Origin of the sequence: Anaerobranca gottschalkii DSM 13577, assembly GCF_900111575.1 — a bacterium.
In the GTDB taxonomy this organism is placed as follows: Bacteria; Bacillota; Proteinivoracia; order Proteinivoracales; family Proteinivoracaceae; genus Anaerobranca; species Anaerobranca gottschalkii.
In genome coordinates this window covers 19,058-76,728 of sequence record NZ_FOIF01000005.1, presented here as the reverse complement: position 1 = coordinate 76,728, position 57,671 = coordinate 19,058, and the positions used below count along the sequence as shown (strand labels likewise).

General features: G+C 31.7%; 64 protein-coding genes and 1 riboswitch (1 of these 65 cut by a window edge). Of the genes, 2 read left to right on the top strand and 62 right to left on the bottom strand.

Annotation, left to right across the window (positions count from 1 at the left end; translation table 11 throughout):
- On the bottom strand, nt 1–61 hold the beginning of the coding sequence (locus BMX60_RS02885) for an Asp23/Gls24 family envelope stress response protein (RefSeq protein ID WP_091348974.1). Its footprint begins 296 nt before the window's first position; only the first 61 of its 357 coding nucleotides appear in the window; it begins with the start codon at nt 59–61; its stop codon lies beyond the left edge, outside the window.
- Nucleotides 62–307: 246 nt separating this feature from the next.
- Between BMX60_RS02885 and rpmB the strand changes: the two genes are divergently transcribed.
- On the top strand, nt 308–499 hold the full coding sequence (rpmB, locus tag BMX60_RS02880) for a 50S ribosomal protein L28 (protein ID WP_091348972.1): 192 nt from the start codon (nt 308–310) through the stop codon (nt 497–499).
- 137 nt (nt 500–636) lie between these two features.
- Here rpmB and BMX60_RS11995 read toward each other — a convergent pair whose 3' ends face one another.
- From BMX60_RS11995 to BMX60_RS02780, 21 genes are all read right to left on the bottom strand, one after another.
- Nucleotides 637–801: a hypothetical protein gene (locus BMX60_RS11995; RefSeq protein WP_177159669.1), complete on the bottom strand. Its 165-nt coding sequence runs from the start codon at nt 799–801 to the stop codon at nt 637–639.
- 121 nt (nt 802–922) lie between these two features.
- Nucleotides 923–1,471, bottom strand: coding sequence for a phosphodiesterase (gene yfcE / locus BMX60_RS02875; RefSeq protein ID WP_091348970.1), 549 nt, complete (start codon nt 1,469–1,471; stop codon nt 923–925).
- A 13-nt stretch (nt 1,472–1,484) separates the two neighbouring features.
- Complete coding sequence (locus BMX60_RS02870; RefSeq protein ID WP_091348968.1) at nt 1,485–2,111, bottom strand: thiamine diphosphokinase; 627 nt, start codon at nt 2,109–2,111, stop codon at nt 1,485–1,487.
- A gap of 74 nt (nt 2,112–2,185) precedes the next feature.
- The gene (gene thiT, locus BMX60_RS02865) at nt 2,186–2,992 is read right to left on the bottom strand and encodes an energy-coupled thiamine transporter ThiT (protein ID WP_091348967.1); all 807 of its coding nucleotides are present in this window, start codon (nt 2,990–2,992) and stop codon (nt 2,186–2,188) included.
- Nucleotides 2,993–3,066: 74 nt separating this feature from the next.
- A riboswitch (TPP riboswitch) is annotated at nt 3,067–3,174 on the bottom strand.
- Between the two features lie 57 nt (nt 3,175–3,231).
- Complete coding sequence (rpe, locus tag BMX60_RS02860; protein WP_091348965.1) at nt 3,232–3,882, bottom strand: ribulose-phosphate 3-epimerase; 651 nt, start codon at nt 3,880–3,882, stop codon at nt 3,232–3,234.
- Between the two features lie 12 nt (nt 3,883–3,894).
- Nucleotides 3,895–4,779, bottom strand: coding sequence for a ribosome small subunit-dependent GTPase A (gene rsgA, locus BMX60_RS02855; RefSeq protein WP_177159668.1), 885 nt, complete (start codon nt 4,777–4,779; stop codon nt 3,895–3,897).
- A 2-nt stretch (nt 4,780–4,781) separates the two neighbouring features.
- Nucleotides 4,782–6,656 carry a Stk1 family PASTA domain-containing Ser/Thr kinase gene (gene pknB, locus BMX60_RS02850; RefSeq protein ID WP_091348962.1) on the bottom strand — a complete coding sequence of 625 codons (1,875 nt, stop codon included), beginning with the start codon at nt 6,654–6,656 and terminating at the stop codon, nt 4,782–4,784.
- Complete coding sequence (locus BMX60_RS02845; RefSeq protein WP_091348961.1) at nt 6,657–7,370, bottom strand: Stp1/IreP family PP2C-type Ser/Thr phosphatase; 714 nt, start codon at nt 7,368–7,370, stop codon at nt 6,657–6,659.
- A gap of 19 nt (nt 7,371–7,389) precedes the next feature.
- A complete protein-coding gene (gene rlmN / locus BMX60_RS02840) occupies nt 7,390–8,406 on the bottom strand; it encodes a dual-specificity RNA methyltransferase RlmN (protein WP_091348959.1) in 1,017 nt (338 codons plus the stop codon).
- A 5-nt stretch (nt 8,407–8,411) separates the two neighbouring features.
- Complete coding sequence (gene rsmB / locus BMX60_RS02835) at nt 8,412–9,704, bottom strand: 16S rRNA (cytosine(967)-C(5))-methyltransferase RsmB (protein WP_091348957.1); 1,293 nt, start codon at nt 9,702–9,704, stop codon at nt 8,412–8,414.
- Nucleotides 9,705–9,712: 8 nt separating this feature from the next.
- Nucleotides 9,713–10,393, bottom strand: coding sequence for a zinc metallopeptidase (locus BMX60_RS02830; RefSeq protein WP_091348955.1), 681 nt, complete (start codon nt 10,391–10,393; stop codon nt 9,713–9,715).
- Between the two features lies 1 nt (nt 10,394).
- The gene (locus tag BMX60_RS02825; RefSeq protein WP_091348953.1) at nt 10,395–11,153 is read right to left on the bottom strand and encodes a DUF116 domain-containing protein; all 759 of its coding nucleotides are present in this window, start codon (nt 11,151–11,153) and stop codon (nt 10,395–10,397) included.
- Nucleotides 11,146–12,087 (bottom strand): methionyl-tRNA formyltransferase, encoded by a 942-nt coding sequence (gene fmt, locus BMX60_RS02820; protein ID WP_341422788.1) that lies wholly within the window; start codon nt 12,085–12,087, stop codon nt 11,146–11,148. The genes BMX60_RS02825 and fmt overlap by 8 nt, the downstream gene beginning before the upstream one ends.
- A gap of 3 nt (nt 12,088–12,090) precedes the next feature.
- Nucleotides 12,091–12,549 carry a peptide deformylase gene (def, locus tag BMX60_RS02815; RefSeq protein WP_091348950.1) on the bottom strand — a complete coding sequence of 153 codons (459 nt, stop codon included), beginning with the start codon at nt 12,547–12,549 and terminating at the stop codon, nt 12,091–12,093.
- Nucleotides 12,550–12,560: 11 nt separating this feature from the next.
- Nucleotides 12,561–14,948: a primosomal protein N' gene (gene priA, locus BMX60_RS02810; protein WP_091348948.1), complete on the bottom strand. Its 2,388-nt coding sequence runs from the start codon at nt 14,946–14,948 to the stop codon at nt 12,561–12,563.
- Between the two features lie 333 nt (nt 14,949–15,281).
- Nucleotides 15,282–16,487 (bottom strand): bifunctional phosphopantothenoylcysteine decarboxylase/phosphopantothenate--cysteine ligase CoaBC, encoded by a 1,206-nt coding sequence (gene coaBC, locus BMX60_RS02805; protein WP_091348947.1) that lies wholly within the window; start codon nt 16,485–16,487, stop codon nt 15,282–15,284.
- Nucleotides 16,488–16,498: 11 nt separating this feature from the next.
- Nucleotides 16,499–16,705: a DNA-directed RNA polymerase subunit omega gene (gene rpoZ / locus BMX60_RS02800; protein ID WP_091348945.1), complete on the bottom strand. Its 207-nt coding sequence runs from the start codon at nt 16,703–16,705 to the stop codon at nt 16,499–16,501.
- Complete coding sequence (gmk, locus tag BMX60_RS02795) at nt 16,702–17,307, bottom strand: guanylate kinase (RefSeq protein ID WP_091348943.1); 606 nt, start codon at nt 17,305–17,307, stop codon at nt 16,702–16,704. The genes rpoZ and gmk overlap by 4 nt, the downstream gene beginning before the upstream one ends.
- A gap of 13 nt (nt 17,308–17,320) precedes the next feature.
- Nucleotides 17,321–17,593, bottom strand: a complete 273-nt coding sequence (remA, locus tag BMX60_RS02790) for an extracellular matrix/biofilm regulator RemA (protein ID WP_091348941.1) — start codon at nt 17,591–17,593, stop codon at nt 17,321–17,323.
- A 31-nt stretch (nt 17,594–17,624) separates the two neighbouring features.
- Nucleotides 17,625–18,503, bottom strand: coding sequence for a YicC/YloC family endoribonuclease (locus tag BMX60_RS02785; protein WP_091348939.1), 879 nt, complete (start codon nt 18,501–18,503; stop codon nt 17,625–17,627).
- A 115-nt stretch (nt 18,504–18,618) separates the two neighbouring features.
- On the bottom strand, nt 18,619–21,321 hold the full coding sequence (locus BMX60_RS02780; protein ID WP_091348938.1) for a calcium-transporting P-type ATPase, PMR1-type: 2,703 nt from the start codon (nt 21,319–21,321) through the stop codon (nt 18,619–18,621).
- Nucleotides 21,322–21,480: 159 nt separating this feature from the next.
- Between BMX60_RS02780 and BMX60_RS02775 the strand changes: the two genes are divergently transcribed.
- Nucleotides 21,481–23,196 (top strand): Rqc2 family fibronectin-binding protein, encoded by a 1,716-nt coding sequence (locus BMX60_RS02775; RefSeq protein ID WP_091348936.1) that lies wholly within the window; start codon nt 21,481–21,483, stop codon nt 23,194–23,196.
- A 317-nt stretch (nt 23,197–23,513) separates the two neighbouring features.
- Here BMX60_RS02775 and BMX60_RS02770 read toward each other — a convergent pair whose 3' ends face one another.
- The 40 genes from BMX60_RS02770 to BMX60_RS02585 all read right to left on the bottom strand — a co-directional run bounded on the left by BMX60_RS02770 (nt 23,514) and on the right by BMX60_RS02585 (nt 57,428).
- A complete protein-coding gene (locus BMX60_RS02770; protein ID WP_091348934.1) occupies nt 23,514–23,741 on the bottom strand; it encodes a hypothetical protein in 228 nt (75 codons plus the stop codon).
- A 69-nt stretch (nt 23,742–23,810) separates the two neighbouring features.
- Nucleotides 23,811–25,031, bottom strand: a complete 1,221-nt coding sequence (locus BMX60_RS02765; RefSeq protein WP_091348933.1) for a uracil-xanthine permease family protein — start codon at nt 25,029–25,031, stop codon at nt 23,811–23,813.
- Between the two features lie 187 nt (nt 25,032–25,218).
- Nucleotides 25,219–26,133, bottom strand: coding sequence for an RluA family pseudouridine synthase (locus BMX60_RS02760; RefSeq protein WP_091348931.1), 915 nt, complete (start codon nt 26,131–26,133; stop codon nt 25,219–25,221).
- Between the two features lie 7 nt (nt 26,134–26,140).
- Nucleotides 26,141–26,599: a signal peptidase II gene (lspA, locus tag BMX60_RS02755; RefSeq protein WP_091348930.1), complete on the bottom strand. Its 459-nt coding sequence runs from the start codon at nt 26,597–26,599 to the stop codon at nt 26,141–26,143.
- Nucleotides 26,600–26,674: 75 nt separating this feature from the next.
- Nucleotides 26,675–27,292 (bottom strand): TraR/DksA C4-type zinc finger protein, encoded by a 618-nt coding sequence (locus tag BMX60_RS02750; RefSeq protein WP_091348928.1) that lies wholly within the window; start codon nt 27,290–27,292, stop codon nt 26,675–26,677.
- A 4-nt stretch (nt 27,293–27,296) separates the two neighbouring features.
- On the bottom strand, nt 27,297–27,536 hold the full coding sequence (locus BMX60_RS02745; RefSeq protein ID WP_091349008.1) for a DUF5665 domain-containing protein: 240 nt from the start codon (nt 27,534–27,536) through the stop codon (nt 27,297–27,299).
- Nucleotides 27,537–27,687: 151 nt separating this feature from the next.
- A complete protein-coding gene (gene aroA, locus BMX60_RS02740) occupies nt 27,688–28,989 on the bottom strand; it encodes a 3-phosphoshikimate 1-carboxyvinyltransferase (RefSeq protein WP_091348926.1) in 1,302 nt (433 codons plus the stop codon).
- On the bottom strand, nt 28,976–30,031 hold the full coding sequence (locus tag BMX60_RS02735) for a 3-dehydroquinate synthase (RefSeq protein ID WP_091348925.1): 1,056 nt from the start codon (nt 30,029–30,031) through the stop codon (nt 28,976–28,978). The genes aroA and BMX60_RS02735 overlap by 14 nt, the downstream gene beginning before the upstream one ends.
- Nucleotides 30,024–31,154: a chorismate synthase gene (gene aroC / locus BMX60_RS02730; protein WP_091348923.1), complete on the bottom strand. Its 1,131-nt coding sequence runs from the start codon at nt 31,152–31,154 to the stop codon at nt 30,024–30,026. Before aroC ends, BMX60_RS02735 begins: the two co-directional genes overlap by 8 nt.
- Before the next feature lie 11 nt (nt 31,155–31,165).
- Nucleotides 31,166–31,603 carry a nucleoside recognition domain-containing protein gene (locus tag BMX60_RS02725; RefSeq protein ID WP_091348921.1) on the bottom strand — a complete coding sequence of 146 codons (438 nt, stop codon included), beginning with the start codon at nt 31,601–31,603 and terminating at the stop codon, nt 31,166–31,168.
- A 12-nt stretch (nt 31,604–31,615) separates the two neighbouring features.
- Complete coding sequence (locus BMX60_RS02720) at nt 31,616–32,035, bottom strand: nucleoside recognition domain-containing protein (RefSeq protein WP_091348920.1); 420 nt, start codon at nt 32,033–32,035, stop codon at nt 31,616–31,618.
- Nucleotides 32,022–32,501 carry a DivIVA domain-containing protein gene (locus BMX60_RS02715; protein ID WP_091348918.1) on the bottom strand — a complete coding sequence of 160 codons (480 nt, stop codon included), beginning with the start codon at nt 32,499–32,501 and terminating at the stop codon, nt 32,022–32,024. The genes BMX60_RS02720 and BMX60_RS02715 overlap by 14 nt, the downstream gene beginning before the upstream one ends.
- A gap of 104 nt (nt 32,502–32,605) precedes the next feature.
- On the bottom strand, nt 32,606–33,388 hold the full coding sequence (locus BMX60_RS02710) for a YlmH family RNA-binding protein (protein ID WP_091348916.1): 783 nt from the start codon (nt 33,386–33,388) through the stop codon (nt 32,606–32,608).
- Nucleotides 33,388–33,672 (bottom strand): YggT family protein, encoded by a 285-nt coding sequence (locus BMX60_RS02705; RefSeq protein WP_091348915.1) that lies wholly within the window; start codon nt 33,670–33,672, stop codon nt 33,388–33,390. The genes BMX60_RS02710 and BMX60_RS02705 overlap by 1 nt, the downstream gene beginning before the upstream one ends.
- A gap of 26 nt (nt 33,673–33,698) precedes the next feature.
- A complete protein-coding gene (locus tag BMX60_RS02700) occupies nt 33,699–34,346 on the bottom strand; it encodes a YggS family pyridoxal phosphate-dependent enzyme (protein ID WP_091348912.1) in 648 nt (215 codons plus the stop codon).
- An 11-nt stretch (nt 34,347–34,357) separates the two neighbouring features.
- Nucleotides 34,358–35,287 (bottom strand): biotin/lipoyl attachment domain-containing protein, encoded by a 930-nt coding sequence (locus tag BMX60_RS02695; protein ID WP_091348910.1) that lies wholly within the window; start codon nt 35,285–35,287, stop codon nt 34,358–34,360.
- A gap of 19 nt (nt 35,288–35,306) precedes the next feature.
- On the bottom strand, nt 35,307–35,750 hold the full coding sequence (gene nrdR / locus BMX60_RS02690; RefSeq protein WP_091348908.1) for a transcriptional regulator NrdR: 444 nt from the start codon (nt 35,748–35,750) through the stop codon (nt 35,307–35,309).
- Between the two features lie 40 nt (nt 35,751–35,790).
- Nucleotides 35,791–36,060, bottom strand: coding sequence for a YlmC/YmxH family sporulation protein (locus BMX60_RS02685; protein ID WP_091348906.1), 270 nt, complete (start codon nt 36,058–36,060; stop codon nt 35,791–35,793).
- A 390-nt stretch (nt 36,061–36,450) separates the two neighbouring features.
- Nucleotides 36,451–36,600, bottom strand: coding sequence for a hypothetical protein (locus tag BMX60_RS11990; protein ID WP_177159666.1), 150 nt, complete (start codon nt 36,598–36,600; stop codon nt 36,451–36,453).
- Nucleotides 36,600–37,379, bottom strand: coding sequence for an RNA polymerase sporulation sigma factor SigG (sigG, locus tag BMX60_RS02680; protein ID WP_091348903.1), 780 nt, complete (start codon nt 37,377–37,379; stop codon nt 36,600–36,602). The genes BMX60_RS11990 and sigG overlap by 1 nt, the downstream gene beginning before the upstream one ends.
- A gap of 154 nt (nt 37,380–37,533) precedes the next feature.
- The gene (gene sigE / locus BMX60_RS02675) at nt 37,534–38,262 is read right to left on the bottom strand and encodes an RNA polymerase sporulation sigma factor SigE (RefSeq protein WP_091348901.1); all 729 of its coding nucleotides are present in this window, start codon (nt 38,260–38,262) and stop codon (nt 37,534–37,536) included.
- Nucleotides 38,263–38,283: 21 nt separating this feature from the next.
- Nucleotides 38,284–39,144, bottom strand: a complete 861-nt coding sequence (locus BMX60_RS02670; RefSeq protein ID WP_091348899.1) for a sigma-E processing peptidase SpoIIGA — start codon at nt 39,142–39,144, stop codon at nt 38,284–38,286.
- 110 nt (nt 39,145–39,254) lie between these two features.
- On the bottom strand, nt 39,255–40,310 hold the full coding sequence (ftsZ, locus tag BMX60_RS02665) for a cell division protein FtsZ (RefSeq protein WP_091348895.1): 1,056 nt from the start codon (nt 40,308–40,310) through the stop codon (nt 39,255–39,257).
- Nucleotides 40,311–40,328: 18 nt separating this feature from the next.
- A complete protein-coding gene (gene ftsA, locus BMX60_RS02660; RefSeq protein WP_177159665.1) occupies nt 40,329–41,543 on the bottom strand; it encodes a cell division protein FtsA in 1,215 nt (404 codons plus the stop codon).
- Nucleotides 41,544–41,620: 77 nt separating this feature from the next.
- Complete coding sequence (locus BMX60_RS02655; protein WP_091348889.1) at nt 41,621–41,965, bottom strand: small basic family protein; 345 nt, start codon at nt 41,963–41,965, stop codon at nt 41,621–41,623.
- Nucleotide 41,966: 1 nt separating this feature from the next.
- Nucleotides 41,967–42,689, bottom strand: coding sequence for a DUF881 domain-containing protein (locus tag BMX60_RS02650; RefSeq protein ID WP_091348885.1), 723 nt, complete (start codon nt 42,687–42,689; stop codon nt 41,967–41,969).
- 3 nt (nt 42,690–42,692) lie between these two features.
- On the bottom strand, nt 42,693–43,505 hold the full coding sequence (locus tag BMX60_RS02645) for a cell division protein FtsQ/DivIB (protein WP_177159664.1): 813 nt from the start codon (nt 43,503–43,505) through the stop codon (nt 42,693–42,695).
- Between the two features lie 10 nt (nt 43,506–43,515).
- The gene (gene murA / locus BMX60_RS02640) at nt 43,516–44,766 is read right to left on the bottom strand and encodes a UDP-N-acetylglucosamine 1-carboxyvinyltransferase (RefSeq protein WP_091348880.1); all 1,251 of its coding nucleotides are present in this window, start codon (nt 44,764–44,766) and stop codon (nt 43,516–43,518) included.
- Between the two features lie 4 nt (nt 44,767–44,770).
- Nucleotides 44,771–45,685, bottom strand: a complete 915-nt coding sequence (murB, locus tag BMX60_RS02635) for a UDP-N-acetylmuramate dehydrogenase (protein WP_091348875.1) — start codon at nt 45,683–45,685, stop codon at nt 44,771–44,773.
- Nucleotides 45,686–45,754: 69 nt separating this feature from the next.
- Nucleotides 45,755–46,846, bottom strand: a complete 1,092-nt coding sequence (ftsW, locus tag BMX60_RS02630; protein ID WP_091348872.1) for a putative lipid II flippase FtsW — start codon at nt 46,844–46,846, stop codon at nt 45,755–45,757.
- A gap of 12 nt (nt 46,847–46,858) precedes the next feature.
- Nucleotides 46,859–48,208 (bottom strand): UDP-N-acetylmuramoyl-L-alanine--D-glutamate ligase, encoded by a 1,350-nt coding sequence (gene murD / locus BMX60_RS02625; RefSeq protein WP_091348869.1) that lies wholly within the window; start codon nt 48,206–48,208, stop codon nt 46,859–46,861.
- A gap of 15 nt (nt 48,209–48,223) precedes the next feature.
- Nucleotides 48,224–49,186, bottom strand: a complete 963-nt coding sequence (gene mraY / locus BMX60_RS02620; RefSeq protein ID WP_091348866.1) for a phospho-N-acetylmuramoyl-pentapeptide-transferase — start codon at nt 49,184–49,186, stop codon at nt 48,224–48,226.
- The gene (locus BMX60_RS02615; RefSeq protein WP_091348863.1) at nt 49,186–50,559 is read right to left on the bottom strand and encodes a UDP-N-acetylmuramoyl-tripeptide--D-alanyl-D-alanine ligase; all 1,374 of its coding nucleotides are present in this window, start codon (nt 50,557–50,559) and stop codon (nt 49,186–49,188) included. The genes mraY and BMX60_RS02615 overlap by 1 nt, the downstream gene beginning before the upstream one ends.
- Nucleotides 50,556–52,046 carry a UDP-N-acetylmuramoyl-L-alanyl-D-glutamate--2,6-diaminopimelate ligase gene (locus BMX60_RS02610; protein ID WP_177159663.1) on the bottom strand — a complete coding sequence of 497 codons (1,491 nt, stop codon included), beginning with the start codon at nt 52,044–52,046 and terminating at the stop codon, nt 50,556–50,558. Before BMX60_RS02610 ends, BMX60_RS02615 begins: the two co-directional genes overlap by 4 nt.
- 121 nt (nt 52,047–52,167) lie before the next feature.
- The gene (locus BMX60_RS02605; protein WP_091348858.1) at nt 52,168–54,303 is read right to left on the bottom strand and encodes a stage V sporulation protein D; all 2,136 of its coding nucleotides are present in this window, start codon (nt 54,301–54,303) and stop codon (nt 52,168–52,170) included.
- Nucleotides 54,304–54,324: 21 nt separating this feature from the next.
- Nucleotides 54,325–54,705: a cell division protein FtsL gene (ftsL, locus tag BMX60_RS02600; protein WP_091348856.1), complete on the bottom strand. Its 381-nt coding sequence runs from the start codon at nt 54,703–54,705 to the stop codon at nt 54,325–54,327.
- A gap of 31 nt (nt 54,706–54,736) precedes the next feature.
- Nucleotides 54,737–55,663, bottom strand: a complete 927-nt coding sequence (gene rsmH / locus BMX60_RS02595) for a 16S rRNA (cytosine(1402)-N(4))-methyltransferase RsmH (protein WP_091348854.1) — start codon at nt 55,661–55,663, stop codon at nt 54,737–54,739.
- Nucleotides 55,664–55,683: 20 nt separating this feature from the next.
- The gene (gene mraZ, locus BMX60_RS02590; RefSeq protein ID WP_091348852.1) at nt 55,684–56,115 is read right to left on the bottom strand and encodes a division/cell wall cluster transcriptional repressor MraZ; all 432 of its coding nucleotides are present in this window, start codon (nt 56,113–56,115) and stop codon (nt 55,684–55,686) included.
- Nucleotides 56,116–56,269: 154 nt separating this feature from the next.
- The gene (locus tag BMX60_RS11985; protein ID WP_177159662.1) at nt 56,270–56,419 is read right to left on the bottom strand and encodes a hypothetical protein; all 150 of its coding nucleotides are present in this window, start codon (nt 56,417–56,419) and stop codon (nt 56,270–56,272) included.
- A gap of 127 nt (nt 56,420–56,546) precedes the next feature.
- Entirely contained in the window at nt 56,547–57,428 is an 882-nt protein-coding gene (locus BMX60_RS02585; RefSeq protein WP_091348849.1) for a hypothetical protein, read from the bottom strand.
- Nucleotides 57,429–57,671: the final 243 nt, after the last annotated feature.

The following is a 57,671-nucleotide window of genomic DNA, read 5'->3' as shown; positions in this document are numbered from 1 at the left end:
CAATAGTAGCTATAACATCTTTATGAATAGATACCGTACCAAACTCATTTGTAAATTCCATTTTAGTACCTCCTTATAAAAATCTACTTTGTTATTATTTTACTACATTTACATAAAAATTAAAAGAAAATAGTATATAAAAAAGGATAAATCTAACTTGCTAATGTCTATAATAATTTTGTATAATATAAATAATTGCAAATACATAGTATTTCTTTAACAAAATTGGAAAAACCATCGTTTTCTATTGCCATAGTTTCAATTGTATGTTAAAATATTAAATGTTGTATAAAGGAGGTGGATTCTAATGGCAAAAAAATGTGAAATCTGTGCTAAAGTGAGCCATACTGGCTTTAAAGTGAGCCATTCAAACATAAAAACAAAAAGACGTTGGTCTCCTAATATTCAAAAAGTAAGAGCATTGATCAATGGTACACCTCGGAGAGTTAGTATTTGTACTCGCTGCTTAAAAGCTGGTAAAGTTCAAAGGGCCCTTTAAAATTTATAAATTAATGAGTAAAAAGCGCTAAACAGCGCTTTTTATTTTTCCTTGCCAAATAATTTTAAAACTCCTTTAACTATTGCACTTAAACATTTAGGTAATTTGTAAGCATAAATTTTCATAATACCCCTCCCTTACGCATTAAATAATAACCAGCCCACAATAATAAAAACTAACCCAATAACTATCCACCATACATAAATAGGTAATGTACTAACTAAGATATAAACTCCTATAAGAGCAAAAAGTATTCCTAATATCTTTCTTCCATTGCCCCCTCTTTTTCTCCTTCTGCCCATAGATAACCCTCCTATTTTAAATTATATTCACTACATCTAAAAATTGTGCCAAAATAATAAAAAAAGAGCTAAACAAAAAGCTCTTTTTTGTAATAAAAATTATACTTTGTAAATTGACCCTTTAAAAAGTATATTCTTCTATTTTTAGTTTTGAGTTTATATCAAATATTTTAATTCCATTAGATTCAATAATAGCAACGGTAGAATATTCCCCTTTTGTCAAACTAGGTGAACCTGGGTTTAAAAATACAGTTTTTCCATCTTTATAAATTTCTGCTATATGGGTATGGCCAGTTATAAAAATATCAATATTGTACTTTTGAGCTAATTTTATTTTATCACCATAAGATAAAGTATGCCCATGATGGGCTAAAATTTTTTTCCCATCTACAATCATCAAGACATAGGGATTTTGAAGGGGATGTTCTAAAACCATTTGATCCACCTCTGCATCACAATTACCCTTTGCAAAAATGATAGGTGTTTTTAAAGAATTTAACCTTTGTGATAATAGAGCTGGATTATAACCTTCTACAATAGGGTTACGAGGCCCATGATACAAAACATCTCCACAATGGATAATTAAACTAACATCTCCAAAAAATTCTTCCATTACTTTATCCCAAACACTAACAACACCATGAGTATCACTTATAACACCTATTTTCATCCCTTCACTTCCTTTACCATTTATTCTGTGTCTTATTAACTATAACGACAAAATTTCCAGTTTTGACGGTAATATTCAAAGATTCACCTGTTATTATATTGCTTAACGTTAAGGACTGGTATAAATCGACATCTTGTCTATCTAAAGAATAATATGCCCCTTTGATAGTCAATTCATTTAATTTCTCTAATGGAAAAAGGGAAAAAGTGTGTCCTTTAAAACCTTTTAGAGTAAAGAAATTATGGCAAAAATAAATAATTTCATTTTCCGTTTCCCCTATATAATAATTATCCTTTATGTAGTTTTTAAGGACAAAAAAATTAAATAATTGATGATCTATTCTCCCACCAGTTAAGCCAAATATTATAACCTTTTGGTCTTTATAATTATTATGTATATACTTAAGGGTAAGTTCAAAATCACTTAAATCTTTATCTTTAGGGTATTGTAAGATTTTATACTTTTGAGGCAAGTTTTTAATGGAGTCTAAATCACCAAGGATTTCTATCCTATTGTTCTTTAAAAGCTTTGGAGGAATATTATTAAAACCTCCATCTACCCCTATTATGAGCTCTATCTTTCCTTTAAAGAATTCGCTATCTTTAACGGTACTACCATTTAAGAAAACCAAAATTGCCATATTTTTCACCCACCAAAAAAATTATACCATTAGATCTTGCAAATTTAAAGGGCAAATGGAGGTTTTTTATTGATTTAATTCAAAAATTTGTTAATTATCAAATATGCCAAAACTACAACCACTTGAGAGTTAATAAATATAAACAATGGAGTTTTTACCTTTTCCTTAAAGAATTTTATGATATTGATAACTAATACCCCTAACCAACCTAGTGAAACAATACCTTTAAAAATGTTCATCAACAAAACTTGTACTTCCTTATCTTCTGTTATAGCTTTAACAATGGCATTATCAACCCGTCCAGTATAAGCAGTTATCATTAATAGTGGCATCAATAAACTTAATAAAACCAACCTTTCCTCTTTAGGTTTATTATGAGGTATATCATGTAATTTATTAACAATATAAGGAGTTATAAAGATAACCAACAAAATCTCTGGTACCATATAAGTAGCATTATAAATTAACGAGTAAATAAAAACTGATTGGCCTTCTGGAGCATATTGACCAAAAAATACTATACCTGAGATAAAGTGAGCGAGAAACCTTAAAAGACCAGCTATAGAAATTCCTAATAACTGATTATCTCTCAATAAACCAGCAATTCCGATGACTCCAAAGGCTAATGGATAATCTAAAATCACCTGGATAGGATGGGCAAACCAAAAACCTGGTCCAATTATTTTTAATACACCGAAGGCTACTCCAGCTATTGTCCCAGCTTTGAATCCCCATCTTAAAGCTATTAAGAAGATTGGGATCATTTGTAAAGAAATTGAACCCCCTTGTGGCATTTGACCTATCCTAAAATAACTTAAAATAAAAGCCAATGCCAACATCATACTGGTTTCCACCAGTATTTTAATTTGTCTACGATTCATATAAAATCCCTCCCATATTTAGGGTAAACAAAAAAACCGTTTCCCACTAGGAAATACGGTTTATTTAGAATACACCTATCCTAAACCGACTTCCCTACGCTGGCATTACCCAGATCAGGTTCAAAGGGTCAGATGCCCACAGCATCCTCTCAGTTATTGTAATAACTCCCCTAGTGGTTTTTTGTCTCCCTATTAAATTTTACATTTTAATTATATGAAATTTTTTCAAAAATTACAAGTTAGTTTTTATTATTTTTTCTTAATAAATCAATGGCTATTTTAGGGTTAGGATGATTTAGAATATATGAACCTGCTACTAAAACAGTAGCACCAAAGTCTACTAATTTAGGGCCTACTTCATCATTAACTCCACCATCGACTTGAATTTCTATTTTTCTTTCCCCAATCAACTCTTTTAAATCATTTAATTTATCATATGTGCTTTCGATAAATTTCTGTCCACCAAAACCTGGATTTACTGACATTAATAAAACCATATCTAATTTATCTAATACATACTTAATACTTCTCACATCGGTGGCAGGATTTAAAGCAACCCCCGCTTTTTTACCATAAAATTTTATCAGCTGTAATGTTCTATCTAAATGGGGAGTAGCTTCACAATGTACCGTTACATAATCTGCTCCAGCTTTACAAAAATCTTCAATATATCGTTCAGGTTTTTCCACCATTAAATGGACATCTAAAACTAAATTTGTAATTTTTCTAAGGGCAGAAACATATTGGGGACCAAAGGTAATATTAGGAACAAACATTCCATCCATCACATCAATATGGAACCAATTGGCACCACTTTCTTCTAATATTTTTATATCCCTTGCTAAATTTAAAACATCTGCTGCTAATAAAGATGGTGCTATTTTTATCATTAAAATTCCACCTCATTTTTGATTATTTTCACGGATTTCCTCTAGTAGCATAAGATAGCTATTATATCTTTCAGGATTAATTAAACCTTTTTCTACTGCAGATTTTATATTACATCCTTCTTCCTTTTGATGTAAACAAGAAGTAAAACGACAATTTGAAAAAGGTATGAATTCAGGAAAATATTTGTCTAGTTCATAGACATCAAAATCCGTTAGTTCCAATGAAGTAAATCCAGGGGTATCCACAACAAAACTATTTTCCATAACTTCAAGTAACTGACAAAATGTAGTAGTATGTTTACCCCTCTTAGTTTTTTCACTTACTGAAGATACCGCTAATTTAAACTGTGGGTTAATATTGTTAATTAGAGATGACTTACCAGCACCTGATGGACCAGATAAAGTTGTGATTTTCCCTTTAAGTTTTTCTTTTAATTCCTCTAATCCTTCTAAAGTCTTATTAGAAATTCCAATTATTGTATATCCTGTATCTTTAAACCTTTGTGCAATATTATCTAAAAAAGTCTTATCAATTAAGTCCATTTTAGTTATACAAATAATTACTTCTAATGAATTTTTACCAGCTAAAACTGTAAGCCTATCCATTAGAAGATAATCGGGGATTGGATCCATAGCGGAAAAAACCAGGCAAAGCTGGTCAATATTTGCAACACTTGGTCTAACCAAACAATTTTTTCTCTCTTTGATCGTTTCTATTACCCCTTCGGTAGGGGATATCAGTGCAAATTCAACTTTATCCCCTACCACAGGCTTAATGTTATCCTTCTTAAACTTCCCCCTAGCCCTGCATTGAATTATTTTATTCTCCCATTTTACATAATAAAATCCACTTAAAGCTTTTACAATAATACCTTCATGTAAAACTATAAAGATCACCCCTATGGTAATAGTATTTTATCTTTTAGTTCATTGTCCCGATAAAATTCTACTTCTCCTTTTTCCCAATAGTTAACCATTATTTCTAAATCACCTTCTTGTGGATTTACTATATTATCAAAGACAGTTCTTTGACCACCTAAATCTTTGACTATTACCCTTAATACATATGGTTTATCAATACCACTATTATTAACAGTAAAGGTTCTCGTCTTTTCTTGAAAAGGTCTTGCAACAAGATCGATAGTTGTTACCCCCGGTTGTACCAATGGGTTATCTTGATGAGAGTGTCTAATAACAATTCCAGAAGGAGAATTTCCCTGACTTGGTTCATAAGTAACAAATCTAACAGAGACATTAAGATATGAAAGTAGCTCTTTTGCTTCTTCTACTGTTAGACCTATAAGGTTTGGTAATTCTACTGATCGAGGGCCTGAACTTATTATCAAAGTTATAGTTTCACCTTTTAATAGGTTTCCTCCTAAAGGTAGTTGTCTAATAACCCTTCCTTCTTGTACAGTTTCGCTATTTTCCCTTTCAATATTTACCTTTAAACCTGCTTGTTCAATAGTTATTTTTGCAATCCTCTCTTCTTCTCCAACTACATCGGGAACTGTAACAAATTCTGGGCCACTACTTAATGTCAGAGCAATTTCCCTTCCCTTTTTTACCCTTGTATTTGGTATTGGATGTTGATATACAACATGATTTACCGGTATTTCAGCATGATATACATCTTCAGTTATGGTATAATTTAAACCTTTTTCCCTTAAAATAGCAATAGCGTCATTTAAACGTAACCCTTCAACATTAGGTACTACTACTTCCGGTACATGTAAAAGGTTTCTAATACCAAAATAAGCTAGTATCGGTAAAACTATTAACAATATAACTATACTTGTAATCAAAATACCTTTTCTAATTTTTTTCTTTTTATTAGTTGAATTTTTCTCTTTTTTCTCTTCAACTGGCATCTGAGCATTAATACCATTTATACCATTAAAAACTTGGGTCTGTTGAGCAGTGGTATCAGGGATTTTAACATCTACTTTACCATATTTAAGCCAACTTTGAATATCATCTAGTAAATCTCTGATGTTATTATATCTAACATCTCTATTTTTTTGTAGACATTTTTCCACTATTTTAGCTATATCCTCAGGTATATCGGGCTTGATTTCCCTAATAGGTTTTACTTTTTCTTGAATATGTTTTATTGCAATGGAAATAGGACTTTCGCCATCAAAGGGTAATTGACCAGTTAACATTTCATACATTACTATTCCTAAAGAATAAATATCTGATTGAACACCGGCATAAGAACCCTTTGCCTGTTCCGGTGAAAAATAATGAACAGAACCCATAATTGAACCAGTATTTTGTACTGTTAAAGTATTGCTTGTTATTGCCTTTGCAATACCAAAATCCGTTACTTTCACAGACATATTTTTTGTTAATAATATATTATGGGGTTTAATATCCCTATGGATAATAGAATTATCATGGGCATGGGCTAATGCTTCTGCAACTTCTTTAGCAATCTTCATAGCCTCTTTAGGTTCTAATACACCTTTGTTTTGTATATATTCTTTAAGTGTCATTCCATCAATATATTCCATGACTATAAAATAATCAGACTTATCTTGACCTACATCATATATTCCTACAATATTAGGATGGGATAAACTAGCAGATGATTGAGCTTCTCTACGAAACTTTTTAACAAATTCTTCATCATGGGCAAATTGAGGACGTAAAACTTTTACAGCTACGATACGGTTTAATAGGGTACAACGGGCTTTATAAACTATAGCCATTCCTCCGCCACCGATTTTCTCAAGTATCTGATACCTATTAGCTAATTTCCGTCCAATCATCTAGTTCACCCCTCCTTCATAGGAAATTATTATCAATGAGATATTATCATTTCCTCCCCGATTTAATGCAGTTTCCAATAATTTTTCAGCACAATCTTCTATTTGATAATTTTGTAACATTAAGGATATTTCATCATTTGTTACTAAATTAGTCAATCCATCTGAACATAGTAAAATAATATCATTAGATTCAATAGGTTGATTTAAAACTTGAATTTCAATTTCCTTTGCTGTACCTACGGCTTGTGTCAAAATATTCTTTCTTGGATGGTTATTAGCTTCTTCCTTAGTAATATCTCCTAAATTTATAAGCTCTTGAACAAAAGAATGATCAGTGGTAAGCTGGCAAAGTTCTTTGCCCCTTAATAAATATGCCCTGCTATCACCAACATGGCCGACATATAGCATATTATTGCTGATTAGTCCTAATGTCAAAGTGGTTCCCATTCCTGTTAATTCAGGTGTTAATAAACTATAGTTATATAAATGGGAATTAACCTCTTCAATCCAAGTTTTAATTTGAATAACTTCACTTGAGTTAATTTTCATTTCTAACAAATTTACTGCCATTTCGCTTGCTAATTCCCCGCCATTATGACCACCCATACCATCTGCTACTATCCCATATATTCCGAGAGGACATTTTCCAGTCTTGATAAAGTCTTGATTTTGTTCTCTAACTAAACCAGTATGGGTCTTTTTAACAATTTTCATTAAATCACCCCATTTCCCCCTAACTCTTCTTTCTCAACTGACCACAGGCTGCATCTATATCTGAACCTAATTCTCTTCTTATAGTAACTTCAAAGCCAATGTCCATAAGAACTTTTTGAAAACGTTCAATTGCCTTATCGGAACTTCTTTCCATCTTTTTATTATATGAGTTGTTAATAGGTATTAAGTTAATATTACATAAAAGTCCTGATAAGACCTTTGCTAACTTAAAAGCATCTTTTTCTGTATCATTAAAACCTTTAATCATTGCATATTCTATTGTTACCCTTCTTTTAGTTTGGTCTACAAAGTACTTACAAGCAGTAATTAACTCCGAAATAGTATATCTTTTAGCAATAGGCATTATTTCTCGCCTTTTTTCATCATCAGAAGCATGTAAAGATAGAGCCAAAGTGATACCTAGACCTTCATCAGCCAGTCTATATATTTCTGGAACTAACCCTGCAGTTGATATTGTTATATTTCTAATTCCAATATTGAATGTTTCTTCTAAGTTGATAAAACGGATAAATTTCATAACATTTTCATAATTATCTAAAGGCTCCCCTATACCCATCAATACCATGTTGCTAATTCTTTTTTCTGTTAGTCTTTGTACTTGCCAAAATTGCTCTACCATTTCACTAGCTGATAAGTTTCTATAAAAACCTTCTGAGCCAGAATTACAAAAAACACACCCTAATTTACAACCAACTTGGGTGGAAATACAAATAGAAAGACCATGATTATATTCCATTAATACCGTTTCTACAGAACTTCCATCTCTAAATTTAAATAAATATTTAACTGTTCCATCTTTAGATACTTGCTTATCTTTAATTACAGCTTCACCAATTACAAAATTATTACTTAACTCTTCTCTAAGTTTTTGAGGTAAATTATTCATTTCCATAAAATTATTTACTCTTTTTTTATAAATCCAATCAAATATTTGTTTTATCCTAAATTTTTGCGTAATATATGGTGCCATTTTTTCTGCCAACTGTTCTTCATTTAATCCTAGAACATTTATCATATCTTTCACCTCAATTTTTTTAATTTAGCAATATAAAAACCATGACAATTATGGATATGTGGATAAAGCTTGATTTCTTCATCTAATTGAAAATCTCCATGTGTTTTTAAAAAGTTTAATATCATTTCTTCATTTTCTTTTTTTGTTAAAGTACAAGTAGAATATACTAACGTCCCATTTACTTTTAATAATTCCCCTGCATTTTGTAATAACTTCCACTGAATTTGAGTTATTTCTTTAATATCTTCCCTTTTTTTGTTCCATTTTATATCTGGTTTACTACTAATTACTCCAAGACCACTACATGGAGCATCTAATAATATTTTGTCAAACTTTTCTTTACCTAAATGTTTTACCCCTTCAGTACCATCTAATAACAGGGTAGTTATTATATTAATTCCTAATTTTTCCGAAGCTTCTTCAATTAATTTTAATTTATGAGGATGGATATCGCAACTCAAAACTTCACCTTGATTTTCCATTAGTTGAGCTATATAAGTACTTTTTCCACCCGGGGCAGCACACATATCTAAAACCTTATCGCCCCGTTTAGGGTCTAAAACTTCTACTGCTTTAATTGAACTTTGATCTTGAATTATGCATAATCCTGATTGTAAAAAATTTTCTATTTTACTTACAGGTGTCTTCATTTCTAATAATATACCGTTCTGGCAAATAGATGATAATTGACTTTCTATGCCTATTTCCTTTAATTTACGGATAAATTCATCTATAGATATACGCAAAGTATTAACCCTTAAAGTAAGGGGTAGTGGTTGATTGAGGGAATTACAAAAACTTTCCAATTCACTGGCATCTTTAAACAGTCCCTTAAACTCTTCAACCATCCATTCAGGGAGCGAGTATTTAACTGATATGTATTTTATAAAATCATCTTTAGGTAAATCTATACCTTTTTCTTTATCCCTAATAATATTTCGCAAAACTCCATTGACAAAATTTCCTTTAGAGTTGCCTCCCCTTTTTTTGGCAATCTTTACCCCTTCTGAAACTATAGCAAAATGGGGCATATCTAAAAATAACAATTGATATGCAGATAATAACAGCAAATTTTTCAACCAAAAGGGTTGTTTATGGGGTCTTTTTACATATTTTGATAAAACATATAAAAGATATTTTTTATGGGTTATAACTCCATAGACAATATTGGTAAATAAACCTTTATCTTCAGTAGTAAAGGAATATTTATTTATATATTCCTTTACTACTAAATTTGAATAAGCATTATCCTTTTCTACTATTATTAGTGCGTTTAAACAATGCTCCCTAATATTCATTTTTTCACCTAATCTCTTCTATTTCTTAAAAGTAAAAGCCTTAATATTTGAGCTAATGCCACGGCAGTAGCAGCAACATAAGTTAAAGCAGCTGCATCTAAAACCCTTTTAGCTCCCCTTTCTTCATCAGGATAGATAAAACCAGCAGCTGATAACATTGCCATTGCTCTACTTGATGCATTAAATTCAACAGGTAATGTTATAATTTGGAACAATACTGCAAAACTAAAAAGGGCAATACCTACTTCCATCAATATCCCTGAACCGAAGAAAAAACCAGCCAAAAATAGAGGCATGGCCATTTGACTGCCAATTTGGGCTACAGGAAAAATGTTATTTCTAAAAGTTAAGAAAAAGTAACCATTGGCATGCTGGCTAGCATGTCCCGTTTCATGGGCAGCAATACTCAAAGCTGCTAAAGAATTACCATGATAAACTTCCCTAGAAAGCCTTACTTTTTTACTTCGGGGATCATAATGGTCAGTTAAATGTCCACCTGTCAATTCCACATCTACATCATAAAGTCCCATGTCATCTAAAAGTTTCCTTGCCACTTGAGCTCCTGTAAAACCTTTTTTCGAAAAAACTCTAGCATATTTATTATATGTGCTTTTTACCTTACTTTGTGCATATAAAGCAAATAACATTGCTGGTAAAACAAAAATTATCATTCCTTGGTCTAAGAACATACTATTCAACCTCCTTAAGTAAAAATTTTAAACCTTCTTCTAACCTATTTAAATCTACTCCAGTATTATAACAGGGACCAAAAGGTCTTAAATTCAAAATCCCGATTACTGGTAAAGGATCAGTATCAATAATTCCACTTGATAAATCCCTTTCGCAAGCTACTGCAACAACACTTTTAGGTTTCATTTCTTTAATAAGTTTTCTAGCTACAGTTCCTCCAGTAGCTATAGCTAATTTTACATTATATTTCTGTGTAAGGTCAATAATATCACCTACCTGGCAATTTCCACACTTTTTACAATTACTAACATCAGTTGTAATTTTATGGCTACAAGGTGCATTTTGAATACAATGGGGTAAAAGAACTAATACTTCATCGGGAGCAAATTTATTTTTTAAGTTATTTAATAAAAGCTCATTATTGATTTCTATAAAAGAACCTTTAACTTTATCTTTATCAATCTTAATAATAGAACACATAGCCATTATTATTGGGTATAAAAACTTAATACTACTTTTAATTAGTGGGTTAAATGATCCTATTGTTTTACCATAATGTATTTTATGAACCAGCAAAAATATTCCTAATAAAAATATTATACTTAAGGAAAATAATAATCCTAAAATAAACCATAAGAGGATTTTTATAATATAATTATTACTTATCAATGCTGACCAAATTATAGATATGATAAAGAAAAACAAAACTAGTGCAGAAACCATTAATAAAACAAATAATCTCTTATTATAATTATTCAAATTTTTCTCCTCGCTTTATTTTGTAACCATTTACATAAGAATAGCTATCCATTTTATCTTTATTTGCTGGTTGAACTTCTTTGATTAAAATACTACCTTCTCCAGTCTCTACAACTATTCCTTCTTTTGTAATTTCCACTATAGTCCCTGGCTCTTGGCATTCTGAATATTCTCGATAAATTTCTCCAGAAATTATCTTTAATCTATCTCCCTTGATATGGGTATAAGTCCCTGGCCAAGGGTTAAGCCCCCTTAATTTATTATAAATATTTTTCGCAGGTAAATTCCAATCTATAAGCCCCATTTCTTTTGTCACCATAGGTGCGTAGGTAGCTAAATCTTCTTGTTGTTTTTCTGGTTTTAGAGTCCCTTCTTCCAATTCCTCTAAAGTTTTTATTAAAAGGTCTGCTCCTATTTGGGCTAGCTTTTCATGTAATGTTTCTACATTATCCCCTTCCTCTATAGGAATTTCCCTTTTTAATAACATATCCCCTGTATCCATACCTTCATCCATCAACATTGTAGTAACACCTGTTGTTTTTTCCCCATTAAGTAGTGCCCAGTGAATAGGGGCAGCCCCCCTATATTTAGGCAATAAAGAACCGTGTACATTTATACAGCCTTTTTTAGGGATATCTAATACTATTTTAGGTAAGATTTTTCCATAAGCGACAACTACAAAAACATCGGCATTTAACTTTTTTAATGTTTCAATAAAATCAGCATTACCTTTAATTTTTTCTGGTTGTAAAACTAAGGTCCCATGGGATAAGGCAAGTTCTTTAACTGGAGAAAAGGAAACTTTTTGTCCTCTACCCCGCTTTTGATCTGGTTTAGTGACAACGGCGACTATTTCATGTTTTGATAGATATAGCTTTTCTAAAGTCGGTACTGCAAATTCAGGTGTTCCCATAAATATAATTCTCATTGTCATCACCTAACCCTCTATAAATTTTTCTACTTTATCAGTAAATAATACACCGTTTAAATGGTCTATTTCGTGTTGTAATGCCCTAGCTAATAATCCAGATCCCATTATCTTTCTTTTCTTGCCTTCCCTATCTAATCCTTCCACTATAACTTCCTTTGCCCGAGTAACTTCACCATAGACCCCAGGAATACTTAAGCACCCCTCTACATCCCTATCTTGACCCTTAGATTTAATGATTTTAGGGTTAATCAGTTCAATTGCTTCTCCTTCTTCTGAAATTTTCACTACTATAACCCTTTTTAAAACCCCTATTTGGGGAGCTGCCAAACCAATACCATTATAATCTTCCATGGTATCTAGCATATCATCTAATAAAGTAATTATTTCTTCATTTATATCCTTTACTTCTTTAGATCTTTTCCTTAACAAAGGTTCACTATCCTTTAATACTTTTCTAACTGCCATAATATCGCCTCCTAAATTAATGTCCCTGGATCTATGTCCACTTTTATACTAGTCACATTATTCTTGATGTATTTTTTAAAATTATAACTATTAATTACATCTAATAGTGCAGATCCTTTCGGAAATTTTATTATTAAAATATACCTATACAATCCCCTTATTTTGGTGATAGCTGGAACTACCGGACCTAGAATTTGTATATCCTCACTTAAATTATTGATTTTAGGTTTCAGTGAATTATAAATCTGATCTATCGCCTTTTTACCATCTCCCTCAACCTTTGCCATCACTTCAATTTTTGCTAGACGAGTAAAGGGAGGATATTTTAGACTTTCCCTAATTTTCAACTCTTGATGATAAAATTCTAGGTAATTATATGTTGCACTATTTTTAATACTATAATGTTCTGGCGTGTAAGTTTGTAGAATAACTTTTCCATTGAGTTCTGCCCTACCGGCCCTTCCTGCCACTTGAGTTATTAACTGAAAGGTTTTTTCTGAGCTCCTAAAATCGGGGAAATTGAGGGATAAGTCTGCTAAAATTATTCCCACTAATGTCACTTTCGGAAAATCAAATCCTTTAGCTATCATTTGAGTTCCTACTAATACATTGGCTTTACCCTCATTGAACATTTGGTAAACTTCATTATAGCTTGATGCTGTAGTCATTGTATCATTATCCATTCGGATAACTCTTCCATTAGGAAAATGTTTTTCTATTTCCTCTTTTAATTTTTCAGTTCCTAAGCCATTGAAACGCAAATGTTTTCCTTTACATTTCGGACAAAATTTAGGGCTAGTTAAAGAATAATTACAGTAATGACAAATCAAAAAATTTCCTTTATGATGGGAAGTTAAATTTACATCACAATGGGGACACTTAAAAGTAAAACCACAATTTCTACACAAAGTAGTAGCAGAAAATCCCCTTTTATTAAGAAAAAGAATAACTTGTTCTCCCCGCTGTAAAGTTTCGTTGATAGAATTATATAAAAGTCTACTAAAAATACTTTTATTCCCTTGTATAAGCTCTTCTTTCATATCCACAATATTTATGTTAGGTAGAGCCCTATTATTTGCCCTATTTGTTAGTTCCAATAATTTATAATATCCATTTTGGGCATAATAATAACTTTCTACACTAGGTGTAGCACTACCTAAGAGTAAAACACCCTTTTCTTGACTAATTCTGTATTCTGCCACATCTTTTGTAACATACCTAGGCTGAACCTCTTGTTTATATGTTGATTCATGTTCTTCATCAATAATAATAACACCTAAGTTCTTAAAAGGAGCAAATACTGCGCTTCTAGCTCCTACCACTATCTTTACTTTTCCATCTTTAATTTTTAACCATTCATCAAATTTTTGTGCTTCAGAAAGTCCTGAATGTAGAACCGCCACTTTATCTCCAAATCTACTTTTAAACCTTGATACCATCAAAGGAGTTAAGGCAATTTCAGGAACTAATATAATAACATCTTTTCCACTATTAACAACATGCTGAGTAAACTGAAGGTATATTTCTGTTTTTCCGCTACCGGTTATTCCTTTAAGTAAAAAAATTTCTTTATTACCACTATCAAAGGCCTTAACCAACTGGTCAAAGGCTTTTTTTTGTTCTTCATTTAATATTTTAACACCATTTTCTTCAGATAAGTTGATAAATTCCGGTTCCCTGAAAACCCTTTTTTCCCTTACCTTTACATAACCTTTATCTATAAAAGTTTTAGCTGCATTTCTTAAAGGTGTAGGTAAATCCGATAAAGACAACCATTCTTGATTTGTTAACAGTTCTAACAATTCATGTTGTCTTAGGGCAGTAACTGGGAGGGTAATTTCTTCTTGTTCTACATCTAGTGAAATTTCTTGATCTATTTTTTCTTGAATATTTGTTTTTATATCAATCTTTTTTTCTAATATCCCTTCTGATAAACAACGTAATATTTCTTCCTTTGTCACTTTTAAATTATTTATAATTTCCCCTAATGTCCTTGGTTTTTTAAAAAAAAGATTAAAATCTTCATCAGATGTTTTTTTTACTAAGTAATACTTTTCTGTAAATTGAAGTTTTACTCCCCTAGGAAGCATACTTTGAATACAGGAAAAAAGGGAAGAGTTATAATTGTATGACATCCATTTAGCTAAATCAATTAACTTTCTGTCTAATATAGAAGGATACTCAAAGACATTTTCAATTTCCTTTAATTTATACTGACTTTCCTCTATTTTGTCGAGAAAATTTACTACAAAACCCTGTAAAGTCCGATTGCCAAAAGGAACAATAACACGACTCCCTATTTCAATATAATTCACCAGGTGATTTGGTATGGCATAATAAAACGTTTTATCTATATCTTTTAGAGGACAGTCTACTACTACCTCGGCAATATTCACCATGTCCTTCACTCCATTTCATTCTATTAGATAATTATACCATATTCACCCTTATTTTTTAAAAGAGTTTATAAAAAATTTACTGTTAAATAAAAAATGCCACTATCTTTTATAATAGTGGCTTAAAAATAATTATACCAAATACTTAACTAAATTTACCATTAACACTAATACACCTATAACAATTAACAGACGTAAAATAACATTTTTCCCTATTTGCCCACCCATATTTATCCTCCTTTATTATTTTTCACTGATACTTTAATTTATTATATCATAAAATTTCCGAAAATTGTTTTAAGTGAAAAAATAAACTTTTCTAAAAAAAACAAGCTATTATGAGCTTGTTTCTAAAAATTCTATGGTTTTTTTTAAAATATTTATCGCACATTCCCTTTTTTCTAGTTTAGGGTAAGAAATTTTTTCACCTTTATTTGTAATAATTTGGATTATATTAGTGTCATTAGCAAAACCACTATCCTTTTGCCCGATTTCATTAACAACGATCATATCCAAATTTTTAGATTTCAGTTTTTCAATGGCGTATTCTTCTAAATTATTAGTTTCAGCGGCAAAACCAACTAAAACTTGATGTTTTTTTAATTTACCTAATTCCAATAATATATCAGGATTTTTAACAAGTTCAATATTTACCTCTTGTTGTTTTTTAAGTTTTTTATCTGAATATGTTTTTGGTCTATAATCAGAAACAGCTGCTGCTTTTATTACTATATCTATATCTCCATAATATTTTAATACTTCTTCAAACATCTCATTAGCTGTTTCAATATAGATAACTTTTACTCCTTTAGGGGGAGATATATTGGTAGGTCCACTTATCAAAATAACATCTGCACCCATTTTTTTAGCTTCCTGGGCAATAGCATAACCCATTTTACCACTAGAATAATTGGTGATAAATCTAAATGGATCCAATGGCTCTCTAGTTGGCCCAGCAGTTACTAAAACCTTTTTCCCTTTTAATGGAGTCCCTTGATCCTTAACTGTCAATAGTTCTTCAATATATTCTAAAATTTCCTGTGGCTCTGCCATTTTACCTTTACCAATATCGCCACAAGCTAACCTTCCTTCTGAAGGTTCAATAAATAAATAACCTAATTGTTTTAAAGTAGCAATATTTCTTTGAACTATCGGATTTTCATACATATTTGTATTCATGGCAGGAGCAAATACTACAGGAGCTTTAGTAGCCATTATAGTAGTTGATAATAAATCATCGGCAATGCCAGAACATACTTTTCCTATAATATTAGCAGTGGCAGGTGCTATAAGAAAAACATCTGCCCTTTTAGCTAGAGCAATATGTTCTGTATTCCACTGAGGAATATTAAACATATCTAAATAGACAGGGTTTTGGGAAAGGGATTGAAAAGTAGTTTCTGTTACAAACTTTCTACCATGTTCAGTTAAAATTACATGAACATCGTAGTTTGCTTTTTTTAGTTTACTAACCAAATCAGCAGCCTTATAAGCAGCAATGCCACCAGTTACTCCTAATACCACAACACCTTTTTTCCCCATTGTTTTTTCTCCTATTTGAATTTATTTTCCTTCAACCTCTTATACAGAATTTTACCATCCATTATTTCCTGGAGGGCAACACTAATACTTTTACGATTTTTAGCCTCAGAGTAGTTTTCATCAGCCAATAATTCCCTTGCCCTTTTAGCTGCTATTACTACTAAAGAATATTTACTATCAACTTTTTTTAGTAATTCATCGATAGATGGATAGATCATTTTAAATATTCCTCCTTTAGAACTTTATTTCTATTTACTTTACATTTTTCGGCAATTATAATAGCTTTAATTTTGTTTACTGCATTTTCTACTTCATCATTTAAAACAACATAGTTATAGTTTTCCACTTGCTCAATTTCACCTTGAGCTGCAGCTAAACGTTTTTGGATTACATCTTTAGTTTCTGTACCCCTTTTATAAATTCTATTGCATAGTTCTTCCATTGAAGGAGGTAGTAGAAATATAAAAACTCCATTGGGAAAATTTTTAAAAATTTGTTTAGCACCATTGACGTCAATTTCTAAAATTACATCTTGACCTGATTTAATAGTTTCTATTACGAAATCTTTAGGTGTTCCATAATAATTATCATAGACTTTAGCCCATTCTAATAGTTGATCATTTTTAATCATTTCTTCAAATTCTTCAACACTAGTAAAAAAATAGTTTACACCATGTTGTTCTCCAACCCTAGGTTTTCTAGTAGTAACTGAAACGGAGTATTTTAAATCTTTTACTTCTTGTAATAAAGCTTTACATACTGTCCCTTTACCGGCTCCAGATGGCCCGGAAATAACTAATAATAAACCTTCCTGTTGCATCTTATCCTCTCCCTTATTCTTCAATTTCACTAGCTTGATTATTCTCTTTACTCTGTAAACGCTGAGCTACCGTTTCTGGTTGAACTGCCGAAAGAATAACATGTTCACTATCAGTAATAATTACTGCCCTTGTTCTTCTACCATATGTAGCATCAATCAATACACCTTTATCTCGAGCATCTTGAATTATTCTTTTTATGGGAGCTGATTCAGGGCTTACTATAGCTATTATTCGATTTGCAGCAACTATATTGCCAAATCCGATATTTATAAGTTTAATCTCCATTTGAAACCTCCATAATTTTTCTATTTTAGTTCTACTCTATATTTTGAATTTGTTCCCTTATTTTCTCAACTTCTCCTTTAAGTTCTACTACCAATTTTGCAATTTGATAATTATTAGCCTTTGAACCTATAGTATTTATCTCACGATTTATTTCTTGCAAAAGAAAATCTAATTTTCTCCCAACACTTTCCTTTTTATACAGAGATTCATTAAATTCTACCATATGACTTTCTAACCTAATGATCTCCTCAGTAATGTTACACCTTTCTGCAAAAAGGGCTATTTCTGCTAACAACCTGTTTTCATCAAATTCAAGTCCTTCTATTTTTAATTTATTAACCCTTTGATATAATTTTTCTCTATATTCTTCCACTACTAAAAGGGAGTATTCCTTAATATTTTGGATTAAATTATTAATATATCCTATACGTTCTTCTATATCTACTTTTAATCTTTGACCTTCTGAAAATCTCATTGTATCAAACTCATCTAGGGCATTTCTAAGGGCAAATAATATTTGTTCTTTAACTAAACTTTCCTCAATTATACCTCTTCTATCCATTATAACTCCGTCAACTAACAATAAACTTTGTATATTCACAGGAGCATCCAAATTTAGCTCTTCAGAAATATTTCTTACTTGTTCCACTAAGCTTAAGAGAAATTCTTTATTGATCTCTTGACCTGTTGGCTGTAAATTATTTTTCCCCTTTAACCTTACCTCAACTCTTCCCCTTTTTATATAAGACTTAATAAGTAATTTCATTTCCTCTTCAACAAAGGAAAAGTCATCAGGTATTTTTACAACTATATCTAAATAGCGATTATTAACACCCTTTATTTCTAAAGAAAATACATCGGTCCCTAATTCCACTAATTGCCGAGAAAAACCTGTCATACTTTTTATCATTTGCCTTCACCTTCCTGTTGTTAATTTTATCTAAATATCCTTTAAAATTCAAGGTTATTCTAAAAAAAGTCAAGTCTTCCTAAGAATATTTTTAGGAAGACTTTATTAGCACCTTTTATCTATTACTATGAACTGGTTTAAATATAGCTTTAAAGAGTAATTTAATCATTTGCAATATGTAAGGAACCATAACTATTCCTATAATCAATAACCAATCCTCTATGTTTAGCGGTTTTGTTCCAAAAACTTTTTGCAAAGTAGGAAAATATATCACAATCATTAGTAAAATAAAGGAAGAAAAAACAGCAAAGATTAGATACAAATTATTGAATATATTTACTTCAAATATACTTTTCCTTTCACTTTTACATTCAAAAACATGAAAAAGTTGAACAACTATTAATGTAGAGAAAGCCATAGTTCTAGCAAAATCTAAATTACCATAGGATTTTCTATATCCTAATATAAACAAAGTTAATGTTATAAATCCTATACTTATTCCTTTGGTTAAAATTTTAAAGTCTAAACCATTACTAAATACACTTTCATCTTTGCTTCTTGGTTTTCTTAACATTATATCTTTTTCACCCTTTTCTAACCCTAATGCCAATGCTGGTAGTCCATCTGTTACTAGGTTAACCCATAAAATTTGGATTGGCCTCAAAGGTAGAGGTAAACCCATTAACATAGCTAAAAACATCGTCATTATTTCTCCAATGTTACAAGATAGTAAAAATCTGATGAACTTTCGAATATTATCATAGATTCCCCTACCCTCTTCTACAGCTTCTACAATGGTAGCAAAATTATCATCTGTTAAAATCAGGGAAGCGGCTTCTTTAGTTACCTCTGTTCCTGTGATTCCCATGGCTATACCAATATCAGCTTCTTTTATAGCTGGACCATCGTTAATTCCATCTCCTGTCATTGCCACAACATGCCCTTTTTTCTTTAAAGCTTTTACAATTTTTAATTTATGTTCTGGTAAAACCCTAGCAAATACATATACATCATCAATAATTTCCAATAGTTCATCATCGGACATTGAATTCATTTCTTCTCCTGTAACTACTCTTCCATAAGATGGTAATATGTTTAATTGTTTCGCAATTGCCACTGCTGTTTCTTTATGATCCCCAGTAATCATTACTGTTTTAATTCCTGCATGCTTACATTTCTCTACTGCAGAATAGACTTCTTCACGGGGTGGATCTGAAATGGCACAAATTCCAACAAAAACCATATCTTTTTCCACATTATTATCACTAGAATATAAATTATAACTTAAAGCTAAGGTCCTATATCCTTCACTAGCGAATTGAGATATAACCTTTTTTATTTTTTCTTTATATTCCCAACTCAAAGTTTTTTCTAAACCATTTTCTAATATTCTATTACACCTATCTAGAATAATATCTGGCGCCCCTTTTGTGTAACTATAGAATCCCTTTGAATTTTGAACTACAACACTCATCATCTTTCTTGAAGAATCAAATGGATATTCTTTTATTATTTTATATTCCTCTAATACTTTTTCTCGCCAATAATCGACCTTTGCAGCCATAACCAATAAAGCACCTTCGGTGGGATCACCATCAATACTCCATTGTTCTTTATCTCTTCTAAATAGACCTTTAATTTCAATATTTTTTTTAAAAAGCCTTGTAGTATTACATAATACGGCAATTTCCATTAACTTTTGAACCATCTTATTATCTTTAGTAACAACTTTATTTTTTTCTAATAATTGACCTTGGGGATTATAACCGTTTCCAGTAATATCTATATATTTGTTATCTAGAAAAATTTTTTCTACTGTCATTTTATTTTGAGTTAAAGTTCCAGTTTTATCACTACAAATCACAGTGGCACATCCTAATGTTTCAACTGCTGGCAACTTTCTTACTATTGCTCTTCTCTTTAACATTCTTTGAACACCAATAGCAAGACAAACAGTAACTATAGCAGGTAAACCTTCAGGAATAGCGGCAACTGCCAAACTTACCCCTGCTAAAAACATCTTATAAATTTCTTCTCCCCGCCAAATACCTAAAAGTACAACCATAACACTAACTACTAAACAGATAGACACTAGTACTTTGCCAAGTTGTGCTAATCTTTTTTGTAAAGGAGTAGGTTCATTCTCTGCCTTTTGTATCATTCTGGCTATTTTCCCCATAGCCGTGTTCATCCCTGTGGCAATTACTACCCCAGTACCCCTACCTTTTGTTACAGATGTTCCCATAAAACAAGCATTAACCGCTTCAGCTATATTTTTACCTTCTACTAATAAAGAACTATCTTTTTGAACTGGTACTGATTCTCCAGTAAGGGCAGCTTCATCTACCTCTAAAGAATAGGTTTCAATTAACCTTAAATCTGCAGGAACTTTATCACCACTGGTTAAAAAAACTATATCTCCAACTACTAAATCTTTAGTATCAACATGAATAATTCGACCATCCCTTAATACTTTAGCTTTCGGTGAGGTTAGTTTAGCTAAAGCTTGTAATGATTTTTCAGCTTTGTATTCTTGAACAAAACCTAATATTGCATTAATAAAAATAATCACTAAAATAGTTATAGCATCATAATATTCCCCTAAAACTAGTGATATTAAAGTAGCAGCTAATAAAATCAAGACCATAGGATCTTTAAATTGGCTCACAAAAATACTTATACCCGATATCCCTTGATTTTTCTCTAATAAATTCTCCCCATCTTTTTTTAGTCTTTGGAGATGGTTTTTAGAAGATAACCCTTTTTGAAAATCAGTTTGTAATTTCAATTGTAACTCTTTTAATGAAATATCATACATATCCTTGACCTCCACATTTCCTTCTACAAATTTTTATGCAAAAATTGAGGAAATATAACTTTCTTTTGACTAATCCCTTTAGATTAGCTACACTATAACTAAATAAAAAACAAAGTTTAAAGGAAAATTTAATAAAACTTGTCATTAGGAGGAGTTTTGATGTTTGATATACTTTTTTTAGATAAATATACAAAAGAGATTAGGGAATATCTCACAAATGCTAGAGTTGATAAAATATATCAACCAGAAAGTTTGGAATTGACCCTAGTACTGAGAAAACCTGGAGAAACCCTTAATTTGAGAATAGATTGCAGTGCCAATAACCACCATTTAAGAATTACTAATAAAATCCTGGAAAATCCCAGCACTCCCTCTTCCTTTTGCATGTTATTAAGGAAATACCTATCAGGAAGTAAGATTAAAGATATTGAAATGATAAAGGATGAAAGAATTATTAATATAATCTTTCAGGGACGTCACCCCAATGGCTATGTGACTTCTTGGGTACTATCCATTGAATTGATGGGAAAGCATAGTAATGTAATTTTTTATGATCAAGAAGAACAAATTGTCTTAGGAGTTTTAAAACCTACAAACTCTCAAACTAGGGAGCTAAAGGTTGGTATTCTTTATCAACACCCCCCTAAACAAGTTAAAATTACCTGGGAAAACTTAAATTATAAAAATTTAATGTTACATGTTTTAGGTGATGAAAAACTAACTTTAGATAAAATAATGGTTAAATATTTTCCCTTAGCAAGCCCTATTCTGGTAAAAGAATTTATTTATAAACACCAAATTTCCAACGTATTTTTTAAAGAGCTAGAAGAACAACAGATTAAAGAGTTAATAGAACATTACCACAATTTTATAAACAATTTAACCTATGAACCTATAATGTATTATCAAAATGAACAACCTTGGGATTTTTACTGTACAGACCTTAACTGTCTATCAAAGGATTATCAGATAAAAAAATACCCTGATTATATAACTTTAGTCCGTGACTTTTATGACTACAAAGAAGATAAGCTAAAACTAGAAAATAACAAAAATTTATTAATAAAAACTATTAATAAATACCAAAAAAAATTAACAAAAAAATTGGGACTACTTAATGAAGAATTGAACCAATATCAAGATTTCCATAAATACAAAGAAATTGGCGATTTGCTAATGGCTAATCTCCACCAAATAAAAAAAGGAATGGCTGAAATTACTCTATTTAACTTTTATACATCAAGAGAAGAAAGGATAAAGTTAGATCCTAGCTTATCACCTATTGCTAATTGTCAAAATTACTACAAAAAACATTCTAAAGGAAAACGTGGCCTTGAAATAGTTAAAGAAAATATTGAAAGTGTGCAGAAGGAAATTGATTACTTGGATTCATTGATTCACTTTATTTCTGAAGCTGATAACAGTACACTCCAAGAAATTGAACAAGAACTAATTAAGGAAAATTACCTAAAACCAAAAGTTAAATCAACAAAAAAAGATAGAGAATCTTCACAATCTCTACCTTTAGAATTTACTTCTACCGATGGATATAAAATTTTAGTTGGTAAAAATAATAAACAAAATGACCTGTTAACTTTAAAAATTGGAAAAAAGGGAGATCTTTGGCTACATACCAAAGATTTCCCCGGAAGCCATGTAGTTGTTAAAAATGGTACTAAAGCCCCTGAAACCACTCTTTTAGAAGCTGCCAATTTTGCTGCCTATTTCAGTAAAGCTAAACATTCATCTAAAGTGGCGGTAGACTATACCGATATTAAAAATGTTTTTAAACCTAAAGGTGCAAAACCTGGTATGGTTAATTACGTAGATTTTAAGACTATCTATATTACACCTTCCCTCAATAACAACCTTTAATAAGAAGGTTATTACAGGTTGTAGACAAAGTCATTTTTTAAAGGCTGTGGTAATTAAACATTCTAACAAAGTCTCCGTCGAGATTTAAGGCTTCTATCTAAAAGGAAGAAGGGTACCGCTCTAATTCGCCGTCCATGGCTCAATAGAGCTTTTGGAACGTCTTGTTCCTCACCCCTTCTTCCTTTTATCTAATCAGCTCTTAAATCTAACTCCTCGACTTAATCGTATCTTTGTTTAATTACCACAGCTGATGATGACTTTGTCTATAGTTTGTCTTCAGTCTGTAACAACCTTTAATAAGAAGGTTGTTATTTAATTTATTTTTTCTTAAACATACCAAGTATTATTAAAGTAGGTACCAAGAGAATAAAAAATAAGTAAAGTACAGAAATTATCGGTGAAATAATCTCTAATTCTTTAATAATCATAGATAATGCACCAGTAATTATTAAACTACTTCCCGTTACCCCCCTTAACAACACACTTCTTCGCTTATCAAAATAGTAAGCGACACCGAAAATCACTAATAATAGTCCAATAAACAAAAAAACACCTCCCCTTTTTCTCCCCTCTATTTTAACATAAATAAAGGGAAAGAAAAATTAGGTGCTTTTTTATGCACCTAATTTTTCTGGTAAAATTGCATTTAATATTATTCCTATTATTGCGCCAAGGCCGATTCCTTCAAAGGTAAATTTGTAAATGTTGATACCTATACCACTTAAAGAAAATATTAGTATTGTTGATACTATAATTAAATTTCTAGTATTTGTTAAATCTATTTTAGCATCTACTAATGTCCTAATTCCTACCGATGAAATCATACCGAAGAGAAGTACCACAATACCTCCCATAACCGCTACTGGTATTGTCCCAATTAAAGCTCCAAATTTAGGTAAAAAACTTAGCATTAGAACAATACATGCTGCTACTTGTACAACTATTGGGTCTTTTACCTTACTAATGGCCAAAACCCCGATATTTTCTCCATACGTGGTATTAGGTGGTCCACCGATTCCGGCAAATAATGTTGCAATACCATCTCCTGCAATTGTCCTGTGTAGCCCAGGATCACTGACAAAATCTTCATCAACGGTCTTACCTATGGCCAATATATCACCTAAATGTTCCACTAAAGTTACCACTGCAATAGGGGCAATTAGTAAAATTGCTGAAAGATTAAATTGAGGTATTACAAAATTAGGTATCGCTGGCATCCAACTGGCTTCAGAAAATTCCGCTAAACGCTGAGGATCAAAAACACTTATATCAGTGAAAAGGTGGAGAGCTAAGGATATTAAATAACCACCTACAATTCCCATTAGTATTGGGACTACTTTAAACATCCCCTTACCAAACACAGTAAAGATTATTACTATTGCTAAAGTTATAAAAGCAATGGGCAAATTGGCAGAAGCCATATCTCCAGCCACTCCAGCTAAAGATAAACCTATGGAAATAATAACAGGTCCAACAACTACTGGCGGAACAGCTTTTTTTATGAAGTTTACCCCAGAAAACTTAATCATTACAGAAAAAAACAAATAAATAAGACCAGCTACCACTACACCACCCATAGCAATTGGAACAGAATAATTTGATACTACATAAATTAGTGGTGGTATAAAAGCAAAGGATGAACCTAAGTAAGCAGGTACTCTACCTTTGGTAACTATTGCAAACAAGATTGTACCTAAACCTGAAGTGAACAGTGCCACTAAAGGATCTAATCCCGTTAAATAAGGCACCAAAATTGTCGCTCCAAACATAGCAAAAACATGTTGGAAAGATAAAGGAATAATTTGAAGTACTGATAAGTTTGATTTTCTTTCCATTTCTTTTTCCTCCTTAGGTTTTGAATTAGCCTAAAGGAGCCTATAAGTTGTTTAACTTTAGGCATAAAAAAACTTCTTGCTTAGCAAGAAGTAAAATACCTAAATAAAATAACTTATAGGTTTCACTCCTTACTAATCTCCCGGATTAGTTTAAAGGCTTATGTAAATAATACCACGAATTTAAATTTTATTCAATAACTTTTCTTAAAATATTTTTAAAGTAAGGTGGTAAGTCAATTTCCCATTCCATCCACTGTCCTGTAACTGGATGGTTTATTCCTAAAATTTTGGCATGAAGGATTTGGCCATCATTCTTAAACTTTTGTTTTTTATAGCCGTATAGAGGATCCCCTACAATGGGATGACCGATATAGTTTAAATGTACCCGAATTTGATGGGTTCTTCCTGTCTCAAGTTTTAATTCCACCAATGTATGGTTTTTATAACGCTCAAGTACTCTAAAATAAGTCCTAGCTTCTCTAAATTTTCCATGGGTTACTACAGCCATTTTCTGTCTATCTACTGGATGCCTAGCAATTGGAGCATCAATTATTCCATTGTCCTCTTTAATAACTCCTTCAGCAACTGCCCAATAAATTTTTTTAGTAGTTCTATTTTGCATTTGCTGAGAAAGTTCCTGATGAGCTTGATCATTTTTAGCAACTACTAAGAGTCCTGAAGTATCTTTATCTAAACGATGAACTATTCCTGGCCGTTTTACGCCGCCAATAGTAGATAAATCCTTTAAGTGATACAATAAGGCATTAACTAAAGTTCCTGAATTATGTCCCGGAGCAGGATGAACCACCATTCCTTGAGGTTTATTAATTACCGCTATACTTTCATCTTGGTATACTATATCTAAAGGAATAGGTTCTGGAAGGACATCAGTAACTTCTACTTCTTGAGGTAAAATGGTTATTATATCCCCTTCTGATAACTGGTAGTTAGCTTTAGTTATTACTTTGTTATTAACTAAACAAGAATTGTTAGCAATAATTTTTTGTATCTGTGATCTAGATACACCCTCAATTTGCTTTGCTAAAAAAACATCAATTCTAACCTTTTCTGTTGCTTCTATTTCTAGGGTTTCATAGATCATACTTTTTTTACACCTCTGCCTTTTTATCTTTAATTACTTCAGTTACCACTTGTAAAGCAAAAAGGGAGACTCCAAGAACTATAGCAACATCTGCTACATTAAAGACAGGAGACCAAATTTTAAAATCAAGGAAATCTACAACATAACCAGTTCTAATTCTATCAATAAAATTACCTATAGCTCCACCGATTTGTAGAGCAAAGGCCACTTTTAGTAAAACTTGATCTTTATTAAGGCTAAATACGTAATATCCCAATACTAAAACTACTAATATTGTAATAATTATAAAAAAGGTGGTCTGATAAGCTAAAATACCAAATGCTGCACCTGGATTTCTTACATAAGTTATATGAAAAAAATTATTTATTATAGGAATAGATTGATTTAAAATCATTTGACTAGATACTAGATACTTAGTCCATTGATCTAGCACTATTGTTATAATAATGATAAATAGTATTAACATAGCCCCACTCCATTCATCTTAGATTACTTAATAATTTTAGCAAAAAATAACTTGCTTGTCTAATTGACTAGCAAGTTATTTTTTAAATTTTCTATTGGTAAATTTATGACCTTCTAAATCCTGTTGATATATTTCTTCAACTTCTTCTACAAAGCCCCTACTCTCATCAGAATGCTCATAAGGGAGATCTTTAGATTCTTCTAAGACATCTTGACCTGAATCAGAAGTGCCGTATCTTGCCACATCTTGCCAAGAGTCTTCTCCATCATAGGCAGTTTGTTGATCACCATTATAGGTTCTGCTAAAAGGAATTCCCAGTACCTCTTCTTCTATCGGCCTTCTTCTAAAACTCCTTTCCTTTTCTTTGTTGCATTTAATACATTCAGAAGCATATGGAATTGCTTCCAATCTTTCACTCTCTATTTGCTTTAAACAGCTATCACATATACCAAATGTTCCCCTTGCTATTTTATCTAAGGCGTTCTTAACTTTTTCTAACAGCATCTGATTATTTTCTCTAATACTTAAATCTTTACTTCTTTCAAATAATTCATCTCCAACATCTGCAGGATGATTATCAATTAAAGATAACTCTCCGATACTATCTTTAAAACTGACCACTTCATTTACAGAATTAGTTTCTAGTTCATCTTTTAGGTCTAGTAACTTTTCTTTATATTTATCTAACTCCACTAGTTCAACGTCCTCCTTGCATCTGATCTTGTACAAGTTTTACTATTTCAGCAATAAAATCACCAATCACAGGAAGGTTTAATAACACTAATCTTTGTAATAAATAAATGACAAGGGCACCTAATAGAGTGAATCCCACGGCAATTCCAAAACCCCTTGCCACCCCAGCAGTAAAGTTGATAACTAAGTATCTTTTGGGGTTATTTAGCATTTCTATATATTCAGCTAAGTTCATCCTTTCCATTTTTAAACTTAATTCTTCTATTTTTTCTAATAACTCCTTTTCCACTCTATTTTTTTTCAAACAAAACACCTTCCTATCTCTAAATAGTATTACACTAATTATAGTAAATTATATGTTATAAATTAAAAATATTGTATAAATAAAAAGAAGTTTAATCCCTTACAGATAAATCTATTATGGAATTTGGAGCAATTTTTTTAATTTCTTTAAAGAAAGGAGCATTAGATATATTTACCCATTGACTATCTAAAATTTTAGTATTACCTTCACTGAATAAAGCAGCTACTGTCATAGCCATCACTATTCGATGATCTTTATGACAATATATTTCCCTTCCCCTTAATTTATTTCCACCTTGAACGATAAATCCATCTTCCAGTTCCATAATATTTACTCCAAACTTTTTAAGATTTTCCACAGTACCCTTTATCCTATCACTTTCCTTAACCCTTAATTCCCCTGCTTTAACAACTTTGGTAGTGCCTTGAGCAAAGGAGGCTAATACCCCTAGAAGGGGCAACTCATCAATTATGTTTGGTATCAAATCCTCTGAGACTTCTATGCCTTTTAAAGTAGAGGGAAAAACTTTTATATCTCCCATTTTCTCTCCATGGATTACCTTTTCATTTATAATTTGAATTTTAGCCCCCATTTTAGTTATAACTTCTAAAAATGCTGTCCTAGTAGGATTTAAACCAACATCTCTAATTTCAATAATCTCTTCTTTACTTAGAAGACCTAAGGCAATGAAATAAGCTGCACTGGAGAAATCACCAACCACATGGTATTCTCTAGGACTTACTAGTTTCCCGGGATAAATAGTTATCTCCCTTTCCTTTACTTCTAAATTTATACCGAACTCCTTAAGCATAATTTCTGTATGATTTCTAGTTACTTTACTTTCTTTAACTATTACAGGATTTGAAGCAAATAAACCTGCTAATAAAATTGCTGACTTTATTTGTGCACTTGGGATTTGCAATTCCAACTTCTCACCCCTCAACCTCCAGCCCCTCTCAACCTTTATGGGAAGTTTACCATCAGTTCCCTCCAAAATGCCACCTAACTTTTTCAGTGGAGTTATTACCCTTTCCATTGGCCTTTGGCTTAGGGAGCTATCTCCAAACAAAACTCCTTCAATATTTAATCCTCCCAATATTGAAGGTAAAAGTCTAGCAGTAGTTCCAGAATTACCACAATCTAAATTGACTTTATTTTTTAATTTTTTCCAAGGATAAATTTTTACCGTTGTTCCATCGACTTCAATGGGTATACCAATTTCCTGTAAACAACTAATTGTAGTAAAACAATCCTTACCTTGAGAAAAGTTAGTAATATTTAACCAATCATTAGATAATGCACCTAAAATAGCTACCCTGTGACTAATAGATTTATCCCCAGGTGGATGATAACTATACTTAACCAAATTTTGTAATCCTTTAATTTCTATCATTAAAATCACCACTATACTCTAAAATTAAATTCTCAAATTGCTGATAATCTAAAGTTATAACTTTAAAACCCTTTTCACCTATAGCTACAAATTGAAGGTTTTCCCCTTTAACTTTTTTATCTGTCACTACTTTATTCAATAAATAGTGATAATTAGTGATGTTAAACTCTCCTACTACCTTTAACAATTTATTGATTAAAAATTTCTTTTGAAGGTAGGAGCTTTTATTTAGGATTTGTAATTTATAGGAAAGGTATAGAGCAAAGTCTAATCCCACTAAAACACTAAGTCCATGATTGAGGTAATCAGGATGTTGATTTTCAATTAAATGCCCTAAGGTATGCCCCAAATTTAAGGCTATCCTCTGGCCTTTAGTATCCTTTATATCCCCTTTTACATATTTTTCTTTAATTTTTATCGATTTCTCGATTACTTTCTCTAATATGACTAGATCCTTTTCTAAAACTAGATCTAAATTTTTAATTAACCAGTCATAAAATTCCTTTTCCAATAAAGCGTATTTAGCAACTTCTCCTAATCCTCCGTAAAAATCATCATCTTCTAAAGATTTCAAAACTTGGGGGTCGACGAATATACCTCTTGGTAAATAAAAAGAACCTAGTTGATTCTTATACCCCTGAAAATTTAATGCAGTTTTACCACCAATAGCGCTATCCACTTGTGCAATAAGGGTTGTCGGAAAATTATAAAAATCTATTCCCCTTTTATAAATACTACTAAAGAAAGCAGCTAAATCCCCTATAGCTCCACCACCTATAGCTAAAAGACAATCATAACGGGTTAAATTAAATCCTAATGCTTTTATTGTTAACTCCTCAATAGTTGATAAATTTTTCTCCTTTTCAGGCTCAGTTATTAAAAATTTTACATAATTTGTCCCTTCAAGTAATGTCCCTAAATATTGAGGATAAAGGTTTGTAATTTTACTATCTACCACTACCAATATCTTATGATACTTTTTCTTATAGTTCTCGAATTTTAACCAACTATTTTTCCCTATTATTACATCTACTTTATCCATAAAAAATCTCCTCTATTCTCTTTAGATAATTATTATAACTTTTTAAAGTATCGTTGAGATGATCTCCACCAAATTTTAAGTGAAATTGTTGAGCGATAACAAAGGCTACTACATTTTTAATGACAACAGATGCCGCCGGTACAACGGTTACATCACTTCTTTGATAATCAGTACTAGATTTCTCTTTATTCTTCAAATTTATAGTATCCATTCCCTTTAACAATGTTGGAATCGGTTTAATAGCAGATCTAATAACTATTTTTTCACCATTAGACATGCCACCTTCTATCCCTCCAGCATTGTTTTTTAGCCGCTTTACACCATCCTTTAGCACAATTGGGTCGTGGAATTGACTACCTAAAAGAGAAGTACCTGAAAAACCTAGCCCAAACTCCACACCTTTTACGGAAGGAACAGCCATTATTTCTCCAGCTAATAGTCCATCTAATTTTAAGTCATGTTGAATATAATTACCTAAGCCTGGTGGTAATCCCTCTATCACCGTTTCTACTACCCCACCTAATGAATCCCCATCCCTTTTAACCCTATCCACCAACTCTATTAACTCTTCATCCCGATCTTTATCTAGGGTATAAAATTGTGATTGGTATATCTTGGTATAATCATCGGCCTTTGGGGGTATTTTAACGGGTCCTATAGATAAAACATAAGAATATACTTTAATATTAAAAATGCTTAAAAACTGCTGACAAATACTGCCAACTGCAACCCTGACGGCAGTTTCTCTAGCACTTGCCCTTTCTAAAACATTTCTACATTCAGTAAAATTATACTTTAAAACCCCAGGCAAATCTCCGTGGCCAGGTCTTGGAGTATAATACTCCAATCCTTGTTGATGATATTTATCTTTATAGTTTTGCCAATCATTATTAGGTATAAAGAGAGATATAGGGCTACCTATACTATAGCCCATTCTAACACCTGAAATTATCTCTACCCGATCCTTTTCGATCTTCATTCTATCTCCCCTGCCATAGCCACCTTGTCGTAGGGATAATTCAAAATTAATATAATTTTCATCAATTGAAACCCCTGCAGGAATTCCTTCTAGGATAGCCACAAGCCCTTTATTATGTGATTCCCCTGCCGTAAGATAACGCATTTTCTTCACCTCTAATAACTAATACTTATAAATTTGGTATAAAGAGTAGTTGCAATAATAGCGGATAATACCCGTACTGTTAATACAATTATAGCATTTGCTCCTACACCGGCAAATATCACTGTTTCTTCTATCAAAGCGTGACTTATTCCTACAAGTATCAGAATTTTTGTTAAATCAACAGTGGAAAAACCCTTCTCTTTCCCTACAGTTATAATTACACCGGCTCCATATGTTAAACCTATTAAAAAGCCTACAGAAACTGGCAAAATAGCATCATGGGGGAGTTTTAACCATTTCATTAAAGGAGAAAAAAACTTCCCTATTTTATCTATAACCCCATACTCTTTTAAAAATTCTATAACAATAAGTAAAGGAAAAATTATCAAAGCAAGTTGAAAAAGGGAATTTAAGGAACCTAAAAAACTATTAAATAAATCTTCGATCATCAAAAATTCCTCCTAAAGTATAATTCCTAAGAGTATTCCTACAATGATAGACATGATTAACCTAGAAAAAAGGACAATCCATGCTTGAGAACCGACTTTTTTCGCTATAACCGTTTCACTTAGTATACTATGACATATGGCTAACATTGAAGAAAGAATAGTTATTTCTTTAACTGTTAAATCTAGAGATAACATAGCACCTACAGCCCCATACACTGTAGTTAAATTACCGATTATTAACACTAAAGCCCCTTCACCAGGCAAAGAGAATAAAGCCATTGCTGGTTGAAGAAAATTAGAAAAATGTTGTAGCAGCCCAGTTTTTTCGAAAAAATTAACCAAGGTGATAACCGGAATGATCACCTTGGCTAATTCCCACATTACTACGGTGCCGTTCTTACCACCGTTAACAAGTACTTTACCTATATTCATTTAGATTTTTCTCCAAATCTGTCCAATCATCAGCTGTCAACATTTCCAACTGGGCTTCTAAAAGGGCTTTAAATCTAGTTCTACAAACATGTACCTGCTTAGCCATTTCTTCCATTTCATTATGTATTTTTCTAGCTTTAAGTATCGCTTCATCAATAGTTTTTTTAGCTTCCCTTTCTGCTTCTCTTCGAATAAGTTCCGCTTCTCTACTAGCATTTTGTTTTACTTCTTCAGCTGTCTCTTGAGCTACGACAATGGCATTATGTAATGTTTCTTCAATTTTTGAATAATGTTCTAACTTTTGGGTTAATCCTTTTATTTTTTCATTTAAGTCTTGATTCTCTTTAATGAGTTTTTCATAATCCCTGACAATTTTATCTAAAAACTCATTTACTTCATCTTCATTATATCCTCTAAAAGAACGGGAAAATTCTTTATTATGGATATCTAGTGGGGTTAATGGCATACCTACACCTCCAAATTTAATCTAATAATATCAAATAAATAAAATATTATCTAAAGTAAATATTCGACTTAAATTTTATAAATCCTTTTCCTTGTAGAAAAAAATTAGAGATATTTTTTTATCTTTAAGTGAATTCTATTTTTTTTAGTTAGATTTCCTACTTCAGCTATTTCAATCCGTCCCCTACCCCGTATTGATATAATCTCTCCTTCTTTCACTGTATAAGATGGATTATTTATGGGTTTATAGGAAACTTTGACTTTTTCTCCTTTAATTAATGCTACTACCTTAGTCCTAGATATGCCAAAACCCAAACTAGCTACTGCATCTAGCCGTAATGATGCTACTGTTCCCGTTATTTCTTTTACTTTACTCTCAGTAATTTTTAATTGATGGGGATATATTTCTTTAACCTGGACTGTTACATTTTTTACCTTTGTTAAATTAGCAAGTATAAATGTAGCAATATCAGGACTGACAATTACTTGACAACCTTGATCAAAAACAATAATATCACCTATTTTTTCCCTTTTAAGTCCTAATCCTAAAATAGCTCCTAAGTAATCACGATGATTACATTTTTCTAATCCTGCACCCGTTATTTCTAAATAGGCTATTTCACCTTCAACATCTTCAGCTTTTAAAAAGTCAGGATAGAAAATAATTTTCTTTCTTTCACTTTCTGGATATCCCCCTTCAAGGATATATCTAACACCGAAAATATCCTTTGTAGCTTTAGTTATAATTTCCTGATGATAAGGGTCAAGAAAATTAGTTTCTTTTATCATATTTTTATCAGCAGCCATTTGAGCACAATCAAGGCCATGGGCTACAGCCATCTTGTCCACATCATTATCGAGTAAATTTAATATCTTTTCTCTGTCCATTAAAATCCTCCTATATTCCTCAAAATACCAATCACAATCTGTCTAATAAAATTTAAAGCAATAAAACCTATGATTGGAGAAATATCAATATATGCTCCACCAGAACCTATTGGGGGGATTAAATTTCTAAAAGGTCTTAAATAAAATTCAGTAATTTTATAAATGACACTTTTAAACTCATATAAAGTTCTATTTGTAGGGGATACAGGTATCCATGAAAAAAGAATCCTAATAATCAACAACCAATAAAAGGCTTCAAAAAGTCTGTTAACTACTCCTATCATTTGTCAATCTCCTTTACCATTTTTATTTAACTAAAGATTTCACTTCCTATTCTCACAATAGTAGCTCCTTCTTCCACTGCTACTAAATAATCATTGGACATTCCCATTGATAATTCCTTTAAATTATGAAAACCCTTATTTCTCAACCCATCCCGTAACTCCCTCAGCTCTCTAAATACATAGCGAACTTCTTCAGGATTTTCTGTAAAGGGAGCCATTGTCATCAACCCCTGAACATTAACCCCTGGGAGTTTAGATACAAATATCAAAAAATCCTCTACTTCATCTTTATATAAACCAGATTTAGTGTCTTCTTTTGAAATATTAACTTGTACTAAACAATTAGTTATTATTTCTTTTCCTCTAGAGTATTTGTCTATTTCTAATGCAATTTTTTCCCTATGTAAAGAATGGATTAATGAGAAGTTTCCCACTATATCTTTTACTTTTCTAGATTGGATATTACCTATCATATGCCAACTACAATTAGGAAAACTCTTTTGTTTTTGAAAAAATCCTTCCACACGATTTTCAGCAAAGGTTGTTATACCATTTTTATATAGTTCTTCCATTTGTTCTAAAGTTGCCGTTTTTGATACTGGAAGGATAAGAACATTGTTTGAGGTACGTTTTTTAATCTTTTCTTGTACTTTTAAATAGTTTTCCAATACCATTTTTTTCACTCCTAAAACTTAATCCATTGCCCTTCTTTAACTATATTGGGATTTAAAATTACCTGTTGATTATCCCTAAGTCCTACAACCCAAACCTTTCCACCTTCTTCCTTAATTTTAGCAATTTCCCAAAACACTACTCTATTCCGTTGAAGAACATAAACTCCAGGTTTACCTTCTTTAATAACTATCGCACTTTGAGGTAAGGGTATACCTGTTATGGTATCTAAAATAAAAAACACATCGGAAAACCTTAGAGCAATAAAATCATCTTTTAATTCATCGGAAAACAAGTGGATAAGATAATAATCATTGTGTTGTTCCATTCCCTTTACATCTACAAATAAAATTTGGCTTATCTCTTCATTTCCTAATCGCACTCTAACCCTTGATAAGCCATGGAGCAACTCTCCATATTCCCTATCTATTTTAACCATTATATCAGTTTGATAATTATTTACAATCTTTATTCCTTCACTACTCTGAACCACTTCTTTATAATTTCCATCTATATCTTTAAAAACATTTAATAAATTTTGGTCATTAACCTCAAAACTTTCGTAACCATCTATATTATAAACAATTAAACCAGCAATAGGGGCAAGATAATCACCAAAGAGATTTTGACCTTTTCTAATCCTTGTATATGGTGGAAGAGATAATTGGCTTTTATTAACACCTCTTAAAACTTTTTCTTCCCTAAGAAAAAAGCCTATGCCGTGGATTCCTTGCTCCATACTTTTAATTTCCACAACTTCAATTTCTAATAATTTTGCAGTGATATAATCCCTTAAATTATTTGCTACATGAGCAATTATAAAAAAGGCTATAACACCTATCCCTATTAAAAAAATCCATTTTTTAAAGTTTATTTTGCTTGTCTTCCCTTCAACCCCTCCTTTTAATACCCTGAAATTTTTATTAGGGTACTTTTTGACCATATTAATACCCCCTATATCACTATAATTTAGAAAGTTCCTTTTTAAATGCCTCAATATCTTTAAAATCTTTATATACAGAGGCGAACCTTACATAAGCAACCTCATCTAACTTTCTCAACCTAACTAAAACCATTTCTCCAATCTCTTTTGATGTTATTTCAGTCACTAACCTATTAGCTAAATCTTTTTCTATATTATCAACTAATTTTTCTAATTCAGTAAAAGAAATATTCCTTTTTTCCGTTGCCCTAGTTAATCCTCTAATAATTTTAGATCTATTAAAAAGCTCTTTTCTCCCATCCCTTTTTACAACTACTACCGGCGCTTCTTCAATTTTTTCAAAGGTTGTAAAACGTTTAAAACACTCTAAACATTCCCTCCGCCTTCTTATAGCCGTTTTATCTTCATTAGGACGGGAATCTAAGACTTTAGTATCGCTATTTTGGCAAAATGGACATCTCATAGAATTTCCTCCATTTTCTAATTTTCTACAATTTATTATATCACTTTTCTACTTCAATTTTAAAGTTTTTTTCATTATTTAAACTAAGATCAACAATAATTACATCATGACCTATTTTAATAATTTTATTCCAAGGTATGATGATATCTGGTTCATCAGTAAAAAAAACCAAAAAACCCCGCCTCCCAGAAATTATTAAAGATTTAATGATGCCTTTTTCTAAATCTATTTCTAAATCATCAAAATGACCTATCAACAATCCTTCACTAAAATTTAGAATTTCTTTATTTCTAAGATCAGATATCCTCATTTTTATCACTCCCCTCTATGAAGATATATGCGGAAATTTTTCAACATAGAATTTAATTTAACTTTCTCATTAAAATAAAAACCAGCCCCTTAGCTGGTCTCAGACTGAAGACAAACTATAGACAAAGTCATCATCAACTGTGGTAATTAAACAAAGATACGATTAAGTCGAGGAGATAGATTTAAGAGCTGATTAGATAAAAGGAAGAAGGGGTGAGGAACAGGACGTTCCGAAAGCTCTATTGAGCCATGGACGGCGAATTAGAGCGGTACCCTTCTTCCTTTTAGATAGAAGCCTTAAATCTCGACGGAGACTTTGTTAGAATGTTTAATTACCACAGCCTTTAAAAAATGACTTTGTCTACAAACTGAAACCAGCCCCTTGGCTGGTCTAAAATTTTCTAATTACATTTATATAATTTTCCCTTATATAAAGATTATTTTGATTGTATGCTTCAATAGCATAATCATCTTCAATATCTAGCATAGGCGAATAACAAAGGAAGTTAAAGATCATTATAATACAGCATAATATTTTCATTATTCATCCCTCACATATTTTTTTAAGTGATTTAAGGCTACCTTTTCTAGCCGAGATACTTGGGCTTGAGAAATTCCTATTTCTTCAGCAACTTCCATCTGAGTTTTCCCTTCAAAAAATCTGAGGGTTAATATTTTCTTTTCCCTTTCATTTAACCTAGTTAGTGCTTCGTTAATAGCTATTTCTTCTATCCAATTACCATCTACTTCCTTGTTGTCCCTGATTTGATCCATAACAAATATTGGTTCTCCTCCATCGTGATAAATAGGTTCAAAAAGAGATACCGGTTCTTGAATAGCATCTAAAGCAAAAACCACTTCTTCCCTATTTATCTCAAGTTCGTCGGCAATTTCCGCTACTGTAGGTTCACGATCTAATTTATTTATTAAACCATCCCTAACTTGTAATGCTTTATAAGCAATATCCCTTAAAGATCTGCTAACTCTAATTGGATTATTATCCCTTAAATATCTTCTGATTTCACCTATGATCATTGGTACTGCATAAGTTGAAAATTTGACATTTTGGTTTAAATCAAAGTTATCTATAGCTTTGATTAAACCAATACATCCTACTTGAAATAAATCGTCTACACATTCTCCTCTATTATTAAACCTTTGGATTACACTTAAGACTAACCGAAGGTTTCCATTGACTAATTTTTCCCTTGCCTCCTGGTCCCCCTGTTGTAACCGGATAAATAATTCTTTCATCTCTGCATTTTTTAAGACAGGTAATTTAGCTGTATTTACTCCACAAATTTCTACTTTATTTATCACGGCTAGCCCTCCTAGATTGTGTTAAATAAATTATTTCCTAGAATAAAAGAAATATACTAGTCTTTTTCTTTGTCTATTTAATATTGTTACCAGAATTTCAATTAAAAAACATTTATTTTAAAAAAGTATAATGGTAAGGAAAACCTTACCATTATTACTCCATTTTGCTTATTTCTTTTTTCAATCGTTTGATAATCTTCTTTTCTAACCTTGAAATATAGGATTGGGAAATACCTAAGATTTCTGCTACATCTTTTTGGGTTCGAATATTGCCATCATGTAAACCAAATCTTAAAATCATTATTTTTTGTTCCCTTTTTGAAAGTTTAGTCATTGCCTTTTGTAATAAGTTTCGATTAATTTCTTGTTCTAAATCTTTATGAACAATATCTGGTTCTGTCCCTAGTACATCTGATAAAAGTAACTCATTACCATCCCAATCTATATTTAAAGGTTCATCAAAGGAAACCTCTGCTTTTAACTTATTATTTCTCCTCAAAAACATAAGTATTTCGTTTTCAATACATTTAGAGCCATATGTTGCAAGTTTAATTTTCTTTGAAGGATCAAAGGTATTTACAGCTTTAATTAAACCAATAGTACCTATTGAAACCAAATCTTCGATATTTACTCCAGTATTTTCAAATTTCCTAGCTATGTATACAACAAGTCTTAAATTATGTTCAATTAATAACCGTTTAACGCCCTCGTCACCTTTTTGAAGTTTTTCCATTAAATATGATTCTTCGTCATTAGATAATGGAGGTGGTAAAGCTTCTGTACTACCTACAAAGTAAATATAACTCCTCTCTAATTTCAATACCTTTAAAATTTTAACATACAATAATCGTAACTCTAATTTTAGTTTTGCAAAAAAACTCATGATAGATACCCCTCTCCTTCACTAAAATATTACAGCTGGGTGTAATAATGCATCTACTCCAGGATACATCCGTGACATATCTGGATTTAAACCAATTAAACAATTAACCTCATCATTTTTTTCTCCCAACAACTTAACTTTATCTGCCCTTATGGTTACCAATAACTCTTCACCTCCCATAGACTTGAAAGGTATTAAGGTTACTTTTAATTGGGTTTCCATCGGCACCTCCCAAATATCACCTGTTTCCAGCCATTTACTCCACTCAGGACCTAATAATTTTTTTATTGATACAGCATTAACAATAATTACAGGCAACTTGGTTAATGGGTCATAAATTGAGTTGCCGGTATCTAAAAAGCCGCGAACTTTTACTTTTTCATTTCCAACATATATTTCCAAGTAATAATACATCTTTTTGTTGTTAAAAATATTCTTCACATTTAGTATAAATATTCTAGTAAGGGGGATAAATATGACTAATCCTGAGAAAAAAAGAATAATTTTTGTAACTTCCCTTACAGAAATTATTGGGTTAATTATAGAAATAAAACCTATATTTTCAATCATAATCCAGTACAATACCCCTGCACCTAAAAAAGAAATAACAAATAAGGTTACTATCTTTTTTAAAAAAATCATTAAATTATCAACGGGAAAGGCGATAAAACCTAATAATAGGAAAAAAATTACCTTAACAAAAACATGTGCAAAAAATTTTGGATAAAGGACTAAAAAAATACTATATGCTGAGCCAAATAAAGATGCGAAAATTTTTCTTTTTAATGGTGTTTTATGGGAATAAACTAAGTCATGTAATATAAATATAATTAGACATAACAAAAAATTTACGATAAAGGTTAAATCTAAATATATTTTCATTCTCCTCCCCCCTATTTATATCTTAACATAAGTAAGCTGCAAAAATTGTCATAATATGGAGGAGAATAAAAAAGACACAGGAAAATTTTTTTATTTTCCTGTGTCTTTCTTTATTTAGACATTCTTTTTCTTAAAAAGGCTGGTATATCAAAATCCTCTCCATCAAAGGATTCCACTTCCAATTCTGAAATATATTTAGTTTTATCTGCCTTAGGTGCATCAAAGCCAGTAGCTATAACAGTAACTTTTATTTCATCTCCCATTGATTCATCAATAACAGCACCAAAGATAATATTTGCATCAGCATCAACATATTTTTCTACTACAGCTGCTGCTTCTTGTACTTCATGAAGGCCTAGATTAGTTCCACCAGAAATGTTTAATAATACACCTTTTGCACCATTAATTGATGTTTCTAACAGAGGACTGGATACTGCTTGATTAGCCGCTACACTAGCCCTATTTTCACCTGAAGCTATACCAATGCCCATTAGAGCAGAACCGGTTTCTTTCATTATTGTCTTAACATCTGCAAAGTCCAAATTAATTAAACCCGGTACTGCAATTAAGTCAGATATACCTTTTACACCTTGTAATAATACATCATCAGCAATCTTAAAGGCTTCTAACATAGTTACATTTTTATCAGTAACTTGAAGTAAGCGGTCGTTGGGGATAACTATTAACGTGTCAACTTTTTCTTTTAAGTTTTCAATACCTTTTTCGGCAAATCCCTGTCTTTTTCTACCCTCAAAACTAAAGGGTTTTGTGACAACACCAACAGTTAAAGCTCCCTGTTCTTTGGCAATTTCAGCAATGATAGGTGCAGCACCAGTACCAGTACCACCACCCATACCAGCAGTGACAAAAACCATATCAGCACCTTTTAAAGCTTTAGCTATCTCTTCTCTAGTCTCCTCAGCTGATTGACGACCAATTTCAGGATTTGCCCCTGCACCTAAACCTTTTGTTATTTTATCTCCCAATTGGATTTTTACATCAGCTTGGGAATTATGTAAGGCTTGTGCATCAGTATTTGCAACGATAAAGTCTACACCTTTTAAACCAGAACTGATCATTCTATTGACAGCATTACTGCCCCCACCACCAACTCCAATTACTTTTATATGGGCAAATTGCTCCATATCAAAATCAAACTCAAACATAAAATTTCCCTCCTAGATCTAACGAAAAAAGTCGTTGAATAATTCCTTTAACTTTGCCAACAATCCGAATCCTATCACCTTGTTTGATTTAACTGGTGCAGAAGTCTGTAAACTATTATTAACAACATACTCAATTATGCCAGTACCAGTTGAGAATGAGGGATCAGCAACTCCAATAAATTGAGGTTGATAAATCCTTACATTACCACCTAATTGGGCTTGGGCCACTTCAGCAATTCCTGGTAAAGTAGCCACTCCACCCGTTAATACAATTCCACCAGGTAACACTTCACTATAACCTAGTTTTAACAGTTCTTTTTTAATTAAGTAAAAAATCTCTTGTACCCTTGGTTCGATGATATCTGTTAATTTCTGAGTACTAACACTTACTTTTTCTTTTCCTACAGTTGTTATTTCAAAACTTCTTTCTTCATCCCTATAGAGGGCAGATCCATATCTTAATTTTATTTTTTCTCCTTCCACCAGTGGAATTCTTAAACCTTTAGAAATATCGCTAGTGATGTGCTCTCCACCGATAGGTAAAACTATTTTATCCACTAAGTTTGAGTTTTGAAAAATAGCTACTTCGGTAGTTCCCCCTCCAATATCTACCAAAATTGACCCTAGCTCTTTTTCATCCGCAGACAATGCCACTTCACCGGTGGCTAAAGAATTTAAAATGAAATTTTCAACAGTAAGTCCTGCTCTTTCAATACATTTTTTAATATTTCTTAAAACAGTGGAAGTAGCAGTTAAGATTAAAGCTTCTACTTCTAATCTTACACCTATCATTCCCACTGGATCTTTAATTCCATCATAGCCATCAACTATAAAGTTTAATGGAATAGTCTGAATGATTTCTCTTTCCGGTGGAATTGCAACAACTTTAGCTGCTTGCAGAACTCTTTCGTAATCATATTCAGTAATTTCTTTATCTTCACCGGAAACGGCCACTACACCTCGGTTTTTTAACATCTGTACGTGAGCTGCGGGGATACCAACAAATACAGAAGAAATTTGAATTCCTATCATTCTTTCTGCTTGTTCTACTGCTTCTACGATAGATTTTACAGTACTATCAAGATCAACAATGGTACCCTTCCTCAAACCCAGGGATTTACTTTGACCAATCCCAATAATATTCACATTGCCATCTCTGTCTTGTTCTCCCACTATAACTTTTGTAGTTGATGTTCCTATATCTAAGCTTGTAATAATTCTTTTTTGCGGCAAACTGTTCACCTCCCCAGGTAAATAAAGTTAACATATATTAAATTCAACATAGATTGCTTATTTTCCTCTTTATTTTGCTATTTTTTTAAGAAAAATTTATTTAAAATAATTCTCCTCATAATAGCAAGATTTTGGAATAACCTTACACCAAAAGCAAAAATTGCCGCTAAATATAAATCAACCCCAAATCTTTCACCTAAATTTACCAATAATGCTGCTAAGATAATATTACCAAAAAAACCAGAGATGAAAACATAATTATCATAGTTTTTTTCTAAATAAGCTCTAACTCCACCAAAAATTGAATCTAGGGCTGCCAACAAAGCTATAGATAGATAATGGGCATATTCTAAAGGAAGGGAAATAGAAGATATCCAACCTATAAATAATCCGACTAGTAATCCAAAAAGAGGTAGTAACAAACTATTCACCTCCTTTATTAGTTTTTATATATTGCAATTCTACTCTCCCCTTAAAAGAAGGAATATGAATTTCATCTGATAATTCCACATCAATTTCTATCCCCCAAAACCTTAAATTCTCCACTATTCCCCCTCTCATGTTTAAAGATGCTTGTAGAGTGTTTTTATTGCCAATAGCCTTTATTACATAAGGTGGAGCTAACCGTGTACCATTTACTAAAATAACAGGACCTGCACAGGTTATTTCACTAAAAGCAGTAAGCCTTAAACCATTTATTGCTATTGCTTCCGCCCCTGCTGCTTTTAAAACATTTACTATTTTTAATAAATCTTCATCATGGACTATAAAGAGATTAGGATCATCATATTGTCTTCTTTCTTTGGTAGAGTCGTTAACTGTTACAATTACCCCTTCTCCATAGACATCGGTAAGGCCAGCTAAAACTTGTAAGTTTTCTAATTCTTGTTTTAAAAGCTCAGACGGACTTTCACCAGCTGCAGCTTTGCTACGATATTGATTCAATAAATCCTCTAATTCTTTAATTTGACTTTCTAGACTTTGATTTTTAGTTACTAACTCAATAACCTTATTTCTCAATTCAGTTTCCCTAACTCCTAAATGCTGTTCTACACCTTGTTGAGTTCTAAAATTAACTGCCAACATAAAGCCCAAAACGAGACAAATTAATGTTAATGCAACGGTAGACTTATCTTTGTTTCCCAAGGTTTATCCCTCCAATATTTCTTCAAATATTATATTTTGTCCCCTAATGTCAATAATACCTCTTTTACCATTATCCTTTTGCAAATTAATTATTTTGATTATTTCTTCTGTCCTTTGATTAGTTAAATTGGAAATAACTCCAACCCGTATTATAAAACCATCTACCGTATACAAATAAATTGAATTTAAATTTTCTACATTGATTTCAGATAACAAATATAAAAAGTGGTCAGGAAGTTCTTTTACATGACTAACTAAATAATTCAATTCTTTTTGATCATGGTTTCCTATAATAAAAGGAACATTAACAGAAAACAAACCAGGTAGATTAGGTAAAAGATATCCTTCCTCATCTATAATACTAATCACTGAATTTTCGATAGTTCTAAACAATGGCCTTCTTTCAGTTATTTCCACATGTACAGACCTTGAAAAATAATCTTTAACCACATTAACTTCTTTAATCCAAGGGTTATCCATTAAAGGTTGTATATAATCCTTCTTGGAAGTTTTAAAGAAATTAGCTTGTCCCTCCTGAGGTAATTTAAGGAGAATTTCCTGCTTATCTAGCAAGAAATTCCCTGTAATAAAAACATTTTCTAAAATAGCATACTGGGAATTTAAAAATATATAAACACTTGAAGATAGTAATAATATTAGCAGAACTAAATAAATACTTTTATTTATTCTAAAATTAAATTTTCGGGAGGGAAGTTTTTTAGGTTTTTGAATATGGGATAAATCCCGTTTTCTCTTGGAAAAATCTATGACATTTTTTCTATAAACACTATTACTTCTTTCAACCTTTATTTTCAAATTAATCCCCTCACTCCTTTATTCTTATAATATTTCCACCAAGACCTCTAAATAATTCTTCAATTTTTTCATATCCCCTATCTATATGCTCTACTTTTTCAATTATAGTAGTATTTTCCCCAGCTAAACCACCTATAACTAAAGCTGCTCCAGCCCTTAAATCTGTGGCTTCTACATAAGTTCCTATAAGTCTTTTAACACCTTTAATTACAGCAGTTTTATTACTAATTTTTATATCTGCTCCCATTCTTCTAAATTCCCCCACATGTTTAAACCTAGCATCAAAGACATTTTCTGTAACTATACTTGTTCCTTCCGCCATAGCTAAACCTATCATCATAATTGGCTGCATATCTGTTGGAAATCCTGGATAAGGAGCAGTTCTAATATCCACAGGTTTAAGGGGGGAAGTTCCCTTTATCATTATTTCATTTTCTCCAACGGTTATTTTAGCTCCCATTTCCCTTAACTTTATAATAATTAGTTCCAAATGTTCTGGTATAACATCCTTTAATAAAACTTCACCATTGGTCATAGCCGTAGCCATTAGGACAGTCCCAGCTACAATTCTATCTGGTATAATTCTATGTTCACAGCCATGAAGTTTATCTACACCATTAATCCTTATTTCTGCTGTACCTGCTCCAGAAATTTTAGCTCCCATTTTATTTAAAAACATTTGTAAATCTACAATTTCAGGTTCTCTAGCAGCATTTTTTATTACCGTTACTCCCTTTGCTTTACATGCTGCTAACATAATATTTTCAGTAGCACCAACACTTGGATAATCTAGATATATTTCTGCTCCTTTGAGACCATTAGGTGCTTTTACTATATAGCCTTTTTCTCCAAACTGGGCACCTAAACTTTTAAGACCTTTTTCATGTAAATCAGTGGTCCTTTCCCCAATATCACAACCACCAGGTCGGGATACTAAGGCATTATTAAATCTACCTAACAGGGCTCCTAGTAAAAAAATGGAAGATCTCATTGACCGCATTAATTTATCATCGATTTCATATCTATTGGCTTTACTACTATCAACAATTAAAGTATGTCCTTGTCTTTCGCAAATTACCCCTAAACTCCGTAAAATTTCTAACATCATATCTACATCTGTTATTATGGGTACATTATGAATTATACATTGACCTTCACATAATAGTGAAGCGGCAAGTATTGGAAGAACAGAATTTTTTGCCCCTTGAATATTTACTTCTCCTTTTAAAGGATTTCCTCCTTTGATTACCAATTTTTCCATGGGGTTAAACCTCCTCTAAATTTAACCCCCCACCTATAATTTTAACCTCAGGCTCTAGTTTAATTCCAAAATTAGTAAATACTTCTTTCCTCGCTAAGTTAATTAGTGCCATTACTTCAACAGCCTTTGCTTTTCCTAAATTAACAATAAAATTACCGTGTTTTGTTGATATTTGTGCATCCCCTATTCTATAACCTTTTAATCCCACTTCTTCTATAAGTTTTCCCGCACTGAAGTTAGGGGGGTTTTTGAATATGCTACCAGCATTAGGGTAATTGATGGGTTGATTAGCTTTTCTAACTTTTAATATTTCTTTTACTCTTTGCTGTAAATATTTAGGATTTTCTTGCCATAGGGATAAATTTACTTCTAAAACCACTAAGTTTTTTCTTTGTAAAGAAGATTTTCTATAAGAAAAATTTAAGTCATCTTTTTTTAAATTATAAATTTCTAAGTTATCAATATCTAATACTTTAACCCATTGAACTAATTCACCTATTTCTCGACCCATAGCACCGGCATTCATAACTACAGAGCCTCCAAGGGTTCCTGGAATACCAATCAACTCTTCTATACCACTATATCCATTACTTATAGCCCAAAAAATTAACTTAGATAGTGGAATACCACTAAAAACAGTAATACTCTGATTATCCACTGAAATTTTACTCTTACTGTTTAGAATTTTTAATACTATACCTCTAACCCCTTCATCACTTACTAAAAGATTTGAACCATTTCCTATTATTAGTAAAGGCTGATTTCTTTCCTTAGCTAAAGTAACTAACTTTACGATTTCTTGTAAATTTTGGGCTATGACAAGAAAATCCCCATTCCCTCCAATTTTAATAGTGGTATGTTTACTTAGTGGTTCAGCAGTTTTTACATTTACCGTTATTTTTAAAAGTTCTTCTAGCATTTACATCAATTCCCTTCTGGTACACTATCCATTCTATGCCCAATAAATTTAAAGGTTCCACCCCAATATTTAATTTATATAGCGGGAAATATTAAGAATTATGCCTATACTTGCCAAAGTTATTATCAAAGATGTACCACCATAACTTATTAAAGGCAAAGTAATTCCAGTAGTTGGCATTGAAGAAGTTACCACTCCTACATTTATTAATACTTGTAAAGCAATCATTGTGGTAAGCCCCATAGCCAGAAAACTTCCGAAAGTATCCTCAACTTTTATAGCTATATTAAAACCTCTCCACACTAAAATTACAAATAATAACAAAACAAATAATGCCCCGATAAGCCCTAACTCTTCACAAATTATAGAAAATATAAAATCATTTTGTGGTTCTGGCAAAAAACCTGTCGTTTGTCTGCTATTACCAAGACCGACTCCTAACAACCCCCCTCCTGCTATACCATATAATGACTGAATAATTTGCCAACCGCTGCCAGTTGGATCAGCCCAAGGATCTAAAAAACTAAATATCCTAGCTAAACGATAATCTGCAGAAAAGATTAAATATATAACAGCTGGTAAACTTAAGGAAATTAAAAATAACAAATGACTCATTTTAGCCCCCGCTGCAAAAAGCATAATACCGATTGTACCACCTATAGCTACAGTGGTTCCTAAATCAGGTTGTAACATAATTAAACCTAAAGATAATCCCACTACAAGTAATAAAGGAACAATTCCTGAGAAAAATTTTGTCAGCCTTTCCGTTTTGGTCATATAATTAGCAGCAAAGAGGATTAAAGCAAATTTAGTAAAATCAGAAGGTTGAAAACGCATAAAACCTAGATTAAGCCACCTTCTTGCACCGTAAATTTCCACTCCAATCCCTGGAATTAACACTACACCTAATAAAATAAAGTTTAAGAAGAAGAAAAGGATTATAAATCTTTTCCACTGCCAAAAGTTAAAATTAGAGGTAACGTACATGGCAATAAGGCCTATTACAGCATAAATTAATTGTAATTTAATAAAATGTAAACTATCATTAAATCTGTTCAGCCCCTGATGATAACTAGCGCTAAAGACCATTACTAGGCCAATCCCAAGTAAAATAAAAGTGACTATAATTAGTGTGGAATCTGGTGGTCCCTTTCTTTTCATTTTCTCACACCCTTACCTATAAATTAACTCTTTGAAGAATCTACCCCTTTGCTCAAAATTTTGAAATTCATCCCAACTAGCACAAGCTGGAGATAGAAGGACAATTTCCCCTGGATTTGCTTTTTCCTTTGCTAAAAATACAGCTTCTTCAAAGGTTTTTACATGATAGTAATTCCTATACTCTACTTTATTCAAAAACCCTCTAATTCTTTCACCAGTTGCACCAAAAAGAATGACTTTTTTACATTTTTCTTTAACTTTTTGAACTAATGCCCAAAAATCTTCTCCTTTATCATAACCTCCCAAAAGAAGAGTTACAGGCTCTTTGAAAGCTTCTAATGCCTTAATAGTAGAATCACTATTTGTAGCTTTAGAGTCATTGTAATATTTCACACCATTTATTTCCCCAACAAACTCCAAACGGTGTTCCACACCATTAAAGGTTCGTATACCTTCAGTGATAACTTCATTGGACAAATTAAATATTTTCCCCACTATTACTCCTGCCAAAATATTTTCTCTATTGAAATTTCCTAAGATATTAATTATTTCAGCAGAACAAATCAGTTCTTTATAACTACCTCTTTTCCAATAAATATCATTTCCCTCAATATACGCCCCTTGAGGCACTTCCCTTTCTGCACTAAACCAGTAAAGATTTCCCTTTGTCTCACTTGAGATATCCCTACAAATTTTGTTGTCAAAATTTAAAACAGTATGATCATTATCATCTTGATTTAAGAAGATCTTTTTCTTTTGATTAATATAATTTTCAAAGGTTTTATGGCGATCTAAATGATCTGGGGAAAAATTGGTTATCACAGATACGTATGGTTTAAAATTAAAAGTACATTCTAATTGAAAACTACTCACTTCAGCTATAATGATATCTAAATCCTTTTTATAGATTGATTCTGCAATAGATATTCCTATATTACCTCCAACTGCCTCTTTGTAATTAGCTTTAGCAAATAGATGTCCTATAAAACTAGTAACAGTTGTTTTTCCATTTGTTCCAGTAATAGCCACTAAAGGAGCAGTGTTCAAAGAATTTATTAACTCAATATCAGAAATTACAGGAATACCTAAAGATAAAGCATATTGAATAAAGGGGATTTCCAATGAAATCCCTGGATTTTTAACTATAAATTCTGGCTTTGGATGGAGTAATTCAAAAGGATGTTTACTTACGACATATTCAATACCCAAACTCTTTAAAATACTTAGATCCTTTTCTAGTTTACTTTCTTCTCCTCCGTCATTCACTATCACTTTAGCCCCTAAATCATGTAGTACTTTAGCAATCCCTATCCCTGTTCTACCTGCTCCTACAATTAAAATATACTTACCTTTGAATTCCACATTAACACCCCTTACCTAATAATAAAAATACCATATTCCTATAGCTAAAATAGAAAATAACAATTGCACGGACCAAAAGGTCAAAACAATCTTCCATTCCGACCAACCTAACAGCTCAAAGTGATGGTGGATTGGTGACATTTTAAAAATCCTTTTACCAGTTGTTTTAAAGGATATTACTTGAATGATGGTAGATAATGCTTCTATTACAAAGATACCACCTAATAGTACCAATAAAAATTCCGTTTTTGTTAAAATTGCTGTTACTACTAAAGCCCCTCCTAACGCTAAAGAACCTGTATCTCCCATAAATAATTTAGCTGGATTTACATTATAAACTAAAAACCCTAGTACCCCACCTAATAAAGCTATACAAAAAATTGCCAAACCTATTTGTTGTTGAGTAATAGCTATATAAAAAATTCCAGAAATAGAAAAGACAAATGTTCCTGCTAATAATCCATCTAATCCATCAGTTAAATTAGTAGCATTACTAGTCCCTAGCATAATGAACAAAATAAATGGCAGGTAAAAATAACCAAAATCTATATTTCCGATAAAAGGAACCTTCACAATTGTGCTGTGATTTATATTAATTAATAAAAGAAAGATAATTGTAGCAACTATTACTTGCCCTAATAACTTTTCCCTAGCTTTTAAACCTAGAGATCTTTTTAAGACTACTTTAATGTAGTCATCTAAAAATCCTATTATACCATATCCAAAAGTTGCTATTAAAGCAATATATACTGACGACTCCTTTGGAGCAAATATAAGAACCCCTATAAAACTAGAAATCAAAAATACAAGTCCTCCCATGGTAGGAGTACCTTTTTTTACTAAATGCCTTTTAGGACCATCTTCCCTAATACTTTGCCCTACTTTTAATCTGGTAAGAAATGGGATTAAAATAGGTGTTAAAATTATCGCTACTAAAAAAGATGTTAAAGCAGTATATAACAAAATTCTTTCTTCCATTAAAACTCCTCCTTAATTTTTTCGACGATCTGCTCCATTCTTATTCCTCTAGATCCTTTAACCAAAACCGTTGCTCCAGGTATTATTATATCCTTAACATATTCCTTTGCTTGTTGAGAATTAGCAAAAGATAAAAATTCTCCATTAAAACCTCCATTTAACGCACCACTTTTGATATATTTTCCATACTGTCCTACTGTTATTATTTTCCCCACACCTATTAAAGCTGCTTGTTTTCCAACATTAAAGTGGGCTTGTTCAGTATAATCTCCTAGCTCCAACATATCCCCTAAAAAAGCTATTTTAATTTTTCCTTTACCTAAATCCTCCAATACTCTTAGAGCAGCTTTGGTAGATGTTTCACTGGCATTATAACAATCATTTATTAAAGTTATTTCTTTTAATGATAATATTTCAGTTCTCATTCCTGTTAGTTGAAGATCTAAAAGACTTTGTTTAATATCACTAATATCAATACCAAAATTCAATCCTACTGCAATAGCTACTAAACAATTATATACATTATGTTCTCCAAGTAAAGGTAAATGTATAGTTTCATCAATTCCTAAACCTTTAACCTGAAATACTGTACTATTACCTACTCTGTGAATATTTTTTGCATATAATTGATTATATTCCCTTAAACCATATGTAATTACTTTTGGTAAAGTATTTATTAAATCCTTAAGGTAAGGGTCATCTCCATTCAAGACACCTATCCCCTCGGGATTTAAATGATTAAATATTTCCCCCTTTGCTTTAGCTATATTTTCCTTTGTTTTTAAATTTTCTAAATGTGATTCCCCTATATTTGTAATTATTCCTATATCAGGTTTAGCAATTTTAGATAATACATCTATTTCCCCCAATTGACTCATTCCCATTTCTAATACAGCAAATTCATGACTTTCATCACAGTTAAGTAATGTCAACGGCAAACCCAAATGATTATTTAAGTTTCCTTGAGTTTTCAATGTTTTTCCCTTCACACTAGTTACAGTTGCTACTAAATCTTTAGTTGTTGTTTTTCCATTACTACCTGTAACACCAATAACTTTCAAATCTAAACCATCACGATAATTACTAGCTAGTTGTTGTAATGCTATAACATTATCTTTAACTAATATAAATTCACATGGCAATTCAGGATTAAAATATTTTTCATCTTCTATAAAAATACAGCTACTTCCATTTTCAACAGCATTTTTTATAAAGTCATAGCCGTTAACCCTTTCACCTTTAAAGGGAATAAAAAGACTATTAGAAACTGCTTTCCTACTATCAATTACACAACTGGTTATCGTCAATTCCCCTCTAGAAGATAACTTAATACCATTAACATATTTAGCAATAACAGAAGTTGTTAAATTCATTTTTCCTCAATCTCCTTCATAAGTTCATAAGCTACTTGTTTATCATCAAACTCAATAATTTCATCTCCTATGATCTGATAATTTTCGTGGCCTTTCCCTACAATTAGAATTATATCCCCTTTGTCTGCAATGGTAATAGCTCTTTTTATAGCTTCCCTTCTATCAAGTATAACTTGATAATTTTTTTTACTGAATCCCTTTATTATATCTTCAGCAATTTTTTCTGGTTTTTCTCCCCTCGGATTATCATTAGTGATAATTGAAAAATCTGCGTATTTTTCAGCAATTTCAGCCATTAATGGTCTTTTTCCTCTATCCCTGTCTCCACCACAACCAAATACTAATAAAATACGATTTTCTTTAATTAGTGAAGCAGTTTGAAGAACATTTTCTAAACCATCAGGGGTATGGGCATAATCTACAATAACTGTATAATCCCCTGAGCTTTTTAATACTTCAAAACGGCCAGGTACTCCAGTAATACATTTAAAAGCTTCTTTGATTTCTTGTAAAGACATACCCTCTAGAATAGCAACACTTATAGCAGCTAAACAGTTATAAATACTAAAATGTCCAATTAAATTTGTTTCTATAATTATACTACCCAACCAGGTCTGTAGCTTGAATTTAGAACCATTAACAGTTGTTATAATATCTTCAGCTTTTACATCACAATCTTTATTTATACCATAAGTCAAAACTTCACATAAACTTACTGATTGAAAATATTCACTGTTAGGATCATCGGCGTTTATAACTATGTATTTACTCTTATTATTTTTAAAACCAAAGGTTCCTAAGGAAGTTAAAAACAATCCCTTTGCCAAACGATAATTTTCAAAGGTTTTATGAAAATCCAAATGATCTTGAGTAATATTGGTGAAAACTGCAATGTCAAATTCAGTTCCATTAAGCCTATTATTTATAATTCCATGGGAAGATGCTTCCATAACAAGATATTGACCATTCTCTTTCACTATCTTATGGGAAAAATCTTGGATAATTAGGGGATTAGGGGTAGTGTTTTTAGCTTCATAAATTTTATTATCAAAAACATATCCAGTTGTTCCTAATATCCCAACTTTATTTTTATTATTAAAACCTAATAATTTACCAATAAGGTGGGTAACAGTAGTTTTTCCGTTTGTTCCTGTTACTCCAATAACATTTAACTTTTGAGTTGGATAACCATAAAATTTAGCAGCTAACAACCCTAATGCCTTAGATGTATCTTTTACAGCAACAACTTTATCTTTTATCTTTTGAGGTATTTTATCTAAATATGAATAATTAATAACTACAGCCTTTGCCCCCTTATCTAAAGCTTGAATTATAAAATCATGTCCATCAAATGTTGCTCCTTTAACAGCTATAAAAAGATCACCGGATTTTACTAAACGAGAATCAATACAAATCCCTTCAATATCAATATTTGCAATATCTGTTTGTACAAATCTGAGCCCAGATAATAATTCATTAATTTTCATAGTATATCCTCCTTGATTCTCTGACATAATTTCCTTTTACAAAGCTAGGTTCTTATTTATTATAAACCAAAGAAAACTATTTTTTCCACTATCTTAAAAAAAGGTTGAGGAAACCTCAACCCTAGCGTACCAGTGGTGCAAACTCCACTACAATTGTTGTATTAGCTTTGACTTTTTCTCCTGCTTTAGGCCTTTGATCTACCGCTATCCCGCTTCCCTTAATTTCTACTTGTAAATTTAATAGTCCTAAGAGGTCTTTTACTTCCTTGAGAGATTTTCCTTTAAGGTCTGGAACTGTCACTTCTTCAAAATCTGCAGTTTGACTGTTACTAGTATAAACAATTACAGTTGAATTAATAGGCATTTGAATTCCAGCTTTTGGTGTTTGAGCAATAATATATTCCCCTTCCCCTTCTATTTGAAGGTTAAAACCACTAATTTGTAATGTCCCTATAGCTTCATCAATAGTTTGATTTCGCAAATTAGGGATTATTCCTAACTTAGGCGGCTCCTGTTCTATTTCTGCATTATTGGGCTTTACATTTAGTACCTTTAAAATATCCCCCATTATATTTCTAAAAATTGGAGCAGCTACTTGTGATCCCCATTGTGGTCCAATGCTAGGCTCATCTACCATTACATATAGTACCACTTGAGGATCTTCCACAGGAGCAAAACCTATAAAGGATAATATAAATTTACCTGGAAGATAGCCACCAGTAGGACTAATTTTCTGAGCTGTCCCCGTTTTACCACCAATCCTATAGCCCGGTACTGCCCCAAACTTTCCTGATCCATTGATCACAACACTTTCTAGTATATGGACTAATTCTTTGGAAGTTTCTTCAGAAATTACTCTCCTTATTGCTGTAGGTTTATTTTCTTTAACTAATTGCCCGTCTTGATCATAAAATTCTTTAGCTATATAAGGTTTCATTAATGTACCACCATTAACAACAGCAGAAACAGCCATAATTTGTTGAATAGGGGTCACAGCATTACCTTGACCAAAAGCTGATACTCCTAGATCAACTAAACTAAAATAACGACTATTAATATCAAATAAAATCCCTGTTTGCTCACCAGGTAAATCTATACCTGTTCTTTTCCCAAAACCAAAACCGTGAATGTACTGAAATAGTTTTTCTTTCCCCAAACGCATTCCCAGTTCTATAAACCCTGGGTTACATGAGTTTTCTGTTACTTCTATAAAAGTTTGAAGTCCATGGCCTCCACGGTATCTAGTCCAACAACCTAATTTTCTTCCCGCCACTTCATAATATCCATCACAGTAATAAGTATCATATATAGAAAAAACATTTTCTTCTAAACCTGCTGCTAAAGTTATAATTTTAAATGTAGATCCGGGCTCAAAACTACTAGTTATCAAAGGATTTCTCCAATTGCTCTGGGGATATAATCCATAGTTCCCAGGATCAAAATTAGGCATACTTGCCATCCCTAAAATTTCCCCTGTATGAGGATTAACTGCTATAGCAGCAGCAGATAATGGAGCGTGGTTAATCATAGCTTTAGTTAGTTCCCGTTCAATAATATTCTGAATTCTACTATCTATAGTTAAAACTATATCTAAACCATCTTGAGGTGGAATATATTGTTGAATTCCTCCAGGTATTTCTCTACCCCTTGCATCAGATTGATATACTATGTTACCTGGTTTACCCTTTAATTCATTTTCATATTGAAACTCTATACCTTCTAACCCTTCGTCAATCCCTACAAAACCTAATATATGACTGGCCAAATTACCATTTGGATAAAAACGCTTAGATTCCACTGTTGTTCTAATACCAGGGTAATTTAATTCTACAACTTTTAGTGCAACTTCATCTTCAACTTTTCTTTTAAGATAAACTTGTGAAGCATTTCTAGTCAATCTATCTTTAACTGTCTCTACTTCCATATCTAAAATGGCAGCTAAATTTACAGCCATCTCATCGATAAGTCCCGGCCTTTTCTTCTCAGCATCTCTGACCATCGACGGGATTACTACAATAGTTTCCGCACTGGCGCTTCCCGCTAACAACTGACCATTCCTGTCAAATATCTGTCCCCTTTGAGGTTGTACTATTAAACTTCGGGTCCATTGATTTTGCGCTTTATTTAAATATTCCTCACTTTTAAGAAATTGTATCCAAAATAATCTTACCATTAACACTAGGAAGAAAAAGGTAAAAATCATAAAAGTTTCTAAAAGTCTTTTTCTAACTTGTAAATTTGATACTCCTTCTTTCATCCAAATTCCCCCACTTTGAGGTTAATTACCATTATCACTCCAATTAGAAGTATTAATTATTACTATCTGTTCCGGCTTGGGAGGACGCAAATCCAATTGCTCTGTGGCTATTTTATCAATTCTCGCTATAGAACTCAATCTCGCTACTTCTAGTTGTAAATGGTATTTCTCATCCATCAAATTATTATAGAATCTTTTTTTACTTTGCAACTCTAAGTTATAGCTATTAATAACTGAACTTCTGTAAATAATTGTTATACCCATTGCCACTAAAGCTAAAATTAGCAAACCTGTTTTAACCACAGGACTTAAAGTTAATTTTTTTGCCTGCCTTCCCTTTTCCCCTTCAAAATTGGGCTTTAGATATTGGTAATTAACCCTTTCTTTTTTAACTGCTACCATAATGTATTCTAACCCCCTAATCTTTAGAACTTTATACTCGTTCAGCTATCCTCAATTTTGCACTTCTTGCCCTAGGGTTTTGATCTAATTCTTTTTTAGACGGAACTATAGGCTTTTTAGTTATTAACCTAAGTTTTCTTTTATGATTACAAACACAAATTGGGTATTCCCTAGGACATAGACAATCTAGTGTAGCTTCTTTAAAAATGTTTTTCACAATCCTATCTTCTAAAGAATGAAAAGTTATTACACTTATCCTCCCTTTAGGTTTTAACAATTCAATCGCTTTTTTAAGGCCCCGTTCTAGTACTCCAAGTTCATCATTGACTGCAATCCTTATAGCTTGAAAAGTTCTTTTAGCAGGATGAGGTCCATCTTCTCTGGCCCCTTTTGGAATTGCTTTTTTAATTACATCTACCAGTTCAAATGTTGTATAAATTGGCCTATTTTCTACGATAAATTTTGCAATTCTCCTTGCCCATTTTTCTTCACCGTACTCTGAAATTATTTCAAAGAGCTGTTCTTCTGACCAGCCATTAACTATCTCTTTTGCTGTTAATTTAGCATCTTGACTCATCCTCATATCTAAAGGGGCATTATGATTATAACTAAAACCCCTCTCTGGTATATCTAATTGAGGTGATGATACCCCTAAATCAAATACACAACCATCAATACCATCAATATTTAATTTTTCTAGATAAAGGTCGATATCTGCAAAATTTCCTTTTACCGGTATAAACCTTTTACCTAGTTCTGCAAATTTTTTTATATTATAATCAAGGGCTATTTGATCTTGATCAATACCAATAACAGTACAGTTCCCATTAACCCTAGAAAAGATTTCTCTAGTATGTCCTCCTCCCCCTAAAGTACAATCAACATAAATTCCCTTTTCTTTAACTTCTAGACCGTCTATTGTTTCTTTCAGTAGTACAGTAGTATGTTTAAATTCCATTTTAACCTCCTAAATAACGACTATATGTCGAAATCCACTATTTTTTCTGCTATTTCCTCAAAGGATTCTTCTGCATCTAAACTATATTTTTCCCAATTTTCTTTACTCCATATCTCAATCCTATTAGATACCCCAATAATTACACAATCTTTATTAATCTGAGCAAAATCCCTTAAATTTTGTGGAATTAATATTCTTCCCTGTTTGTCTAATTCACATTCAGTAGCTCCTGAAAAGAAAAAACGGACGAAGGCCCTAGCATCTCCTTTAGTTAGGGGAAGCTTTTTTAATTTTTCTTCCATAATAGCCCATTCCCCTTCTGGATAAACAAATAGGCAATTATCCAATCCACGGGTAACAATGAATTTTTTCCCTAAACTATCTCTGAATTTAGCAGGGATAATAACTCTGCCTTTATCATCAATACTATGTTGGTATTCACCTAAAAACACAGTTATCACCCCCACTTTCCTCCACAATTCACCACTTAATTATACTTTCTACCCATTTTATAAAAATCCTGCTTTTTTAAAAAAATATTTTTAATAAAAAAGAAAACCAGCCCATCAGGGCTGGAAATAAAATCCTTCTATTTTTATAACTTTTCTACACTACTACTTCGGAGGCATCACTTTCTTTTATTGTACTAATTACCCGTTGACCACACTTAGGACATTCAAACTTATTCTCCAGGTGGGTCATCCCTTGTAAACCACAACCTAAACATATAAATTCGATGACATCCACAGTATTCATCATACCGCCTCCCTTAAAATTTGTTCTATTTTTCGTTATTATAGTATATTCTCCAAAAATACTGAAAATCCTTTTTTATTAAAAATTTTTGTATTTTAATTTTATTCTAGTATTACCTTTTTCCATCCTATTTATACGGTGAATTTTTCCAAAAACTTAAAATTTCTATTTCTTTTAAATCCCTTTCCCTAATGAATCTGATAAAATTTTGTCCTGCTTTTAAGTTATTTATATCGAATTTAATCAACTGATACCCTGCTGATTCATTAAAATATATCCTAATATTATCTCCTTGTTTTTGAACTGTTTCGACATATCCACCAAAGATATAGATTGAAATTTCCTCATCTTTATTAACCCCTTCTAAAATCTCTAAATTATAACCTTCCTCAGCTAAAATAGGTTTTACTTGATTATCAACTATAACAAACTTTTCTAAAATTGAATTAGAGATATATTTATCTCCTTCATCGAGTACAACAAATTTTATAGGTATAGAATATATGTAATCTTCCTCTACTAACAACCTTTTCCCTTCTTTATTTACAAATTCATAAGTTATAATCCCTTCTTTTAAAACACTTTTATCAAAGCTTACCAAGTTATACCCTTCACTTTTTTCTTCAACTACCACTTGTGCTAGACTTTTTTCTGGGAAATATTTAATTTCTATAACATCAGCTAAAATTGTATATATTCCTATTTTCTCAAAATGGTTGATGTTATTTTCCTTTATAGCTTCAATGTTATGTTTTTCTAAAATACTATTATCGTAGTTTACGCCTCCAGCAATAAAATATTGGGGAAAAAGACTATCTACCTCTATATCTTTTTGAGTATTTTCGATTATTCTTTCAAATTCAATTTTAATATACACTTCATTATTACTTTTATTGGATGTAAAGTTAATAATTAACCCTAATAATATGATAGCAATTAAAAATAATATACAATAGGTCATTATCTTCTTTTTTGTTAAGTGGATTACTGCAAAATAATATTGTGCCATTTTTTTCCCTCCCAGATCTTTTTATATATATTTATTTACAAAAAGATCCTAATAGAACAAAAAAGCATGATTTATCCAGTAAATCATGCTAAGACTGAAGATAAACTATAGACAAAGTCATCATCAGCTGTGGTAATTAAACTAAGATACGATTAAGTTGAGGAGATAGATTTAAGAGCTGATTAGATAAAAGGAAGAAGGGGTGAGGAACAGGACGTTCCGAAAGCTCTATTGAGCCATGGA

Bases quoted from the DNA above. Each gene is read 5' to 3' on its own strand.
- aroA (WP_091348926.1), bottom strand. From the start codon at position 28,989: ATGATAGAAATTAAAGGATTACAAAATTTGGTTAAGTATAGTTATCAT.
- BMX60_RS02670 (WP_091348899.1), bottom strand. From the start codon at position 39,144: ATGAAAATATATTTAGATTTAACCTTTATCGTAAATTTTTTGTTATGT.
- BMX60_RS02845 (WP_091348961.1), bottom strand. From the start codon at position 7,370: ATGAAAATTGTTAAAAAGACCCATACTGGTTTAGTTAGAGAACAAAAT.
- BMX60_RS02870 (WP_091348968.1), bottom strand. From the start codon at position 2,111: ATGGCAATTTTGGTTTTCTTAAATGGTAGTACCGTTAAAGATAGCGAA.
- rpe (WP_091348965.1), bottom strand. From the start codon at position 3,882: ATGATAAAAATAGCACCATCTTTATTAGCAGCAGATGTTTTAAATTTA.
- ftsL (WP_091348856.1), bottom strand. From the start codon at position 54,705: ATGGTAGCAGTTAAAAAAGAAAGGGTTAATTACCAATATCTAAAGCCC.
- ftsZ (WP_091348895.1), bottom strand. From the start codon at position 40,310: ATGTTTGAGTTTGATTTTGATATGGAGCAATTTGCCCATATAAAAGTA.
- BMX60_RS02700 (WP_091348912.1), bottom strand. From the start codon at position 34,346: ATGGTATTGGAAAACTATTTAAAAGTACAAGAAAAGATTAAAAAACGT.
- BMX60_RS02725 (WP_091348921.1), bottom strand. From the start codon at position 31,603: ATGATCGAAGATTTATTTAATAGTTTTTTAGGTTCCTTAAATTCCCTT.
- BMX60_RS02605 (WP_091348858.1), bottom strand. From the start codon at position 54,303: ATGAAAGAAGGAGTATCAAATTTACAAGTTAGAAAAAGACTTTTAGAA.
- BMX60_RS02685 (WP_091348906.1), bottom strand. From the start codon at position 36,060: ATGAGGATATCTGATCTTAGAAATAAAGAAATTCTAAATTTTAGTGAA.
- priA (WP_091348948.1), bottom strand. From the start codon at position 14,948: ATGGTGAATATTGCCGAGGTAGTAGTAGACTGTCCTCTAAAAGATATA.
- ftsW (WP_091348872.1), bottom strand. From the start codon at position 46,846: ATGAAAAGAAAGGGACCACCAGATTCCACACTAATTATAGTCACTTTT.
- remA (WP_091348941.1), bottom strand. From the start codon at position 17,593: ATGGAGATTAAACTTATAAATATCGGATTTGGCAATATAGTTGCTGCA.
- BMX60_RS02695 (WP_091348910.1), bottom strand. From the start codon at position 35,287: ATGGTCAAAAAGTACCCTAATAAAAATTTCAGGGTATTAAAAGGAGGG.
- lspA (WP_091348930.1), bottom strand. From the start codon at position 26,599: ATGTTAATACTATTTATCATTATTATAACAATAGTGCTAGATCAATGG.
- BMX60_RS02830 (WP_091348955.1), bottom strand. From the start codon at position 10,393: ATGTTCTTAGACCAAGGAATGATAATTTTTGTTTTACCAGCAATGTTA.
- pknB (WP_091348962.1), bottom strand. From the start codon at position 6,656: ATGATTGGACGGAAATTAGCTAATAGGTATCAGATACTTGAGAAAATC.
- BMX60_RS02745 (WP_091349008.1), bottom strand. From the start codon at position 27,536: ATGGAAAGGATGAACTTAGCTGAATATATAGAAATGCTAAATAACCCC.
- BMX60_RS02765 (WP_091348933.1), bottom strand. From the start codon at position 25,031: ATGGAAAGAAAATCAAACTTATCAGTACTTCAAATTATTCCTTTATCT.
- BMX60_RS11995 (WP_177159669.1), bottom strand. From the start codon at position 801: ATGGGCAGAAGGAGAAAAAGAGGGGGCAATGGAAGAAAGATATTAGGA.
- BMX60_RS02735 (WP_091348925.1), bottom strand. From the start codon at position 30,031: ATGGATAAAGTAGATGTAATAATAGGGAAAAATAGTTGGTTAAAATTC.
- BMX60_RS02585 (WP_091348849.1), bottom strand. From the start codon at position 57,428: ATGGCACAATATTATTTTGCAGTAATCCACTTAACAAAAAAGAAGATA.
- BMX60_RS02775 (WP_091348936.1), top strand. From the start codon at position 21,481: ATGTTTGATATACTTTTTTTAGATAAATATACAAAAGAGATTAGGGAA.
- BMX60_RS11990 (WP_177159666.1), bottom strand. From the start codon at position 36,600: ATGAAAATATTATGCTGTATTATAATGATCTTTAACTTCCTTTGTTAT.
- thiT (WP_091348967.1), bottom strand. From the start codon at position 2,992: ATGAATCGTAGACAAATTAAAATACTGGTGGAAACCAGTATGATGTTG.
- murA (WP_091348880.1), bottom strand. From the start codon at position 44,766: ATGGAAAAATTGGTAATCAAAGGAGGAAATCCTTTAAAAGGAGAAGTA.
- BMX60_RS02615 (WP_091348863.1), bottom strand. From the start codon at position 50,559: ATGAATTTAACAACTTCTGTTATTGCTAAATATGTTAATGGTATTAAG.
- rlmN (WP_091348959.1), bottom strand. From the start codon at position 8,406: ATGATAAATGTTCTAGGATTAAATGAAGAACAGTTGGCAGAAAAAATG.
- BMX60_RS11985 (WP_177159662.1), bottom strand. From the start codon at position 56,419: ATGAATACTGTGGATGTCATCGAATTTATATGTTTAGGTTGTGGTTTA.
- def (WP_091348950.1), bottom strand. From the start codon at position 12,549: ATGGCAGTTAGAAAAGTATTAAAGGATAGTGAACCTTTGTTAAGGAAA.
- rpmB (WP_091348972.1), top strand. From the start codon at position 308: ATGGCAAAAAAATGTGAAATCTGTGCTAAAGTGAGCCATACTGGCTTT.
- fmt (WP_341422788.1), bottom strand. From the start codon at position 12,087: ATGACAATGAGAATTATATTTATGGGAACACCTGAATTTGCAGTACCG.
- yfcE (WP_091348970.1), bottom strand. From the start codon at position 1,471: ATGAAAATAGGTGTTATAAGTGATACTCATGGTGTTGTTAGTGTTTGG.
- nrdR (WP_091348908.1), bottom strand. From the start codon at position 35,750: ATGAGATGTCCATTTTGCCAAAATAGCGATACTAAAGTCTTAGATTCC.
- BMX60_RS02610 (WP_177159663.1), bottom strand. From the start codon at position 52,046: ATGAAAATTAATGAATTATTATCTGGGCTCAGATTTGTACAAACAGAT.
- BMX60_RS02715 (WP_091348918.1), bottom strand. From the start codon at position 32,501: ATGCCATTAACCCCACTAGATATCCATAATAAAGAATTTTCCCGTTCT.
- rsmH (WP_091348854.1), bottom strand. From the start codon at position 55,663: ATGGAATTTAAACATACTACTGTACTACTGAAAGAAACAATAGACGGT.
- coaBC (WP_091348947.1), bottom strand. From the start codon at position 16,487: ATGGGGAAAAAAGGTGTTGTGGTATTAGGAGTAACTGGTGGCATTGCT.
- aroC (WP_091348923.1), bottom strand. From the start codon at position 31,154: ATGCGTTATCTTACGGCAGGGGAATCACATAATAAAGGGCTTGTGGCT.
- rpoZ (WP_091348945.1), bottom strand. From the start codon at position 16,705: ATGATCTATCCATCTATCGATGAATTACTAAAAAAAGTTGATAGTAAA.
- sigE (WP_091348901.1), bottom strand. From the start codon at position 38,262: ATGAGTTTTTTTGCAAAACTAAAATTAGAGTTACGATTATTGTATGTT.
- BMX60_RS02760 (WP_091348931.1), bottom strand. From the start codon at position 26,133: ATGATCTATGAAACCCTAGAAATAGAAGCAACAGAAAAGGTTAGAATT.
- gmk (WP_091348943.1), bottom strand. From the start codon at position 17,307: ATGCAACAGGAAGGTTTATTATTAGTTATTTCCGGGCCATCTGGAGCC.
- mraY (WP_091348866.1), bottom strand. From the start codon at position 49,186: ATGGAAGAAAGAATTTTGTTATATACTGCTTTAACATCTTTTTTAGTA.
- BMX60_RS02705 (WP_091348915.1), bottom strand. From the start codon at position 33,672: ATGATAGGAGTAGTTAACAGACTTTTTGAAGCCTTTTATTGGTTGTTG.
- rsmB (WP_091348957.1), bottom strand. From the start codon at position 9,704: ATGAATATTAGGGAGCATTGTTTAAACGCACTAATAATAGTAGAAAAG.
- BMX60_RS02780 (WP_091348938.1), bottom strand. From the start codon at position 21,321: ATGTATGATATTTCATTAAAAGAGTTACAATTGAAATTACAAACTGAT.
- BMX60_RS02720 (WP_091348920.1), bottom strand. From the start codon at position 32,035: ATGAATATAGGTAAAGTACTTGTTAACGGTGGTAAGAACGGCACCGTA.
- BMX60_RS02785 (WP_091348939.1), bottom strand. From the start codon at position 18,503: ATGATAAAAAGTATGACAGGTTTTTCTCGGCAATTAGTGGAATTAGGG.
- murB (WP_091348875.1), bottom strand. From the start codon at position 45,685: ATGCTAGAAGAACTTTTAAAAATAACGGTAAATGTAAAAACTGCTGAA.
- BMX60_RS02710 (WP_091348916.1), bottom strand. From the start codon at position 33,388: ATGGACAGAGAAAAGATATTAAATTTACTCGATAATGATGTGGACAAG.